General features: G+C 42.6%; 68 protein-coding genes and 4 tRNA genes (2 of these 72 running past the window's edge). 36 read left to right on the plus strand and 36 right to left on the minus strand.

The genetic code is table 11. The features are described 5' to 3' along the window. The 3 genes in view from NZ875_02595 to NZ875_02605 are tightly spaced (at most 11 nt apart) and all read right to left on the minus strand, a layout consistent with a single transcriptional unit that may run on beyond the window. Nucleotides 1-646, minus strand: partial view of a DUF4097 domain-containing protein gene (locus tag NZ875_02595; GenBank protein ID MCS7174626.1) — the 5' portion only. The gene continues 158 nt to the left of window position 1, outside the view; the window shows 646 of its 804 coding nt (coding positions 1-646); its start codon is at nt 644-646; the stop codon falls past the left edge of the window. Nucleotides 647-657: 11 nt separating this feature from the next. Beyond that, on the minus strand, nt 658-882 hold the full coding sequence (locus tag NZ875_02600; protein MCS7174627.1) for a hypothetical protein: 225 nt from the start codon (nt 880-882) through the stop codon (nt 658-660). A gap of 2 nt (nt 883-884) precedes the next feature. Next, a complete protein-coding gene (locus NZ875_02605; GenBank protein ID MCS7174628.1) occupies nt 885-1,262 on the minus strand; it encodes a DUF2089 domain-containing protein in 378 nt (125 codons plus the stop codon). A 147-nt stretch (nt 1,263-1,409) separates the two neighbouring features. On the opposite strand from NZ875_02605, the gene pyrH reads away from it, so the two are divergent. The 3 genes from pyrH (at nt 1,410) to NZ875_02620 (ending at nt 4,400) form a co-directional block, all read left to right on the plus strand. Further along, entirely contained in the window at nt 1,410-2,111 is a 702-nt protein-coding gene (gene pyrH, locus NZ875_02610) for a UMP kinase (protein MCS7174629.1), read from the plus strand. A gap of 12 nt (nt 2,112-2,123) precedes the next feature. Next, nucleotides 2,124-3,410 (plus strand): phosphopyruvate hydratase, encoded by a 1,287-nt coding sequence (eno, locus tag NZ875_02615; GenBank protein MCS7174630.1) that lies wholly within the window; start codon nt 2,124-2,126, stop codon nt 3,408-3,410. Between the two features lie 63 nt (nt 3,411-3,473). Further along, the gene (locus tag NZ875_02620; protein ID MCS7174631.1) at nt 3,474-4,400 is read left to right on the plus strand and encodes a cation diffusion facilitator family transporter; all 927 of its coding nucleotides are present in this window, start codon (nt 3,474-3,476) and stop codon (nt 4,398-4,400) included. Nucleotides 4,401-4,402: 2 nt separating this feature from the next. On the opposite strand, the gene NZ875_02625 is transcribed toward NZ875_02620, so the two are convergent. The 7 genes from NZ875_02625 to NZ875_02655 form a co-directional block, all read right to left on the minus strand. After that, nucleotides 4,403-5,215, minus strand: coding sequence for a metal ABC transporter substrate-binding protein (locus NZ875_02625; GenBank protein ID MCS7174632.1), 813 nt, complete (start codon nt 5,213-5,215; stop codon nt 4,403-4,405). Nucleotides 5,216-5,254: 39 nt separating this feature from the next. Then, a tRNA-Ala gene (locus NZ875_02630) sits at nt 5,255-5,331 on the minus strand. A 71-nt stretch (nt 5,332-5,402) separates the two neighbouring features. Next, complete coding sequence (phoU, locus tag NZ875_02635) at nt 5,403-6,095, minus strand: phosphate signaling complex protein PhoU (GenBank protein MCS7174633.1); 693 nt, start codon at nt 6,093-6,095, stop codon at nt 5,403-5,405. 9 nt (nt 6,096-6,104) lie between these two features. Beyond that, nucleotides 6,105-6,866 carry a phosphate ABC transporter ATP-binding protein PstB gene (pstB, locus tag NZ875_02640; GenBank protein MCS7174634.1) on the minus strand — a complete coding sequence of 254 codons (762 nt, stop codon included), beginning with the start codon at nt 6,864-6,866 and terminating at the stop codon, nt 6,105-6,107. After that, entirely contained in the window at nt 6,859-7,671 is an 813-nt protein-coding gene (locus NZ875_02645) for an ABC transporter permease subunit (protein ID MCS7174635.1), read from the minus strand. Before NZ875_02645 ends, pstB begins: the two co-directional genes overlap by 8 nt. Beyond that, on the minus strand, nt 7,668-8,531 hold the full coding sequence (locus tag NZ875_02650) for an ABC transporter permease subunit (protein MCS7174636.1): 864 nt from the start codon (nt 8,529-8,531) through the stop codon (nt 7,668-7,670). Before NZ875_02650 ends, NZ875_02645 begins: the two co-directional genes overlap by 4 nt. A gap of 1 nt (nt 8,532) precedes the next feature. Continuing rightward, the gene (locus NZ875_02655; protein ID MCS7174637.1) at nt 8,533-9,366 is read right to left on the minus strand and encodes a phosphate ABC transporter substrate-binding protein PstS; all 834 of its coding nucleotides are present in this window, start codon (nt 9,364-9,366) and stop codon (nt 8,533-8,535) included. 106 nt (nt 9,367-9,472) lie between these two features. Between NZ875_02655 and NZ875_02660 the strand changes: the two genes are divergently transcribed. Together NZ875_02660 and NZ875_02665 are read left to right on the plus strand one after the other, a co-directional pair. Continuing rightward, on the plus strand, nt 9,473-10,123 hold the full coding sequence (locus NZ875_02660; protein ID MCS7174638.1) for a response regulator transcription factor: 651 nt from the start codon (nt 9,473-9,475) through the stop codon (nt 10,121-10,123). Further along, nucleotides 10,101-10,874: a HAMP domain-containing histidine kinase gene (locus tag NZ875_02665; GenBank protein MCS7174639.1), complete on the plus strand. Its 774-nt coding sequence runs from the start codon at nt 10,101-10,103 to the stop codon at nt 10,872-10,874. Before NZ875_02660 ends, NZ875_02665 begins: the two co-directional genes overlap by 23 nt. Here the strand turns inward: NZ875_02665 and trxB are convergent. From trxB to rplI, 7 genes are read right to left on the minus strand one after another with little or no spacing between them, the layout of a single operon-like run. Then, a complete protein-coding gene (trxB, locus tag NZ875_02670; GenBank protein MCS7174640.1) occupies nt 10,862-11,809 on the minus strand; it encodes a thioredoxin-disulfide reductase in 948 nt (315 codons plus the stop codon). The two genes, NZ875_02665 and trxB, sit on opposite strands and share 13 nt — an antisense overlap. A gap of 2 nt (nt 11,810-11,811) precedes the next feature. After that, complete coding sequence (locus tag NZ875_02675) at nt 11,812-12,474, minus strand: thioredoxin family protein (protein MCS7174641.1); 663 nt, start codon at nt 12,472-12,474, stop codon at nt 11,812-11,814. Between the two features lie 55 nt (nt 12,475-12,529). Further along, nucleotides 12,530-13,030, minus strand: coding sequence for a hypothetical protein (locus NZ875_02680; GenBank protein MCS7174642.1), 501 nt, complete (start codon nt 13,028-13,030; stop codon nt 12,530-12,532). Continuing rightward, nucleotides 13,031-13,948, minus strand: coding sequence for an SPFH/Band 7/PHB domain protein (locus NZ875_02685; protein MCS7174643.1), 918 nt, complete (start codon nt 13,946-13,948; stop codon nt 13,031-13,033). After that, nucleotides 13,945-14,391, minus strand: a complete 447-nt coding sequence (locus NZ875_02690) for an NfeD family protein (GenBank protein MCS7174644.1) — start codon at nt 14,389-14,391, stop codon at nt 13,945-13,947. The genes NZ875_02685 and NZ875_02690 overlap by 4 nt, the downstream gene beginning before the upstream one ends. A 13-nt stretch (nt 14,392-14,404) precedes the next feature. Continuing rightward, nucleotides 14,405-15,241 carry an MBL fold metallo-hydrolase gene (locus NZ875_02695; GenBank protein MCS7174645.1) on the minus strand — a complete coding sequence of 279 codons (837 nt, stop codon included), beginning with the start codon at nt 15,239-15,241 and terminating at the stop codon, nt 14,405-14,407. A gap of 6 nt (nt 15,242-15,247) precedes the next feature. Next, entirely contained in the window at nt 15,248-15,703 is a 456-nt protein-coding gene (gene rplI, locus NZ875_02700) for a 50S ribosomal protein L9 (protein MCS7174646.1), read from the minus strand. Between the two features lie 142 nt (nt 15,704-15,845). On the opposite strand from rplI, the gene NZ875_02705 reads away from it, so the two are divergent. Genes NZ875_02705 through NZ875_02735 form a run of 7 tightly spaced genes read left to right on the plus strand, consistent with a single transcriptional unit; the run spans nt 15,846 to nt 20,422 of the window. Continuing rightward, the gene (locus NZ875_02705) at nt 15,846-16,073 is read left to right on the plus strand and encodes a DUF4911 domain-containing protein (protein MCS7174647.1); all 228 of its coding nucleotides are present in this window, start codon (nt 15,846-15,848) and stop codon (nt 16,071-16,073) included. After that, nucleotides 16,060-16,560, plus strand: a complete 501-nt coding sequence (locus NZ875_02710) for a YqeG family HAD IIIA-type phosphatase (GenBank protein ID MCS7174648.1) — start codon at nt 16,060-16,062, stop codon at nt 16,558-16,560. The genes NZ875_02705 and NZ875_02710 overlap by 14 nt, the downstream gene beginning before the upstream one ends. Next, nucleotides 16,550-17,647: a ribosome biogenesis GTPase YqeH gene (gene yqeH / locus NZ875_02715; GenBank protein ID MCS7174649.1), complete on the plus strand. Its 1,098-nt coding sequence runs from the start codon at nt 16,550-16,552 to the stop codon at nt 17,645-17,647. Before NZ875_02710 ends, yqeH begins: the two co-directional genes overlap by 11 nt. Further along, nucleotides 17,644-18,234 carry a phosphate propanoyltransferase gene (locus NZ875_02720; protein MCS7174650.1) on the plus strand — a complete coding sequence of 197 codons (591 nt, stop codon included), beginning with the start codon at nt 17,644-17,646 and terminating at the stop codon, nt 18,232-18,234. Before yqeH ends, NZ875_02720 begins: the two co-directional genes overlap by 4 nt. A gap of 47 nt (nt 18,235-18,281) precedes the next feature. After that, complete coding sequence (locus NZ875_02725) at nt 18,282-18,419, plus strand: hypothetical protein (protein ID MCS7174651.1); 138 nt, start codon at nt 18,282-18,284, stop codon at nt 18,417-18,419. A gap of 18 nt (nt 18,420-18,437) precedes the next feature. Then, nucleotides 18,438-19,619: a M20 family metallopeptidase gene (locus NZ875_02730; GenBank protein MCS7174652.1), complete on the plus strand. Its 1,182-nt coding sequence runs from the start codon at nt 18,438-18,440 to the stop codon at nt 19,617-19,619. After that, on the plus strand, nt 19,616-20,422 hold the full coding sequence (locus tag NZ875_02735; GenBank protein ID MCS7174653.1) for a YdcF family protein: 807 nt from the start codon (nt 19,616-19,618) through the stop codon (nt 20,420-20,422). The genes NZ875_02730 and NZ875_02735 overlap by 4 nt, the downstream gene beginning before the upstream one ends. On the opposite strand, the gene NZ875_02740 is transcribed toward NZ875_02735, so the two are convergent. Both NZ875_02740 and NZ875_02745 read right to left on the minus strand, forming a co-directional pair. After that, nucleotides 20,359-21,030: an anaerobic ribonucleoside-triphosphate reductase activating protein gene (locus NZ875_02740; GenBank protein ID MCS7174654.1), complete on the minus strand. Its 672-nt coding sequence runs from the start codon at nt 21,028-21,030 to the stop codon at nt 20,359-20,361. The genes NZ875_02735 and NZ875_02740 overlap by 64 nt on opposite strands. Beyond that, entirely contained in the window at nt 21,027-22,841 is a 1,815-nt protein-coding gene (locus NZ875_02745) for a ribonucleoside triphosphate reductase (GenBank protein ID MCS7174655.1), read from the minus strand. Before NZ875_02745 ends, NZ875_02740 begins: the two co-directional genes overlap by 4 nt. Before the next feature lie 164 nt (nt 22,842-23,005). On the opposite strand from NZ875_02745, the gene NZ875_02750 reads away from it, so the two are divergent. Genes NZ875_02750 through NZ875_02780 form a run of 7 tightly spaced genes read left to right on the plus strand, consistent with a single transcriptional unit; the run spans nt 23,006 to nt 30,590 of the window. Beyond that, nucleotides 23,006-24,049, plus strand: a complete 1,044-nt coding sequence (locus NZ875_02750; GenBank protein ID MCS7174656.1) for an HD domain-containing protein — start codon at nt 23,006-23,008, stop codon at nt 24,047-24,049. Next, nucleotides 24,039-25,448 carry a phosphoglucomutase/phosphomannomutase family protein gene (locus NZ875_02755; GenBank protein MCS7174657.1) on the plus strand — a complete coding sequence of 470 codons (1,410 nt, stop codon included), beginning with the start codon at nt 24,039-24,041 and terminating at the stop codon, nt 25,446-25,448. Before NZ875_02750 ends, NZ875_02755 begins: the two co-directional genes overlap by 11 nt. Nucleotides 25,449-25,452: 4 nt before the next feature. Beyond that, nucleotides 25,453-27,621: a type I DNA topoisomerase gene (gene topA, locus NZ875_02760; protein MCS7174658.1), complete on the plus strand. Its 2,169-nt coding sequence runs from the start codon at nt 25,453-25,455 to the stop codon at nt 27,619-27,621. Next, on the plus strand, nt 27,618-28,511 hold the full coding sequence (locus tag NZ875_02765) for a D-alanine--D-alanine ligase (protein ID MCS7174659.1): 894 nt from the start codon (nt 27,618-27,620) through the stop codon (nt 28,509-28,511). Before topA ends, NZ875_02765 begins: the two co-directional genes overlap by 4 nt. Further along, nucleotides 28,508-29,536, plus strand: a complete 1,029-nt coding sequence (locus NZ875_02770) for a hypothetical protein (protein ID MCS7174660.1) — start codon at nt 28,508-28,510, stop codon at nt 29,534-29,536. The genes NZ875_02765 and NZ875_02770 overlap by 4 nt, the downstream gene beginning before the upstream one ends. Then, nucleotides 29,533-30,078 carry a chromate transporter gene (locus NZ875_02775; protein ID MCS7174661.1) on the plus strand — a complete coding sequence of 182 codons (546 nt, stop codon included), beginning with the start codon at nt 29,533-29,535 and terminating at the stop codon, nt 30,076-30,078. Before NZ875_02770 ends, NZ875_02775 begins: the two co-directional genes overlap by 4 nt. Further along, the gene (locus tag NZ875_02780; protein ID MCS7174662.1) at nt 30,075-30,590 is read left to right on the plus strand and encodes a chromate transporter; all 516 of its coding nucleotides are present in this window, start codon (nt 30,075-30,077) and stop codon (nt 30,588-30,590) included. The genes NZ875_02775 and NZ875_02780 overlap by 4 nt, the downstream gene beginning before the upstream one ends. Here NZ875_02780 and nadE read toward each other — a convergent pair. The 16 genes from nadE to hutH form a co-directional block, all read right to left on the minus strand. Next, nucleotides 30,562-31,440, minus strand: coding sequence for an NAD(+) synthase (nadE, locus tag NZ875_02785; protein ID MCS7174663.1), 879 nt, complete (start codon nt 31,438-31,440; stop codon nt 30,562-30,564). The genes NZ875_02780 and nadE overlap by 29 nt on opposite strands. Then, nucleotides 31,412-32,062 (minus strand): ribonuclease H family protein, encoded by a 651-nt coding sequence (locus tag NZ875_02790; GenBank protein ID MCS7174664.1) that lies wholly within the window; start codon nt 32,060-32,062, stop codon nt 31,412-31,414. The genes nadE and NZ875_02790 overlap by 29 nt, the downstream gene beginning before the upstream one ends. 7 nt (nt 32,063-32,069) lie before the next feature. Continuing rightward, on the minus strand, nt 32,070-32,852 hold the full coding sequence (locus NZ875_02795; GenBank protein MCS7174665.1) for a DUF368 domain-containing protein: 783 nt from the start codon (nt 32,850-32,852) through the stop codon (nt 32,070-32,072). A 13-nt stretch (nt 32,853-32,865) separates the two neighbouring features. Next, nucleotides 32,866-33,549 (minus strand): ABC transporter ATP-binding protein, encoded by a 684-nt coding sequence (locus tag NZ875_02800; GenBank protein ID MCS7174666.1) that lies wholly within the window; start codon nt 33,547-33,549, stop codon nt 32,866-32,868. Next, nucleotides 33,533-34,084 (minus strand): ABC transporter permease subunit, encoded by a 552-nt coding sequence (locus NZ875_02805; GenBank protein MCS7174667.1) that lies wholly within the window; start codon nt 34,082-34,084, stop codon nt 33,533-33,535. Before NZ875_02805 ends, NZ875_02800 begins: the two co-directional genes overlap by 17 nt. A 178-nt stretch (nt 34,085-34,262) precedes the next feature. Then, entirely contained in the window at nt 34,263-35,177 is a 915-nt protein-coding gene (locus tag NZ875_02810; GenBank protein ID MCS7174668.1) for an ABC transporter substrate-binding protein, read from the minus strand. Nucleotides 35,178-35,242: 65 nt separating this feature from the next. Then, the gene (locus NZ875_02815; GenBank protein ID MCS7174669.1) at nt 35,243-36,991 is read right to left on the minus strand and encodes an NADH-dependent [FeFe] hydrogenase, group A6; all 1,749 of its coding nucleotides are present in this window, start codon (nt 36,989-36,991) and stop codon (nt 35,243-35,245) included. Between the two features lie 57 nt (nt 36,992-37,048). Beyond that, nucleotides 37,049-37,420, minus strand: coding sequence for a 50S ribosomal protein L20 (gene rplT / locus NZ875_02820; protein MCS7174670.1), 372 nt, complete (start codon nt 37,418-37,420; stop codon nt 37,049-37,051). Nucleotides 37,421-37,435: 15 nt separating this feature from the next. Continuing rightward, the gene (rpmI, locus tag NZ875_02825) at nt 37,436-37,636 is read right to left on the minus strand and encodes a 50S ribosomal protein L35 (protein MCS7174671.1); all 201 of its coding nucleotides are present in this window, start codon (nt 37,634-37,636) and stop codon (nt 37,436-37,438) included. Nucleotides 37,637-37,650: 14 nt separating this feature from the next. Continuing rightward, on the minus strand, nt 37,651-38,202 hold the full coding sequence (gene infC / locus NZ875_02830) for a translation initiation factor IF-3 (GenBank protein MCS7174672.1): 552 nt from the start codon (nt 38,200-38,202) through the stop codon (nt 37,651-37,653). Between the two features lie 96 nt (nt 38,203-38,298). Beyond that, nucleotides 38,299-38,374, minus strand: a tRNA-Lys gene (locus NZ875_02835). A gap of 11 nt (nt 38,375-38,385) precedes the next feature. Continuing rightward, nucleotides 38,386-38,460, minus strand: a tRNA-Arg gene (locus tag NZ875_02840). 48 nt (nt 38,461-38,508) lie between these two features. Further along, complete coding sequence (locus tag NZ875_02845; GenBank protein ID MCS7174673.1) at nt 38,509-39,078, minus strand: TetR/AcrR family transcriptional regulator; 570 nt, start codon at nt 39,076-39,078, stop codon at nt 38,509-38,511. Between the two features lie 21 nt (nt 39,079-39,099). Further along, nucleotides 39,100-40,548 (minus strand): radical SAM protein, encoded by a 1,449-nt coding sequence (locus tag NZ875_02850; GenBank protein ID MCS7174674.1) that lies wholly within the window; start codon nt 40,546-40,548, stop codon nt 39,100-39,102. A gap of 83 nt (nt 40,549-40,631) precedes the next feature. Continuing rightward, the gene (locus tag NZ875_02855) at nt 40,632-41,873 is read right to left on the minus strand and encodes a TM0106 family RecB-like putative nuclease (GenBank protein MCS7174675.1); all 1,242 of its coding nucleotides are present in this window, start codon (nt 41,871-41,873) and stop codon (nt 40,632-40,634) included. Then, a complete protein-coding gene (hutH, locus tag NZ875_02860; protein MCS7174676.1) occupies nt 41,845-43,365 on the minus strand; it encodes a histidine ammonia-lyase in 1,521 nt (506 codons plus the stop codon). Before hutH ends, NZ875_02855 begins: the two co-directional genes overlap by 29 nt. Before the next feature lie 105 nt (nt 43,366-43,470). Between hutH and NZ875_02865 the strand changes: the two genes are divergently transcribed. Genes NZ875_02865 through NZ875_02910 form a run of 10 tightly spaced genes read left to right on the plus strand, consistent with a single transcriptional unit; the run spans nt 43,471 to nt 51,507 of the window. Continuing rightward, nucleotides 43,471-43,701, plus strand: coding sequence for a T7SS effector LXG polymorphic toxin (locus tag NZ875_02865; protein MCS7174677.1), 231 nt, complete (start codon nt 43,471-43,473; stop codon nt 43,699-43,701). A gap of 6 nt (nt 43,702-43,707) precedes the next feature. Continuing rightward, nucleotides 43,708-43,968: a cell division protein ZapA gene (zapA, locus tag NZ875_02870; protein ID MCS7174678.1), complete on the plus strand. Its 261-nt coding sequence runs from the start codon at nt 43,708-43,710 to the stop codon at nt 43,966-43,968. A 7-nt stretch (nt 43,969-43,975) separates the two neighbouring features. Further along, a complete protein-coding gene (locus tag NZ875_02875; GenBank protein ID MCS7174679.1) occupies nt 43,976-44,740 on the plus strand; it encodes an aspartate/glutamate racemase family protein in 765 nt (254 codons plus the stop codon). Further along, nucleotides 44,737-45,573, plus strand: coding sequence for an RNase adapter RapZ (gene rapZ, locus NZ875_02880; protein MCS7174680.1), 837 nt, complete (start codon nt 44,737-44,739; stop codon nt 45,571-45,573). The genes NZ875_02875 and rapZ overlap by 4 nt, the downstream gene beginning before the upstream one ends. Beyond that, nucleotides 45,570-46,535: a YvcK family protein gene (locus tag NZ875_02885; protein ID MCS7174681.1), complete on the plus strand. Its 966-nt coding sequence runs from the start codon at nt 45,570-45,572 to the stop codon at nt 46,533-46,535. The genes rapZ and NZ875_02885 overlap by 4 nt, the downstream gene beginning before the upstream one ends. Continuing rightward, nucleotides 46,525-47,454 carry a DNA-binding protein WhiA gene (whiA, locus tag NZ875_02890; protein MCS7174682.1) on the plus strand — a complete coding sequence of 310 codons (930 nt, stop codon included), beginning with the start codon at nt 46,525-46,527 and terminating at the stop codon, nt 47,452-47,454. Before NZ875_02885 ends, whiA begins: the two co-directional genes overlap by 11 nt. After that, nucleotides 47,451-47,918 carry a transcriptional regulator NrdR gene (gene nrdR, locus NZ875_02895; GenBank protein MCS7174683.1) on the plus strand — a complete coding sequence of 156 codons (468 nt, stop codon included), beginning with the start codon at nt 47,451-47,453 and terminating at the stop codon, nt 47,916-47,918. Before whiA ends, nrdR begins: the two co-directional genes overlap by 4 nt. Then, nucleotides 47,915-48,388, plus strand: coding sequence for a transcription elongation factor GreA (gene greA / locus NZ875_02900; protein MCS7174684.1), 474 nt, complete (start codon nt 47,915-47,917; stop codon nt 48,386-48,388). The genes nrdR and greA overlap by 4 nt, the downstream gene beginning before the upstream one ends. Nucleotides 48,389-48,397: 9 nt before the next feature. Next, nucleotides 48,398-49,903, plus strand: coding sequence for a lysine--tRNA ligase (gene lysS / locus NZ875_02905; GenBank protein ID MCS7174685.1), 1,506 nt, complete (start codon nt 48,398-48,400; stop codon nt 49,901-49,903). After that, a complete protein-coding gene (locus NZ875_02910) occupies nt 49,900-51,507 on the plus strand; it encodes a hypothetical protein (protein MCS7174686.1) in 1,608 nt (535 codons plus the stop codon). Before lysS ends, NZ875_02910 begins: the two co-directional genes overlap by 4 nt. Before the next feature lie 23 nt (nt 51,508-51,530). Here the strand turns inward: NZ875_02910 and NZ875_02915 are convergent. After that, nucleotides 51,531-51,606 (minus strand) — tRNA-Gln (locus NZ875_02915). Nucleotides 51,607-51,657: 51 nt separating this feature from the next. Between NZ875_02915 and NZ875_02920 the strand changes: the two genes are divergently transcribed. The 7 genes in view from NZ875_02920 to NZ875_02950 are tightly spaced (at most 37 nt apart) and all read left to right on the plus strand, a layout consistent with a single transcriptional unit that may run on beyond the window. Beyond that, the gene (locus NZ875_02920; protein ID MCS7174687.1) at nt 51,658-53,340 is read left to right on the plus strand and encodes a nucleoside kinase; all 1,683 of its coding nucleotides are present in this window, start codon (nt 51,658-51,660) and stop codon (nt 53,338-53,340) included. Nucleotides 53,341-53,366: 26 nt separating this feature from the next. After that, nucleotides 53,367-54,263 (plus strand): DUF4941 domain-containing protein, encoded by an 897-nt coding sequence (locus tag NZ875_02925; GenBank protein ID MCS7174688.1) that lies wholly within the window; start codon nt 53,367-53,369, stop codon nt 54,261-54,263. Beyond that, nucleotides 54,260-54,721 (plus strand): GerMN domain-containing protein, encoded by a 462-nt coding sequence (locus tag NZ875_02930; protein MCS7174689.1) that lies wholly within the window; start codon nt 54,260-54,262, stop codon nt 54,719-54,721. Before NZ875_02925 ends, NZ875_02930 begins: the two co-directional genes overlap by 4 nt. Nucleotides 54,722-54,758: 37 nt before the next feature. Further along, on the plus strand, nt 54,759-55,499 hold the full coding sequence (locus NZ875_02935; GenBank protein ID MCS7174690.1) for a tRNA (adenine-N1)-methyltransferase: 741 nt from the start codon (nt 54,759-54,761) through the stop codon (nt 55,497-55,499). Nucleotide 55,500: 1 nt separating this feature from the next. Further along, the gene (locus NZ875_02940) at nt 55,501-56,709 is read left to right on the plus strand and encodes a S41 family peptidase (GenBank protein ID MCS7174691.1); all 1,209 of its coding nucleotides are present in this window, start codon (nt 55,501-55,503) and stop codon (nt 56,707-56,709) included. After that, a complete protein-coding gene (locus NZ875_02945) occupies nt 56,706-57,287 on the plus strand; it encodes a hypothetical protein (GenBank protein MCS7174692.1) in 582 nt (193 codons plus the stop codon). Before NZ875_02940 ends, NZ875_02945 begins: the two co-directional genes overlap by 4 nt. After that, nucleotides 57,284-57,671 carry the 5' portion of a hypothetical protein gene (locus NZ875_02950; protein ID MCS7174693.1) on the plus strand. 59 nt of this gene lie beyond the right edge of the window, so only the first 388 of its 447 coding nucleotides appear in the window; it begins with the start codon at nt 57,284-57,286; its stop codon lies beyond the right edge, outside the window. The genes NZ875_02945 and NZ875_02950 overlap by 4 nt, the downstream gene beginning before the upstream one ends.

A 57,671-nucleotide genomic window follows, 5' to 3' on the forward strand; every position in this document is an offset into this window, starting at 1 on the left:
TTCGCCCATCGCCAAAAACGTACTCGTTACCATGACGGCTGTACCCAACATTAGAGGTCAATTCTCCACTCGCGCTCTTCAAGATCAACTTCATATTCGGTAAACCTACAACGTTCAACTCTACGTCTCCACTCACGGTATTCAAAAGCCAGTCATGTTCTCTACACTCCAGTTTGTTCACAATCACATCTCCACTTGCGTTACTGATAACCAATCTTTCTACGTCAATGGCTGAAAGTACAACATCTCCGGAAACTGATTTGACCTCAACATTCCGTGATCTACAATTTTCAAGAATGATCTCACCTGAAACTGTTCTGAACATGCATTTTTCCGCATTCACTGATGAAACTTGAACATCTGCGGAGACGGAATTAACAAAAATCGACGCTAGATCCACGGGAATGTGTAGTTCCAACTGTTCTGAAGAACTCGAACTGAAACCAAGCAAACCAAAAATTCCGCTCTCAATCTTTTTCGCATCTATGATCAACGCATTGCCATCGATACGAACATCGGGTTCGATCTCCTCGAAAAACAATTTGAAACTTCTTTCTGGACTTCTCGTGACCTTTAAATTCCCACTGGTGATCTTTACTCGAACTTCACTGACTTGTTTTTCTATCGAAATGAACTTTTTTTCCACAGCTTCACCTCCTAAAAACCCATGAATCTGATGATCACCCATATGACGACGATCTCACCGACGATGTAAAACAATATCGGTATGACATTCCCTAACAACAGAAGAAAAGCGTACAGTGCTACGAAGAAAGCGTAAGTCATGGCTATGGATCTCACTTTAATCTGAAGAAGTTTGTATCCTATGTACGCTAGAAGCAAAGCCCCTATAATGCCAACTATTATTTTGAAAATCAGCATAGTTACACGCCTTCCTTGAGTTTTCTAATTTTTTCAAGAGCCTCCTGTGCGGATATTTCTCCTCTCTCGAGACTTTCCAAGACCTCGTTCACTTGTCTTTCTTGCTGGACCTCCACAGCCTCATAACCCAACGTTTTGACGATGGCCTCGAGCCTCGATCGAGCTGTGGGATAAGAAATTCCAAGTTCCTTTTGAACCTCACTGAGATTCCCCCGAGCTTTTATGAAAATCCTTAGAAAGCTCAATTGCTCCGGTGAAAGTCTGAAAAATTCTTCCAGTTCGAACTTTCCCCTTATTGTCGTTCCACACGACGGGCAACTGAGCTCAGTTATCAACAATTGATTATCACAAACGGGACACCTCGAGATCACACGCGCCATTCAAATCACCTCTTTCAATTTATTTAGTTTGAACTAAAAATATTTTAGTCTAAGACTCAAACTTTGTCAAGTACATGTTGGTGTAACATGAAAAGCGATGAATCTGTCCATACAGTTGGTACAATCCTGAGGGAGGGGATTCAAAATATGTACAAGAGAGTGTTGATAAAGCTCAGTGGGGAAGTCATGTGCGGTGAAGGCTCAAGGGGGTTCGATAGGGAGAACATAGACTTTCTGGTTAGACAACTTTCGCGAGTAGTTGAGTATGGCGTGAACGTTGGTATCGTTATAGGAGCGGGAAACATATTCAGAGGAGAAGAATTGGTAGATCTCCCACATTCGCTTGCTGACCAGATAGGCATGTTGGGAACAGTTATCAACGCTCTGTACTTGAAAGGGGCTTTGCAAAGAGTTGGTATAAAGTGTGTTGTCGTGTCTCAGATAAGTTCACTTCCATCCATAAGGCCGATCCACTATGACGATATAAATCTCTACTTTGACGCAGGTTATGTGGTCATTTTTGCAGGTGGTACTAGCAATCCTTTCTTCACAACGGATACCGCTGCAGCCTTGAGAGCAGTCGAAATGGGTGCAGACCTTTTGATCAAAGCAACGAAAGTTGATGGAGTTTATGATAGTGATCCAAGAAAGAACAAGAGTGCAAAAAAATTTGAACGATTGTCCTACCAAGATGCGATAAAATTGGGCTTGAAAGTGATGGATACCGAAGCGTTTTCCATATGCGGAAGGTACAAGTTACCCATAGTTGTGCTTAACTTTTTCGAAGAAGATGCTCTACTGAAAGCTGTCAAAGGTGAGCCAGTTGGTAGTTACATTTCACCCGAGTGAGGAGGTGGATAGATGTACAACGAAATTTTGGATGTCAAAGCTCGTGAAGTCCTTGACTCAAGAGGTAATCCAACTGTTGAAGTCGAAGTTTACCTCGAAGATGGTCAAGTAGCCTCTGCGATCGTGCCATCCGGTGCTTCCACGGGGAAATTTGAAGCACTCGAGCTGAGAGACAAAGACAAAAGATACTTCGGTAAAGGTGTCCTCAAAGCCGTGAAGAACGTTAACGAAATCATAGCCCCAAAAATCATAGGAATGAATGTTTACGATCAGGCCACTATTGATTCCGTTTTGATCGACCTGGATGGGACCGATAACAAATCGAAGCTCGGAGCCAACGCAATACTCGGTGTTTCCATGGCTGTTGCCAGAGCCGCTGCAGAAAGTTTGTACTTACCACTCTACAGATACCTCGGAGGACCCAACGCAAAAGTCTTGCCTGTACCGTTCATGAACGTCATCAACGGTGGAAAACACGCAGATAACAACCTTGACATTCAGGAATTCATGATCGTCCCTGTGGGCTTTTCAAAGTTTTCAGAGGCCCTAAGATGCGGTGCTGAAGTATTCCATACACTCAAGAAAATATTGCACGATGCCGGTCACGTTACTTCTGTTGGAGATGAAGGTGGATTTGCACCTAATTTATCTTCCAACGAAGAAGCCATCAAAGTCCTCATTGAGGCCATTCAGAAAGCCGGTTACGAGCCTGGGAAGGATGTGTTCATCGCTTTAGATTGTGCGGCATCTTCCTTTTATGACGCGGACAAAAAGAAATATCTCATTGATGGAGGAGAGAAGTCTTCAGATGAACTTTTAGAATACTATAGAAAGCTCGTCGAGAAGTATCCGATCCTCAGCATCGAAGATCCTTTCGACGAAGAAGACTGGGACGCCTTCGTTAAGCTGACAGAGCAAATCGGTGAAAAAGTTCAAGTCGTTGGTGATGATATCTACGTAACCAACATCAAGAGATTGCAGAAAGGTGTTCAAATGAAAGCAACCAATTCTATTCTAATCAAGTTGAATCAGATCGGAACAGTTACAGAAACTCTTGATGTGATAGAATTTGCAAAGCAAAATCACATGACCTGTATTGTGTCTCACAGATCCGGTGAAACAGAGGATACGTTCATCGCGGATCTCGCAGTTGCAACCAATTCTGGTATGATAAAGACTGGTTCACTCTCACGCAGTGAACGTATCGCAAAATACAACAGATTGCTCAGGATCGAAGAAGAATTAGCTAGTGCAGCTATCTACAAAGGTTTAGGATCGTTCTACAGTATCAGAAGATGAAACTTGATCAATTCGAATCGGCGCGGCGACACGCCGCGCTTTTTGATCGGCTGGTGAGAACGGATGAATGAGAGAAATAAACTCTTCTCAAAGGCAGCTTGGTTAGGTGTTTGGGTCAACGGCGTGCTCTCGTTGACCAAAATCTTGGTGGGATTTTTCTTCGGCAGCGCAGCAGTTCTGGCGGATGGAGTGGACACAGGTACAGACGTATTCACTTCCCTCGTAACACTGGTGTCTGGAGCCATATCCAGCAGACCGCCAGATAAGACACATCCTTACGGTCACGAAAGAGCCGAAACTATAGCAGCGAAAGTAGTTTCCTTCATTGTTTTCTATGCTGGACTCAGTCTGATCATTTCTTCAGTGAAAAAGATAATCTCGCAGAGCCACACACAAATACAAGGTTTATTGCCATTATTTGTGACGATCATATCTGTAGCAACCAAAACTTGGTTATTCCTCTACAAGTACAACGCCGGTAAGAAATTGAACAGCCTCGCACTCATAGCTGATGCTATGAACATGAGGAATGACATTCTCATATCTGGCACAGTGTTACTCGGTGTTGTTCTCAGCAGAATTGGATTTTTCTGGATGGACAGTATCGCTGCGCTCGTGGTTTCCGTCATGATAATCAAGACTGCTTTCAATATTTTTCAAGAGACCAGCTACGAGCTGATGGACGGCATGCACGATCTAGAGATATATCAAGAAATATTCGATGCCACAAAGTCCGTGAAAGGGGTAAAGAATCCCCACAAAGTGCGAGTGCGCCAAGTGGGTTATAAGTATTTCGTTGACATAGACATTGAAGTTGATCCGAACTTAACAGTTAAAGTTGGGCATGAGATAGCCACTCAAGTCAAACGAGCAATCATTGAAAAAAACGACCGTATAGCGGATGTTTTAGTCCACATTGAACCCGCCGGTAACGTGGAACAAGAGCCTTTCGGGTTGGATCAGGAAAAGTTGAATGCAGGAAAAAAGTGACATCACTTCGATGGCTTTGAAATCAACAAGAGTTTTTCAACGATTGAATCGATGAGGTTGAGATAACTTTCAACTTCGTAGCCCATCAAATCAAGCTCAATCGTTTCAAGGTTCAGTTGTTTCGCTAAGTTCAAAATAGTAGAACTTTCTACGTGCTCGTCCACAAAGATGTGCTTTACTTCACCTTTTTTCACTAAACTTGCAAGTTCGGTTATTTTCTTCATAGTCAAACCTTCTTCGTGACCAGTCTCCAAACCGAAAATTTCGCCGAGGTTGAAACGCTTTGCAAAGTGTGTCAACGCCGGATGAGCCTCAACGATCGTCTTATTCTCTAATGGCCTAAGCCTTTCATACCAAAGATAGATCCTTTCCAGCAGATTTTTTGAGAAATTCTGCCACTTGGACCAAAATGATTCTCTGTATTTCGGATCAATTCGACTCAGTCTCGTTGTGAGTACGTATGAAAAAACAATGACATTGACTGGATCAAGCCAAAGGTGTTCATCGCGCTCGAAATCTTTTTTGAAGATTCCATCCGCAAAGACCAAAGTTTTGTTCGGAAATACGGTTCTAACCTTTTCTGCCCATTCCTCAAACCCAACTAGAACTATTAAATCCGCTTCATTAAGAAGTTTTAAGTCATTAGTTTTCAACTGATACAGGTGGGGGTTCACATTCTTCATGATACATACGACGTTGCAACTTTCACCACCGATTTCTCTGACGATCAATTCCAAGGGTTTGATCGAAACAACCACAGTTGTGGAGAAAACAAACGTGCAAAAAAACAGAAAAATCGTTGATAACGATCGCACATAGATCCCCCCAATCAAAAAGAGGGGGTTATCCCCCTCTGGTGGAGCCGATGGGACTTGAACCCACGACCTCTACCGTGCCATGGTAGCGCTCTCCCAAACTGAGCTACGGCCCCACGCATTTTAAATTATATACCATCAAACACGATCTTGACAACCATCGAGTTTTACAAGTCCAAAATGCCAACTAACGTTGCTCGCTTTTCTTACCCATCACGACCTTCAATTGTTCACCTGTCTTGATGAAATAAAGCTTTTCCGCGACATTTGTGATGTGATCAGCTATTCTTTCGAGATGTCTTATCAGAAAAGCCTCCTCGAGGTAAATACGCATTTTTCTTGGATCATGTTCACCACAAGCCAGTTCTATGAGTTTCTCGTGACCTTCAATGTGGAGCTTATCGACTTCGTCATCCCTCTGCCACACTTTTATGGCGAGCTGTAGGTCGCTATTTCTGACAGCTTCTACTATCTCTTGGAACATGACTAGTACATTCTTTATCATTTCGTTGAGAGTTTTCCAAGATGAGAAAGATTCGATCGTCCTTTGGACATGCCTGTTGAGTTGTGCGATGTTCACGCACTCGTCTGCGATCCTTTCTAAATCTATCGAAAGCCCTATCATGGCCACCACAAACCTCAGATCATCGGCAAGTGGTTGATATTTAGCAATGATGTCGAAAGCCGTTTGCTGTATCTGCATATCCAAGGCATCGAAGTAATCATCCATCTGCTCTATTTCAACCACAGTATTCTCATCTCCGCTCTGAATAGCAAAAAGTGTTTTTTCAAAGAGATTCTCAACGCCCACGAGAAAGTCCATCATTTTCACGTTCAACGAACTTACTTCTTTTTCGTAATGTTTTGTCCTCTCCGTCACGTTCAACACCTACCCTATCTTTCCAGTTAGAAATTTCCTCGTCATCTCGTGACGAGGTTTCTTGGCAATAGTCGAGGTCTCACCGTATTCTACCAAGCGACCTTCATAGAGGAAAAGCACATAATCACTGATCCTCAATGCTTGTCCAACGCTGTGTGTTACTATCACAACGGTATAGTTTTCTGCGAGCTCTTCGAGAAGTCTCTCAATCTTCGTCGTTGCAATCGGATCGAGCGCAGAAGTTGGCTCATCTAAGAGTATGACCTCCGGTTCTATCGCTATGGCTCTGGCTATACAAAGTCTTTGTTGCTGACCTCCGGAAAGTTGGACTGCAGGTTTGTTCAATTTGTCCTTCACTTCGTCCCACAATGCGGCTTTTACTAATGCTTCTTCAACTTTCTGACGCAGAATTTTTTTATCCCTCACACCTTTGATCCTCAGTCCGTACGCGACGTTGTCAAAGACCGATAAGGGAAAAACGTTCGGCCTTTGAAAAACCATGGTGACTTTTCTTCGATACTCATTCACATCGCCAATTTGATAGATGTCTCGACCATGGAAAAGTATACTTCCTTCTATTCTAAAATCTGGAATCATGTCATTCAATCTGTTGAGACACCTCAAAAGAGTACTTTTACCACAACCGGAAGGTCCCATGATCGCAGTGATTTTTCCTTTCCTCACTTCTACATTGATGTTCTCTAGCACTTTGTGTGTTCCATAGTATGCGCTGAGATTCTTTATTGTGAAGACAACTTCGTTTTCAAACATGAGTCCGCCTCCTCAAAAATTGAACTAAGCTGTAGACAATTATCACGATCAGAACCATCAAACTCGCCATGCCTTGAGCCATCCATCGAGATTCGCCACGCAAGTTCATCACAATAGCGTAAATGCTCGTCGGGAGCGTCATGATTGGATCGGACAGTTTAGAAGGCAATTTCGTCGAATAGAAGACAGCCCCTGTCGCTAACAGAGGAGCCGTTTCACTGAAAGCCCTACCTAACGTGAGAATCAGTGTCGTTATCAATCCGTTTCTGCTTGCTCTGAGAACCATTAAAGTTGATTGCAATTTGTTGGCTCCGAGCGCTATGACTCCTTCCCTCAACTCTTTTGGAACTGAGCGAAGAAATTCCGCAGCACTGTTGATGAAGAAAGGTATAGCCATGGTAGAAAGAGTGAGCGACGCTGAAAGTAGAGATGTTCCAAACCCCAAAGCCACGCAGAAGAAACTCAATCCAAAAAGACCATAAACGATCGATGGAATACTGTTCATTGTAGCTGCGAGGGATTGAATCAAAATCGACAATCTTCTCGGTGCTAACTCACTGACAAAGATGGTGCCCATCAAACCGGCAGGAATAGTGATTAAAAAAACAAATAGCATCAATAAAAGTGAACCCACAAGCATCGGTAATATACCACCCTCGCGCATCATGGACCTTGGATACTCGGTGAAAAAACCTGGCGAAAAGAAATAACGCATCCCAGGGACGATGATCAAGAAGAGAACGATCACAAGACACGCAAAAATGACATAAGTTACAATCCTGAACAACCAGTGAACCAGTTTCACCCTTTGACCCACCTTTCCAGTTGCCTCATCAGTCTGTTGCTCACCAAATTCAAACCGAGTGAAGCGGCCAAGAGCAATGATCCTATGAAAAACAGTGCGCTGTAGTGTAGACTACCGACTGCTACTTCGTTTATTTCACTACCGAGTGTCACGGTCAAAGGTCTCACCGGACTGAAAAAAGATCTTGGGAGCATGTTGGCTCCACCAGAAACCATCAAAACTATCATAGTTTCCCCAAAAATTCTATTGAAAACTGTCAATGCTGCGTTCAAGATACCTGGAGCGGCATACTTCAATTCTAGAGGAATAAGTTTTGATTCACTCGCTCCGAGACTGATAGCTCCTTCCAAAACTTCTCTCGGTACTTGTTCGAGTGACTGATACGAGAGGCTAACCATTAACGGTAAAGTGAGAACTGAGAGCACAATTGAAGCGTTGAGGAAATTGAGAGGCGTCCAGATCTCGAACTTCAAAAACAAGGGAGCAAGAACGACGACTCCGAAGAAACCAAGAACAACGGACGGAATTCCGCTGATGAATTCGAACACGCGCAAAATCACTTCTTTCTCCATTCTGCTGGCAAATCTATGTAGATAAGATGCGATGGTCAATCCGATAAAAAACACGATGAAACTCGTCCAAGTTGAAAGCAGCAGTGAGTTCAAAAGCATTGTTCTTATTCCGAATTCTGCTTCACTCCAAACTGGATACCAATTCGGTGAGAACAAACCGAATCCGACTTCCCGAATCGCCCTGATGGATTCTTTAGTGATGAAAAAAATCATCGCAAAAATGGCGGCTACCACGATCATGGCAGCCGCAGAAACGATAGCAACAAAAATCTTTGAAAATACCTTCATTTTATTCAGTCCCGTACGCAGGTATGTAGCCCGCTTCTTTCACCAATTTTTGACCTTTTGGGGAAAGAACGAATCTCAGATAATCTGCTACGACACCTTTGTCAGGCCATGTGTTGTTGAAACGCTTCAGATCGATAAACATGAACAAGGGTCTACTTATTGGATAGATTCCAGCCAACACGTTCTCAACAGTGGGCGCGATTCCGTTCACTTTCAGCGCCTTCACTTGCTTGGTGACATAACCCATACCTGTATAGCCTATCGCATAGGGATTGACCGCCACACTTTCTATTTCAGCTTGAGAAGATTCAAGCATCTGCACTGTTGGACTCAATTTTGCACCTTTGAGGACCTTTTCGACCCACGTTTCAAATGTACCTGAAGCGGTATTTCTCGAATAGACAACGATCGGTCTTTTTGGAAGTTTCGGATCGACTTGGCTCCATTCTGTAATCTCACCGGTGTAGATCTTTCTGAGCGTATCGATGCTGATGTCTTCGATGGGTAAACTTGGATGAACGATCACGGACAAACCGTCGTAAGCAATGATTATAGGGACGAAATATCGACCAGATTTGTGCATTTCGTCAACCTCTTCCGGTTTGAGAAATCTGCTCGAATTGGCGATGTCCGTTGTTTCGTTGAACAATGCCTTGATCCCCGTGGTAGACCCAGCACCTTCCAACGTTACGGTGACGTTCGGATAAAGTTTCTTGAAGGCTTCCACCCAGAGCTGAGCGATGGGATAAACTGTGTTGGAACCTTTGATGACCAAAGTTTGTGCGGTTATCACCACGGTGACGAAAGTCAAAAGCACTAAGAAAAGTTTCCTCATTCAATCACCTCCGAGGGAGTTTTTACACGCGAAATCTCTAACCAGTGTGAAGAAATATAAATGTTTTTTAACACTTCACTGGCATGATTCACTTGGGAGGGATGAGGTGGCAACGATATTGGTCGTAGAAGATGTTGAAGATGTTAGCGAAGTGGTGTGCAATTATTTGAAGCTTGATTCTCACGAAGTGAAAGCGGTTTCAAGTATCAAAGAGATGTATGATGAGCTGGAAAAAAGATGTTTTGATGTGATAGTGCTGGATCTACTCTTGCCAGACGGAGATGCTATGGACGAGATACCATCGATAAGACTCTATTGTCCTAACACCTTCATATTGGTATTGACCGCGTTGAGAGAAGATAGAGACAAAATATTGGGTTTAGAAATGGGGGCAGACGACTATGTGACCAAACCCTTCAATCCCAGAGAACTTGTGGCCAGAGTGAGGGCAATTCTCAGACGCAGAGGAGAGCCACAGAAAGAGTTGGTTTATAAAGATATAAAGTTGAACCTTCAGCAGAGAACTTTGACCGTGGGCAACGACTTAGTACAGCTCTCACCGAAAGAATTCGACTTGCTCGCTGTGTTTCTCGAAAATCCAAAGAGAGTATACACAAGAAGTGAGTTGCTCGACCTTGTTTGGCGAGGCGAGGAGAAAAACGATCGTTTGATTGACGTTTACATAAGTTCCTTGAGGAAGAAAATAGGTAAAGAAAGGTTGGTGACAGTGAGAGGTGTCGGTTACAGATTGGTATGAAATCATCGAGAAGCACAAACCCATACTCTTGATTGAATCAGACAAAATAGTTTTCTATCCCTCAGAAGGAGATGGTTTGGTACAACCACAAAAGTTGACAGATACAAAAACATTCTTTGTCAGCGCCGTTTCACACGAACTCTTCACCCCAGTGACCGCCATCATTGGATTAGTTCAAATGGCCAAAGATGGCATTTATGTTCAAGAAACCCTTCAAAAAATAGAGAAACATGCTTTAAAGATGCAGAGGATTTTGGAACAACTCGTTGTGCTATCGAAGGTTGAGAAGGAAGATTTTGTGCCTAACTTAACTGAACTGAATTTAGAAACGCTGATCAAGGAGATCCTAGAGGAATTCAAAGGACGTATAGAAGAGAAAAACTTGAGTTTTTCTATAAATACGAGAGGTCTTATCAAGGTAGACAGGGAAGCCTTCAAAATCGCTCTGAGGAATCTCATCTCAAACGCTGTGAAATATTCACCCCATGGTGGAGAGATAAAAATACATTTCGAGAAAAACGTACTCTCGATCGAAGACAGAGGTGTGGGAATACCAGAATCTGAACTCAAGAATGTAACGGCACGATTCTATAGGGCAAGTAATGTAAGAACAGTTCCTGGATCCGGATTAGGACTCGCCATAGTCAAACACATTTTAAGGAGATTCAACATCGTCTGGGCCATACATTCGAAATTGAATCAGGGGACAAAAGTTTTCATAAAAATTGAGCGCATCGATCAATCGAAATAGTTTTCTGCAGCGTGTATCGCTGCGATGGCTCCGTCGGCAACAGCAGTAATGATCTGTCTCACGTTTTTCTTCCTCACATCACCTATAGCATAAAGACGTGGAACGTTAGTTTCCATCCATTCATTTGTGATAATATAACCGCTCTCGTCAAGCTCGACTAAACCTCTAACTAAGCCTGAATTGGGTGTTGAACCAATAGCAATGAAAGCTCCATCGACGGTGAGTTCATTGACTTGGTTTGTCTGTAAATTTCTAACGACTAGTTTTTCAAGTCTTTTCTCTCCAACGAACCTTTCGACCACAGTATCGAACAAGAATTTTATGTTTTCCCTCGAGAATGCTCTATCTTGTAGGATTTTGACAGCTCTAAGCTTGTTTCGCCTATGGATCACGAAAACCGTTCGGGCAATCTTAGAAAGGTATATCGCATCGTTCATCGCGGTGTCTCCCCCACCAACCACCACTACATCTTTATCCCTAAAAAAATAGCCATCACAAGTAGCACAATAGGAGACACCTTTACCTACCAATTGGGATTCACCGGGAACATTCAATCGCTTAGGTTCCGTTCCCGTAGCCAACATCAACACCCTGGCTTCGATAGTTCTGCCATCATCTAAAACTATCGCATGGATTTTCTCAGCCACGATGATTTTTTGTACAAGCGCATTCAAAAATTCTGTACCTAAAGATTCAGCATGTTCTTTCATTCTTCTTGCGAGCTCTGAACCCTCTATGCTTGAAAAACCAAGATAATTATCGATGTAAGTGGTGAGATTCAACTGACCACCTTCGAGTGTTTTTTCAACGATGAGAACATCCAATCCTGCTCTTCGAGCATACACTGCGGCACCGAGTGCCGCAGGACCACCTCCAACTATCAAAACATCGTACCGATCCTTTACACCTTGTAACTCTCTGAATCCGAAAAGCATCCTCAGTTCTTCCTTACAGCTCTGAGCAATTCTTGAACGAAGGCACCCTCAGGATAAGCACCCACGAACTCACGAACATCGTTCACAACAGTGTGAGGTACGGAAGAAACACCATACTTCATACTCAATTCAGGAAACTCATTCGCTTCAATCATCTCGGCAACGATGTTTCTGTTCAACAAAGCGGCACTATGTGCCATCAATACTGCTTTCGGACAATAGGGACAAGTTGGTGTCACAAAGACCCTTATTCTGACCGGAGATTCTATAGACTTAATCTGAGCAATTTGGGTCTCATTGAAGAACAACGGCTTGTTATTGGAAACAGCTATAATGTCTTGAATTAAACTTGAGAACTCATGACCGGATGGTATTCCATAGAATCGGATGCCCGTATCTTGACCGTTCATGTCTAACAAAAGTATGGCGGGTGTCATTTCCACTCTATGAATTCTCACAAGCTCAGGCTCTTTTTTGACGTGATGAACACTCAGCTGGATTTTCCCATCTATAGTGGAGAGTTCCTCAAGAACTTGGCGTGTCACATCGCAATACTCACATTCGTCAGGGTCATCAACAAAAACCAAGATTCTCACAGGATCTTTCAACTGCTCCTCGAATGTCCTCTTTAAGTACTTTGTGTCCTTTTCACTCAGTAAAGGCATATTTTTCCCTCCTACAGTTCTGTTTCCAACAAAATTATACTAAAATAGTCGGAATTTAGTTCTTTCGATCGAGTAACGAAGAAGTAACACCAAGGCACAACAAGAACAAACCAATCCAAAATCCAAGATATTGTCGAACCTCGAGATGACGCATCTCAAGGATCAGGGTGAATAAACCCCAGCACGAAAAAAGTGAAGTGATGTTCTTCCGTATTGCGCGCTTGAAAAGGTAATTCAAAACGTACTCGTTTTTTGTATAACCAGAAGAAAGGAAGAATACCCTCAATCTCTTGTCCTCATTCTCCAGCAACGTAGATAGTCTCCCGACGTGGAAAAAGAAACTAACAGCGATGTAGATCAGAAAATCTCGAATACCGGACACTTCCACAGAACTGTTGTACATGAAGAGTACCCCAAGAGTGGTCAACGCATTCATGAAGGAAAAAGGCGAGAGATTCACGTTGGCAAAGCTCACAAGACCCACCCAAGTGAGCAAAATCGCTAAAGCTAATCCTATGGAAGAAAAAGCAAAAGCAATCAAAATATTGTCAACCACTCAGTTCTTCTCTCCTTCCTGTGTTTCTCTCCTAAGGGCTTCGGCTATACCAGCTAAACTCGATATGATCGATGTAGCCTCGATCGGAAGGAATATCTTCGTCGCTTTACCGTTCGCTATTTCTTTGAGCGCTTCGAGATATCTTATGGCTATCAAATCACTCGTCGGGGAACCTTCATGTATCGCCTTGAAAACGCTCAGTATGGCCTGAGCTTGTCCCTCTGCTTCGGCGATCAGTTTATAACGGTTAGCTTCAGCAACTTTTTTTATCGCTTCAGCCTCTCCTTCAGCCCTCAAGATAGCAGCGTTCCTTTCACCCTCAGCTTTCAAGATTTCAGCTTGCTTGATGCCCTCAGCTTCCAATATTGCGGCTCTCTTGGTTCTTTCGGCCTTCATTTGCTTGCTCATCGCTTCAGTGATGTCCTTTGGTGGGTCTATCTTTTTGATTTCAACTCTCGTGATGCGAACTCCCCACTTATCTGTTGCGTCGTCTAGAACCGTTCTAAGCTTTGCGTTGATTTTCTCACGCGAAGTTAGGGTTTGGTCCAACTCGAGTTCACCTATAACGTTCCTGAGGTTGGTCTGCGCGAGCTTGAGAGTAGCAAATTGGAAATTGTTGACGTTATAAACAACTTTGTATGCATCAGTGACTTCATAGTAGATGACGGCATCAACCGTCACGACGACGTTATCTTTAGTTATGACCTCTTGTGGCGGAACATCTATGACCATTTCTCTGAGATCTACTTTGATCATCCTATCAAAGAATGGAACGATGAAGTGAAGACCTGGCCCGACCTCGCGATGGAATTTTCCAAGACGTTCAATTAAGCCCCTCTGAAAGGGCCTGACAACTTTGATACCTGTTGCTGCAATGACGAACAAAAGAACCACTAGAACTATCAAACCTATCATCATGTGACATCACCCCTTTCATGTTTTCGCACCACAACATGAGCACCTTCAACTCTCAAAATTACCACTTTCTGTCCTTCTTCGATCACAACATCATCGAACTCAGAATAAGCTCTCCAAATCTCTCCATTGACCTTCACCAAACCTTTACTCTGTTTGTTGTCTATCTTTTCAACTACGATCGCTTCCTTGCCTATTATCTCATCTATATGTATTTTCCTTGGCTCCGAACTCGTGATTTTCTTGGCCAAAGGTCTTGTGAGCAATACGAGAACTCCTGAGACTAGCATGAAAGTGAGTATCTGAATCAAAGTACCAGCAAGAAAGCTCATCCCAGCTGAAGCAAAGGCTCCAAGAGCGAACCAGAAGAAAAAGAAAGTTGGTGTCAGAATTTCAGCCACAACTAAGATGACCCCGAGTATGAGCCAAAAAACATAAGGTTCCATGGCTTCACCTCCTTCACATCGTGAACAATTCGTTTGGATCGACGAAGAATATTTCAAAAGGTTCTTCACTCAAATTCCTCAAATACTTTTCTATCTTACCGGAGTAACGTGTCGAAATATGGTACAAAATCAATTTTTTTGCTCTCGCTTCCTTCGCAATCTTTATAACTTCCTCGAGTGAAGCGTGTGCATTCATCTTTCTATCTTCTTTTCTCAAGAAAGTACACTCATGAAGTAAAATCTCGCTTTCAAAAGCGTCGATCGGATCTATTCCGTAGGTGTCACCCGAGATCGTCAAGACTTTCTTCTCGTAAGATTCAGTTATGCTATCTTGACCGATCTCCTTCGATAGACGCACTATTTCCGATTCTGGCAAATTTTTGTATTCTTCCTTCAATCGCTTACGCACTTCAATCACGTTGTAGCCAAAACTCTGATCGTACTGTGTGTGTTTCACCCTGAAAGGCACTATGTATCTTGCAAAACTCCCAGCTTGCCTTAAAAAAATCTTTTGGCCGGCAGATATCGGAACACAATTCAATTCAAATCTCAAATCCCCGTTCACTTTCACAATGAACTGAAGCCATTCTTCTACTGCGCTGTTTCCTTTTGGATAGTAAATTGTGAGAGGTTTTTCTCTATCGCCCATCGAATTGTTCCTTGAGTTTATTATCGTCCATAAGCCAGATATGTGATCGACGTGACCGTGTGTGAGAAATATATACTTTATGGCATAGATCTTATTGGCCATCGTCAAGGAAACGCCTTCTCCAGCGTCGAAAAGAATCCTCTCAGGAGCATAGTAGATCCAGGTGGAGTAAAGAGCCTTTGAATAAATTTGAAGTATCAGTCAAATTCACTCCTTTGATTCAGTTATGACTTCTACTTTTACTACACCTTTGACTCCTCCTGGGAGTCTCAATTTCACATCGTACAATCCAACTTCTTTAATGGGTTTTTCGAGCTCGATCCATCTTTTGTCAATTTCTGTTCCAACACTCTTACTGAGGAGCTCTGCCAGCACCGCACTTGTTAGAGCACCAAAGAGTTTACCTCCGACTCCGGTTTTGGCTTCGATTTTATGGATCTTCCTTTGAAGTTGTCTCAAGAGATCTTCGCTCCTTTTTTTTGCCAAGTTTTCTTTGTGCTCTTTCATAACCTTTTCATTTTCTATTCTTTTGATCTCACTCTCAGTTGCTGGCTTTGCAAGACCTTTCGGTATTAGGTAGTTCCTCGCATATCCATCCGCAACTTCCTTGATCTCACCAGTTTTACCGGTACCCGGAACATCCTTGAGCAGTATCACCCTCACTTCTCGTTCCTCCTTCCTCAGATCATTATACCCACTAAAGTGAAGGATGTCTCGTAAGAACTCATCTTTCGTTTCAACTCCACAAAACTGTGTTCATCACAACCTGAGCTATCGTGGGATATACTCGTCTTTGGGTGAGAAAATGGAATACGATGTGTATCTGAGAATGAACAGCGATGATGTTCATACTTTGAGTTATATCCTCGAAGTGGAAGATAATCTTTTGAACATGAGAAAATACCAGAACGGTCTATTGAGGATACTGGTTCCTGCTGATCTTCTCGACCAACTGCTTGGATTTTTGCAGAATGTGAGAAGCTATGTGAACTTTGAATTAGTGGACGTGAGGCTCAACCGTGGGATTATTTGATTTGTTCAAGCCGAATGAATTCGTGGACGATTTGAAGCAACTCAACATTGAAAAATATCTCTCATCGGGAAAGGATGTTTTCATCTTCGATTTTGACAACACCTTGGGTTTGTGGAGGAACGCCGAGATAAAAGATGAGTTCAAAGCTCTGTTGGAAAGTTTGAAACTGAAAGGAGCCGAGGTACTGATAGTGTCTAATGGGCGGCCAAGACGAGTGATGAATTTGGATGGCTTCAACATTGTGTGGCGCGCTGGAAAACCTTTTTCAAAAAGACTGAAGGATGTGTTCAAACGATTCGATCCCTCCCGGGTCGTTCTCATAGGAGATCAAATCTTCACCGATGTGGTTACTGGGAAAAGGTTCGGCTTCTATACAATCAAAGTGAAACCGCTGTCAGAAGAAGAATTCTTCGGCACGAAGATATTGAGATTTTTTGAGAAAATTCTGCTCAAAATTTTGAGAGGGAAGACGGAAAATGAAATGTGAGGGTTGTGGTGCAGAACTTCAATGTGAGAATGAAACGCTTCCAGGATACATACCAAGAGAAGTGCTTGAAAGCAAAGTGCTTTCTGGCGAGAAAATTCTCTGCCAGAGATGTTTTAGAGCCAGACATTATGGAAAATTGATGCCTGTACACTTGAAAGATTTTTCTCAACAGTTGCGCGAGATAATCAATAGCATGAACATAGACATTGTGGTGTGGGTTTTGGATATCACCGATTTTGAAGGAAGTTATGATTCGATGATTTCAGCCATTTTGAGAGATGTCAGAAAAATCTTTGTTGTGAACAAGATAGATCTGCTCCCAAGAGCTGTTACAGTGAAGGAGATAGAAGGTTGGGTGAGAAAAAATCTCAATGAAGAATCTTTTGAGATAATCCTCACCAGTGCCACGAAAAACTACGGTTTGAAAAAGCTCTTCGAATCGATCAGTAAATTTCAGCGAGTACTTTTCATTGGTGTAACTAACGTTGGAAAATCCTCGCTTTTCAAAAAGATTACTGGAGCAGATGTTAGCATCACACCCTTTCCTGGAACGACACTTGGTCTCATACATGCGAAGATCTTTAAAACGAATCTGTACGATTCTCCCGGCATAACAACCGGCCGTAGGGTGATAGATCTACTCAAACCAGACAGTCAGAAAAAACTTGTTCCTGTGAAACATTTGAGTAGATACACATTTAAACCTGAAAAAGACAGAGTCATTTTCCTTGGAGGATTGTGCAGGCTTGATGTAAACTTCGAATCAGAAATGCGTCCTATTTTCCAGGTTTTTGCGAGCGAGTCAGTGAAGTTTCACGAAACTAGCGAGACGAAAGCGGACGAATTGTGGCGAAAACTTTATGGAAAACTTCTCACACCACCATTTGATCCGGAAGAATTATCCATGGAGAGTTTAAATTTTCAGGAAAAAACTTTCGAATTGAACGTTGCTGAAGAGCTCTCTATAGCAGGCTTAGGTTGGTTGAGTGTCCGCCGCGGGCCACTTGAAATCTGCTTGAAAACCATCGATGGTATATATGTGAGAAAGAGAGAAGCATTGATAAATCCTCTGAGAAAGGAGAGATGAACGTGAGAAAGAAAGAACCAGGCATTGTTGTGGGTGTAAGTAACAGACATGTACATCTTTCAAGAGAGGATCTAGACATTTTGTTCGGCAAAGGCTACGAACTGAAACCGATCAAAAATCTTGGTCAACCGGGACAATTCGCTGCGGATGAAAAAGTTATAATCGTCGGACCCAAAGGTGCCATCGAAGGTGTGAGAGTTCTAGGACCTGTCAGAAAAGACACGCAAGTCGAAGTATCCAGGACTGATGCTTTCAAGCTCGGCTTGAATCCGCCCGTGAGGGATTCAGGTGACATAGAGGGTTCACCGGGTATCGTAATCGTTGGCCCAAAAGGTGTTGTGGTGAAAGAAAAAGGTGTCATACTCGCCAAGAGACACATCCACATGCACCCACAGGATGCTGCGCGTTACAACGTTAAAGACAAAGATTTGGTGAAAGTACTGTGCGAGAAAGAAGGCCGTAAACTCATTTTCGACGATGTGTTGATCAGAGTGAGCGAAAAATTCGCCTTGGAATTTCATGTGGACACAGACGAAGCTAATGCGGCTCTTTTGAACAATGGTGATCTTGTGTGGATAATAGAATAATTGTGACTTATAAAGGGAAAACATTTGAAATTGAAAAACCTCTGACAGTGAAAAAACTTCTGAACGAAATGGGACTCAACCCATTGGAGCATCTAGTTCAGGTTGATGGAAAGCTTTACACAGAAGATAGAATCATCAAACTTGGTTCACGCGTGGTGATACATAAAGTCACCTCTGCCGGATAGAAAGGGGGGCAAGGATTCGTGATCGAACCTGATGTGCTAGGGTTAAAGGATGAACTCGTACAATTACGCAGAACTTTTCACATGTATCCTGAAATCGAGTTTGAACTGCACAGGACTTCCAAACTTGTAGCGGATTATCTAGAATCAATAGGTTTAGAAGTGAAACGTAACATAGCAAGGACAGGCGTAGTTGCCCTTTTGAAGGGTAATAAGCCTGGAAAAACGCTCATGCTGAGGGCAGATATGGATGCTCTGCCGTTGCAGGAATTGAACGACGTACCTTACAAATCGAAGATCGATGGTGCGATGCACTCTTGTGGTCATGACGGCCACACCGCAATGCTCCTCGTCGCTGCAAAAGTCCTTGCAAGTAGAAAAGATAGAATCGCTGGGAACATTAAGTTTGTCTTTCAACCATCCGAAGAACGATTCCCACCAGGTGGAGCAATTCCAATGATAGAGGAGGGGGTGTTAGAAAATCCAAAGGTTGACATGGCTTTTGGTATTCATCTTTGGAACGCTTTGCCTGTGGGAACCGTTGGCTTGAGAGCTGGGCCTCTGTTGGCAGCGGCCGATGAGTTCAAAATAATTCTGAAAGGTAAAGGGGGGCACGGTGCTTATCCGCACGCATGTAGAGATCCTATCGTTGCAGCGAGTGAATTAGTACTTGCATTCCAAACCGTTGTGAGCAGAAGCGTTGACCCATTGGAAAGTGCCGTTGTGACTGTAGGAAAACTGCAATCCGGAACAGCGTTCAACATTATCCCCGAGACTGCCATCCTAGAGGGAACCGTGAGAACTTTGAATGAACAGATCCGCGGCGTGGTGAAAAAGAGAATGGAACGAATCATTCGTGGTGTTTGCGAAGCTCACGAAATAGACTTTGAGCTTGATTACAAGGATGGAACAGCTGTGTTGATCAACGACGCTGAGTTGACAAAGATGGTGAGAAAAGTTGCCGAAGAAGTCGTTGGAAAAGAAAATGTCGTTGAAGTACCACCATCGATGGGAGGAGAAGATATGTCCTTCTTTTTGCAGAAAGTTCCTGGTGTTTTCTACTTGGTTGGTTCTGCAAACCCAGCGAAAGGGCTTGACAAACCACACCATTCTCCATACTTCGATATAGATGAAGATGCTCTCCTTATAGGTACACAAATGCATGTGAGTTTGGTGATGAAAATTTCAGGGGAAGATGCATGATCGTTGTTCAAAAAATAATCGAAGCTTTTCTTTTACCGCCAGGTTTGTTTGTGACTGTACCATTGATATTGGGACTGAGTTGGTTAAAAAATTCTAAGACTAAAGCTTCACTACTTCTGCTTTTCGCAGCGTTCAACTACGTCCTCACAACGAGTGTCGGGTCTTTTTTGTTCGTCAAGCCGTTAGAGATGAGTTTTCGTAAAACGATACCGTCCACCTGTGACGCGGTTATCGTGCTCGGTGGAGGTGTAATTAAAAATCCAGATGGTTATGAACTACGCTCTCATACGTTTAAAAGATTCATCGAAGCCGTTGAACTTGCGAAAAATTTCGATGCTATCTTGATAGTTTCCGGTGGAACATTGCCGGGATTATCACAAGAATCTGAAGCCATCGTTATGGCAAAACTGGCAAAAGAATTTGGAGTACCAGAGGAAAAAGTGTTGATCGATGATAAAAGCAAGAACACTTACGAGAACGCAAAAAATATAGCAAACTTGATAAAGAACAGAGATCTCAAAAGAATCATCCTAGTAGCTTCCGCAGTACATATGAAAAGGGCAATGATGAGTTTTGAAAAGTTCAAGATCACAGCTCAACCATATCCGGTTGACTACCTTTGCGATCACGGCCCACTGAGTTGGGTTGATTTCATACCAACTAGAGAATCTTCGCACGCTAATATGCTGGGATTACACGAACTTATCGGACTCCTTTGGTACAAGTTACTGATCCGAGTTCATCTGAGTTCCGCTCCAAGTTCGTCAACAAGCCTTCTGAGCTTTTTTTCTTCCAAAGCATAGTTGGTCAGAGATGATAAGGTCTTGTAAGGTTTGAAACGTTGTATGTACCAAGGCTTGTTTCCTATGATCTTTTTAATTTCCTTTAAGTCTGTCTCGTTTATCAATCCGGGCACGAAGGTTGTTCTAATTTCGAATCGAACTGATGAATTATTGAGCAAATCCAAAGTGTCGAGAATTCGCCTGAAGATTTCTTTCGCTGTACTTTCATCAAGACCTGATATTGTTTGAAAATTCTCAGGACTAGACTTGATATCGAGTGCCACATAATCGAGAAGTTCTTCTTTCAAAAGTTCATCAACCATTTGAGGGTTACTCCCGTTCGTATCGAGTTTTAGAGAATAACCTTTCTTTTTCAAATGGCGAATGAAAATCGGAAGATCTCGATGAATCGTTGGTTCCCCACCAGTGATAACGATGCTCGAAGTAATTTTTCTTCTGAAAATCTCTTGTAATGCTTCTTGATCGCTTACAGTTTCAACACGTTCCAGCACCAAATCTTGATTGTAACAATACGGACAGCGAAAGTTGCATCCCACAGTGAACACTACTGTTGCGATGGATCCAGGATAGTCACAAAAACTTGTGAGAATGCTTTTTGCAAATTTCAAATCTTCAAATACCTCCTCAATTTGAACTCTTCTCTCTTCCCGGCGTTCCAGTGCCTTACGGGTCTGAAATAACCAACCACTCTTGAATACACTTCTGTTTCTCCGCCGCAGATTGGACAATTATTCATCTCACCTCTGAGGTAACCGTGTTCTTTACAAATGCTGAAGGTTGGGGTTAATGTCAAGTAAGGCAACTTGTACTGGTTAAAGATGAGTTTCAAAAGTTTTGGGACTAGATGATCTTCAATCGGTTCGCCCAGATAAAGGTGTAGCACAGTTCCGCCTGTGTATAATGATTGCAGTTCATCTTGGTGCTCGAGTATGTAGGATAAATCGTAATCTTTGTCGATTGGTAACTGTGTTGAATTGGTGTAGAAAGGTTCGTTGATTCCACTGGTGTAGATATCTGGGAATTTCCTCCTGTCTATCTTCGCCAATCTGTAACTAACTCCTTCTGCCGGTGTGGCTTCGAGATTGTAAAGATTACCAGTTTGCCTTTGAAACTGAAGTATTTTTTCCCTCATGAAGTTCAACACTTTTATGGCGAATTGCCTGCCTTCTTCAGAATCTATACCAACACCCAAGAAATTGATACAAGCTTCATGCATGCCGATCAAACCTATCGTTGAAAAATGGTTTGTCCAATAACCTCCGGTCAACTGATAAACCTCAGATAGGTAGAAACGCGAGTATGGGTATAGACCCCTTATTGTCAGATCCTCGATTACATCCCTTTTGATTTCCAAGCTTTTCTTTGCGATCTCCATCAGTTCAGAAAGTCGTTCAAAAAATTCTTCTTCGGTTGAAGAGAGGTATCCAATCCTTGGCATATTTATTGTGACCACACCTATACTTCCCGTAAGTGGGTTTGCTCCAAACAATCCTCCTCCTTTCTTTTTCAACTCCCCTCTATCAGTGACAAACTGCGTCAACCTCGTTCTGATGGAGGTGTTGTCCAAACGTAACCTGCAACACATACTCCTGACGTCGGATGGTTCCATATCACTGTTGATGAAATTTGAAAAGTATGGTGCACCGTACTTCGCTGTCAGCTTCCAGAGCAAATCGAATTCATCCGAATCCCATGGGAAATTTTTATCGATGGAGTAAGTGGGTATAGGGAAAGTGAAGATTCGACCGTGTGCATCGCCTTCAATCATCACTTGCCAAAATGCTTTGTTAAGCATATCCATTTCTCTCTGAAAATCACTGTAAGTGTGTGGCTGGCGGTATCCTCCAACGATCACATTCTCATTTGCAAGATATTTTGGAACAACTAGATCAAAGCTCAAGTTCGTGAAAGGTGTTTGAAAACCCGTTCTTGTCGGAACATTGAGATTGAACACGAACTCTTGGATAGATTGTTTCACTTCACAAAAACTCAGTCCGTCTTGAGCTATATAAGGAGCTAAAAGTGTGTCAAAATTCGAAAAAGCTATAGCACCTGCGACTTCTCCTTGAAGTGTGAACATGAAATTCACCACTTGACCCAATGCGCTTCTGAAATGCTTAGCTGGTTTACTCGCTATCTTTCCTTCAACACCTGTGAATCCCTTCAGTAACAAATCTTCCAAGCTCCATCCTGTACAATAAGCAGAAAGAGAACCAAGATCATGAATGTGAAGATCTCCTTGCAAGTGTGCAGAAGACACTTCTTCAGGGTATATTTCTTCAAGCCAATACCGCGAAATTATGGAAGAATAGAGATACTGATTCAAACCTTGAAGTGAATAAGACATATTGGAATTCTCGTTGACCCTCCAATCACTTTTCGACAAATAATTATTGACGAGTTCATTCAATCGTGACAAGATGCTCCCTCCCTTAGTAAAAACTTTGACGGAAAATATTTTACACCATATGTAGTGGTTATGTCAATAAGTATACTATATGTAGTATATCGTACTCAAAAATTTGATTCCACTTTGACGTGATTTTCTATAGCTGATAAAATCGCCAGTGGGAGAGTGATGAAGTGAAGTTGGAAGATCTTTTACCGAAAGATGTCATCGATAAACTCAGGGAGCGTACTAAATCCACCAATCCTTACATACAAGAACTCTCTGAAAAAACGAAAGAGAACGTTGAATTGATTGGAAGGATCGTCAGTAAGAAATTACAAGAATCCAAGGACGGCAAGAAATTTCTTTTAATGACCCTTTCAGATAGAACTGGAAGTATACGCGCCGTAGATTGGTACAACGCAGAGGAAAACGATATGCGATTTGCAGAAGGAGACGTAATACTGGCAAAAGGACGTGTCGTGTTTTTCGAAGGTCATCTTCAGTTGAACATAGAGAAAGATAAAGACGCGTTGATACCGCTCAGTGAAGATCAATACGATTATGAAAGATTCGTCGAAATCACGAAGAGAAACATCGAATCACTGTACCAGAAACTCATCGAATTTATAAGGGATGTTCAGGACAGAGAAATACGATCGTTGATCGAAACTCTCTTGGTGCACGATAAAGAGTTCGTTTCAGCGTTCATTCAAGCTCCTGCGGGCGTGAGCGTGCACCATGCATACATGGGTGGACTGCTTGAGCACACAGTGGATGTCACAACGATGTGCAAAAGAATCTGTAGTGTTTACGATTTTCTCAACAGAGATATCCTCATCGCTGGCGCGATCTTGCACGATATAGGCAAAGTAAAAGAATACAAAATCACAAAGAAAGGTTTAGAAGTGACAACTGAAGGCGAACTGAAAGGTCACATTGCGCTGGGTTTGGAGGTTCTCCAGCAAACAGCGAGTAAAATCAACATAGCGAAAATGAAGCTATTACAACTAGAGCATATAGTCTTATCTCATCATGGCGAGTACGAATTTGGTTCTCCCGTTCTACCTAAAACAGTGGAAGCTTACGTGGTACACGCACTGGAGAACATGGACTCGAAACTGTCAAGATTCAGAGTCATAAATGAAAAACAAAAGAATGGAGATAAGATGTGGAGTGATTTCGATAAGCATCTGGGAAGACGCGTTTGGTTGGGAAGGTGGAAGGATGAGGATTAAATTTGGTACAAGCGGCTGGAGAGCGATAATAAGTGACGATTTTACTTTCAAGAATGTTCGCATCGTTTCTCAGGCTATATCGGAATATCTGAAAAAGAACAATGGCAGAAGCGTTATCGTTGCACGCGATACACGTTTCATGACAGAGTTCTATGCGCGTTTGGTTGCAGAAGTACTCACAGCAAATGGCATAAAAGTTTTGATGCCCGAGAATCCCACACCAACACCAGTTGTTTCTTTCTCGATACGCCAGCACAAACTGTCCGGAGGGATCAATATAACAGCTTCGCACAATCCGCCCGAGTATTGCGGGATAAAGTTCAACCCAGCGGATGGCTCACCAGCACCTCCCGAGGTAACACAGCAGATCGAATCCATCATAGCTACGACCGATGAGAACAAGATTTCAACTATGTCTCTCGTTGAGGCCAACAATAAGGATCTCTTCGAAATATTCGATCCGAAACCAGATTATTTCAGTGCATTATCAAAAGTTATAAACTTTGAAATCATAAAAAAGGCAAAACCCAGAGTTATTATTGATTTAATGTATGGTACAGCTATTGGGTATCTAGATGATTTGTGCTCAAAAGTATGTCATGAAATCGAAATTTTTCATAACTACAGAGACCCGTACTTCGGCGGTGGCAGACCTGAACCAGACGAAGAAAGGCTCTCGCTACTTGCAAATCGTGTTAAATCTAAGAATTGGGATGTTGTGTTGGCTGTAGATGGAGACGCAGACAGATTCGGCATCGTTGACGATGAAGGAAGGTACATCAAACCGAACGAAGTGATAGCGTTGCTAGCTCATCACCTTTACAAGAACAAAGGTATGAAAGGACCTGTAGCTAGGACTGTCGCAACCTCACATGCTTTGGACGAAGTTGCTAAAGCTTTTGGAGGGAATGTCGTGGAAACCCCCGTTGGTTTCAAGTTCCTCGCCTCGGTTCTACTGAATGAAAAAGCGGTGATCGCGGGGGAAGAAAGTGGAGGATTGTCCATAGCTAATCACGTTCCAGAGAAAGACGGTATACTTGCCTGTCTTCTCATTCTAGAAATGATCAGTTACGAGCAAAAACCGCTTTCTCAGATCAGAAAAGATTTTAATCAACGTTATGGTAACTTTTTCAACACGAGAGTCGATTTGAAACTTTCAAACGATGAGGAAAAGAAGGCCCTTTTCGAAAAATTTGAAACAATAGAAAAGTATTTGACGGACTTGAAAGTGATCTCCAAAGATAGAGTGGACGGCTTACGTTACTTTTTTGACAAATCCAGCAGTTGGCTGCTCATCAGAAGCTCTGGCACAGAACCTGTTATAAGAGTTTATTTTGAAGCGAGAGACGAAGTTACTTACCAAAAGCTGAACATGCTCGTGAGAAAGATCAGCAGGTGAGAAGATGTCAAAAAGCAAAAAGATCATAATAGTTGAGTCTCCTGCCAAAGCAAGAACCATCATGGAGATATTGAAAGGTGAATACGAAGTCATTTCCTCCAAAGGTCACGTTCGAGATTTGCCCGAAAAACGTTTCGGCGTAGATATGAAAGATTTTGAACCTGTTTTTGAAATCATCGACGGTAAGGAAAAAATTGTGAGAGAAATTATCGAGAGAGCTAAAGGAAAAGAAGTGTTCCTAGCATCTGACATGGATAGAGAAGGCGAAGCGATAGCTTGGCATTTGGCTGATATACTGGGAATTCTTGGAAGAGAGAAAAGGATAGTTTTCAGCGAGATAACTCCACAAACCATAATAAACGCTGTTCGTTCCCCGCGGCAAATAGATATGAGAAAAGTCCGCGCTCAGCTTGCGCGTCGCATTTTGGACAGAATCGTCGGTTATAAGATCAGTCCTTTATTGTGGAAATTGCTCAGGACCGGTTCTAGCGCCGGTAGAGTACAATCAGCCGCACTTAAATTAGTATGTGAACGAGAGTTACAACGCCATAAATTTGTCCCAAAGAAGTTTTGGAAAGTGCAAGGCTACATAGGTTCACTGAAGTTTTATTTAACGCATGTGGAAGGTAAGAAGATCGAAATGCAACAAGTGGACGAGGCTTTGGCAAAGAAAATACAGCAAGAAGTAAAAAAGTTGAAACTCGTACAGAAAAAGATTAGATTGGTGCAGAAAAAACCACCGTTGCCATTCATAACTAGTACCATGCAACAAGAAGCTGCGAACAAATTCGGTTTCTCTGTCGCTCGAACTATGCAACTTGCTCAGATGCTTTACGAAGGTGTTGAGACGCCCGAAGGGCACAAGGCTTTCATAACCTATATTAGGACTGACTCAACACGCATCTCTGAATACGCAAGGTTTCAAGCTGAGAGATTCATCGAGAAAAATTTTGGAGAGCGTTATATTGGAGAATTCAAATCAGATCAGAAGAAACCCAATATTCAAGACGCTCACGAGGCAATCAGACCAGTCGATGTTGAGTTGACCCCCGAAAAAGCTGAAAAGCTTCTCGATAGAGATCTATACAAACTTTATAAGCTGATCTGGGAAAGATTCTTAGCATCCCAAATGGCTCCCGCAACGTATGAGGAAATCGTTTATTTGTTCGAGTGTGACGTTTATATGTTTGAAGCTAAGGTAGAAAGAAGAATCTTTGATGGCTTCGAAGCAGTTTTTGGAAAACCAACTGAGGCACCGAAAACTTTGGAAGGTGAGACCTTCGAAGTTACAAGATGGGCAATAGAACAAGATGAAACGAAGCCACCTGCAAGGTATACAGAATCATCTATGGTCAGGGCGCTAGAGGCAAGAGGGATAGGAAGGCCGAGCACCTATGCAACTATCATCTCCACATTGATCGAGAGAAAATATGTTGTTAAAGAATCGAAAGAACTCGTACCAACAGTACTCGGATCCATTGTGAACTATTATTTGGAACAAAGATTCCCAAAGATAGTGGATCTAGATTTCACTGCGAGAATGGAAGAAGCATTAGATGCGATCGAGAGGGGAGAAAAAAACCACAAACAGGTTTTGCAGGAATTCTATAGTGAGTTTTCCGAACAATTCGAGCGAGCGCAAAGGGAATGGTTATCCATAGATTTGAAGACGAATTTGAACTGCGAGTGCGGGGAAAAATTCTCCTTAAAAATGGGGCGATTCGGTCTTTATCTCACGTGTCGCACGTGTGGGAAAACCACATCGGTAGATTTGAGTAGTCCTGCGGTTATGGATTATGACTCAATGTATTTCATCGGTCAGGTTAAAAGTTATGCTTGTCCAAACTGCGGGGAACCTCTCAAAAAATACAGTGGTAAGTATGGTAAGTATTATCACTGCCATAAGTGTAACAAAAATTATAGAGATTTCGCACGCGGTAACTGTCCAAAATGTGGTTGGATGGTCGAGAAAAAACTCAGCAAAAACAAGCGACAGTTCTTCAAATGTACGAATGATGATTGCGATTATCTGAGTTGGCTCGAACCTGCGAATGATGCTTGTCCCTATTGCGGTGAGAGGTTACACTACAAAAAATTGCGCTCATCTGAAAAACTGTTCTGCCAGAAATGTAGAAAAACTTTTGAAAAAATCGAGGGAGGCACAAAACATTGAAAATTGCGGTTCTGATGGGTGGCATATCCAGAGAACGTGAGATCTCACTGAGGAGCGGTGAAAACGTCGTCAAAGCTTTGAAGAAACTTGGACATCAAGTTGCACCGATAGACGTTAGAGAAGATTTCCTCAATATTTTACCAACTTTGAAGAAATTCGATCTGGTTTTCATAGCATTGCATGGTAAGTTTGGTGAAGATGGTACAATCCAAGCTTTACTCGAGTGGTTGGATGTACCGTACACAGGTTCCAGAGTTTTAGCAAGTGCGCTGTGTTTTGACAAATTGATGACCTACAGAGTGGTAGAAAAATTCGTTCCAGTCCCAGAATACGTCGTTGTGGATAGCCCCGTAAAAGAATCCCCTCTCGGTTTTCCCTGTGTCGTAAAACCTCGTAAAGAAGGTTCTAGCATTGGTGTACACATCTGTGATACTCCCGAAGAGCTGCATACATATCTCAAAGAGGAGCTGAAGATATACAAAGAAATGATCCTACAACGTTATGTTGCTGGTAGAGAACTCACTGTTTCTCTGATTGAGATGAATGGCGAGCTTCAGATATTACCCATACTTGAATTAAAACCTAAACGCAGGTTCTATGACTACATAGCTAAGTACACCCCAAACATGACAGAATTTGTGCTTCCTGCGCCACTGAGTGACGCAGAGTACAGAGTTGTTTGCGATAGTTGTTTGAAGGCTTTTAAAGTGTGTGAATGCAGCGGTTTTGCAAGGATAGATGGGATTTTGAAAGATGGAACGTTTTATTTTCTTGAAATCAATACTATACCTGGTTTAACAGATTTGAGCGATATGCCTGCATCAGCCCGCGCTGCTGGTATGAGCTTTGAAGATCTAATTGACGCAATCGTGAAGACGGTGAAAAAATGAGAGTAATAATCGATACGTCGAATTTTTCTACCTGTTTGAGATTCTCCGATAAGATCATAGGTTCATCTGAATACAGCCTTGGCAACGTTTATTTCCTGTACAACAACGGTCTCGTTCTACGCGCAACCGATGGTTGTTTGAGCAGTTGGATGAGAGTCGGTTCATGTGAACCATTCGAGGGTGAGATCGCTGTACCTTTGAGACTTCTGAAGGGCTTCCTCACGGGTGATGTCGGTGAGAACTTAAATCTCACCTTATCAGGAGATCAGCTCGTTGTGAGCTACGGGAATGAAACTTTAAAAATGAAATTGTTCGGAGGCAGAGAAAAACAGTTTCCGGTCGAACACGAATTGGTGGCTCGCTCTAATAGCATGAGTTTTGTGAAAGCTTTAGACTTTGCCACATCGCCACTGGAGGAAGGAGATTTCACCTCTTTTGGATCGTTCGAGGACAGATTGTTCATCTTTGCTCCCACTCATTCAATCGTTTGTTTATCTTGTGTGTCGGGTGAACTTGTAAAACCATTTGTCTTCTCTTTTCCTTACACGAGTGCGAGACATATCGTGAAAGCCTTCGAGGTTTATAAGAAGAAGGTACCTTTGAATTTTGGGTTGGATGAAGCGCTCATTATAGAATCTGTTGATTTCATCATGCAACTTTGCGGTGAAAAAGGCTCTGTTGATCCACGTATTGGTAGATTTCTTGGACAACAAAGAGAAAGTTTTCCATTACCAAATGGTTTTCGAAAGTTCATCTCCAAAGCTGCTTGGTTCATACCGAGAGAAAGCACCATCAAAATTGAGTGTACAAAAGGAAGCTTAAGGTTCTTTGGAACCTATGGTACTGTGACTTACAGAGCGATGCTACCGTTTGAATTTCCATTGAGTTTTGGAGTAGAATTCTCACCTCACAAAATGAGGTCTGCCTTATCGCGCATGAGCACAAAGTTGCTGCTGAGTGTGGGGGATGATTTCGTCAAAATAGAAGATGGTAACGGCAAGATAGTGGTGGTGAAGAGGATATGACCAAGGATACTTTGAAGCGCGCTTGGAAGTTGTTTTTTGTTTTTTTGAGGATTTCCTCCTTCACATTGGGTGGTGGTTATGCCATGGTACCAGTGATGCAATGGGAAATTGACAAGCTCGGCTGGATGAAAAAAGAAGAGTTCCTTTCAATACTTTCCGTCGCGCAGTCTATACCTGGGCCTATCGCCTTTAACACTGCCGTCCTGGTTGGAAAAAAAATATCAGGATTGCTCGGTTCCATACTTTCTGGGATGGCTATTGCTCTTCCTCCCTTCGTTGCTATCGTTGCTGTGGCTAGTTTTCTGAAACCATTTTTGAACAACATCTACGTAAAAGCGTTTTTGATGGGGACCTACGCAGCGGTGGTCGGATTGGTCTTCAACGTTCTTCTTGGATTGATTAAGAAGCAACAGTGGAAGTTTTTGAGGATCGTAGTGGTAGGATCAGGTGCAAGCTTACTCCTACTCAATAGGAATTCACTTTACGCAGTTTTTGCAATCAGCATCTTGGTGCTATACACTTGGGGGAAGGTGAAATCGTGAGTTTGATCAAACTGAATCTGATCTTCTTGAAACTTGGTTTCCTCTCTTTCGGAGGTGGATGGGCCATAGTTGGTATTCTCAAAAAAGAACTCATTTCAGCAGGATTCCTCACATCCACCGAGTTTGCAGAAATGGTTTCCATTGCGCAGATGACACCTGGACCCATCGCATTGAATTTGGCAACATACGTGGGCTACAAATATTTTGGCTTTTGGGGTGGATTTTTGAACACGTTTTTCTTTTTGCTAGCTCCAGCGATCACTATGATCTCCGTCTTTATGGTAGGTAAAAACGTGAGGCTGAACTCGGATAGATTGTCTCAAGCTCTCACGGGGTTCACGACGATCATGGTGTTAGTCACCTTGATCTCACTCGCTAATTCAAGGCTTACCGATCTGTGGTTTTTTCTAATTGCGATGACCGTGTTTGTGTGTTTGAACCGCTTCAAGATTCATCCTTTGATATTGATATTCACCGGGGGATTCATGGGCATTCTTCTGTACGCTCACTGATTCTCACGTTACACATACTTCTTCGCTGTGCTGCAAAATATATTTCTCTAACACGCTTCAAAAGCTTTGGATCTTCATCGGATAAGTCCAAATTGTTTTCCATTTTCATGAGTATTCTATCCAAATCTCGATAGTTCAAACCCAAAATGAATTCATCAGTTAAACCAGGGATTAGATCCGGTGTGGGTGGTCTTTCTATTATCTCATTTAAAATGTTCATTTGTTTTGCCATCTCGATTACCTGAGTTTTGTACAAATGAGCTATTGGTTCAATATCCGCTGCACTGTCACCCCACTTCACATACAACCCCGTCTTCAGCTCGGTTTTGTTCACACAACCCACCACAGCGTAGCCTCTTTTCTCGGCTTCGAAATAAAGCAAACACATTCTCATCCTGTGTTTTATTCTGTAATATGCAAGCCCTTTTCTGAAAACCTCGTTTCCCACGTCAAGTAAGTCATCTATGTAAGGATCTTTTGATAGACTCACCCACTTGCCCTTCACATAATTCTCTTGAACTCTGCGGGGGAAGATAAAAGAGGGTGGAAAGAGTCGATAAACACCTATCTTTCTGAGAATAGAACTCATCGAGATGATTTTGTATTCAACATTCAATTGTCTACAAAGCATTTTCGCCAGTCGTACACTCTCTCTCGACGAGTCTCTTTCGGGCAATATCAAACCGAGCACCTTATCGCTACCTAAAGCTTTTGAACATAACGTTAAGACCACAGCCGAATCGATGCCTCCACTCACACCCACAATCGCACCTTTATAGTTATTTCTTTCGATGAAGGTTCTTATGAAATCTTTCAACTCTTCAATGGTTTTTGTCACATCGAAGGGCATTCATCATCTCCCCCAGGTTCCACACAACGTTTTGGTTCTTTCTAACTGCTAATTTCGCTAGTTTATCCGCTCTTTCGTTGCAAACATCCTTAGAATGAGCCTTAACTTTTTCAAACTCAATGCGAAGACCATTCGCCTCAGCTTGATTGATAAAATTTTTGTACAAAACAGTCATGGGATGTTTTGCATCGTACTCACCACTGATCCATTTGTTGAGATTCTCAAAATCGTGTTTCACAACGAGGTGTTTTACCCGATTCCGAAGAGCATAATCGATCGCAAAAAGAACTGACAAAATTTCTGATGCTACATTCCTCAATTTAACGAGATTCTGATCGTCCGTCCAAAAATAAAATTCGTGCATCCCATTTCCATCACAGATCACTATCCCTGATCCACATATACCATTTCTGTAACTCCCATCCACGCAAGCAACGATGGCTTTTGCCAAAGATTTGGAACACTGCTGAGACTCACCAGACAGATATGCAACAGCTTCCTCTCTAGAGGAAAACGAACGATACTCTGCCCTTGAATAACCTTCTACCTGTTGCTTTGCAATCTCCCAATCTTCGTACACACCTGGTAGTCTACCCTTTTTAACTGCGTAGTATCTAGCCAAGAGCTTCTCACCTCGCCGAAGCGTGTGAACTTTGCGAAAACTTGAAAGATATGTACCCAAAAATCGTAATCATTAGAAGAATGAAGATCAGCTTAGTAAAGCCTAAGCTTTCTTTCGTGAATGGTTCAATTTTGAGTAACGATGCGATGATTAAACCGAAGGTAAAACTTTTCGTTTGCTTTGGAAACTCTTCGCTTAACCAGTTCATGATCAAGGACATCACCGCTATACCAGCTATAACTCCAACACCAAAAGGAATAATTATCGAGAATTCTATTCTCGCGACAGCACTGACAATGTCATCGTAGATGCCAAAGATCAGGAGCACTAAAGAACCACTCAAGCCTGGCAGGATCATCGCACATGCAGCAACAAAGCCGCTCAGTATTAGATATGTTCCTGAAAGGCGAACAGCACGAGATGTCAGCTCCAGAGTTATCATGAGGAGTATCCCTGAAACAAAATAAAGTAGCTTGAGCTTTTCTATTTCTTTATAAAGCTTCGGTATCGAACCCAAAACAAGGCCGAAGAAGGTAGAGTAAGCCAGTGCAGGAAATCTCGCAAGAAGGAAGCTCATTCCAGCAGAACCAATGAATATCGCAGTGATTATACCTATTCCAATTGTTAACATAAACAATGAATCTTCCCTTTTGAGCTTGAATTTGACAAGCTTTGAAATTGAAGCGATCAGTTCATCGTAAACTCCAAGTATAACAGCCATGGTGGCGCCACTTATACCAGGAACAAGATTGGCGAGACCTATGAGCAAGCCTCTGATGACGTTCATCATAGGGAGTCCCCCTTCAACCGTACATGTGTGTCAATATGGTCTTTTCGAGTTCAAGAAAGGAAGGATCGAAGAAATCTATCTTCCGTTCTAAGTCCACTCGGTAAACGAATCTGGCAGGCCTTCCGCACATAACGTATACACGCTTTGCTAAGCTGAGAGCTTCTCTGATATCGTGAGTAACGAGCACATAACTGATCCCGATACTCGCCAGTAAGAGAGAAAGATCCTCCATAAGCCTCATTTTTGTTGGCGTGTCCAAGCTTCTGAACGGCTCATCAAGTAACAATAAATCTGGTTCCACCACCAGAGCTCTTGCCAGATTCAACCTTTGTCTCATGCCTCCACTGAGCTGTCCAGGTTTGTAGTGCTCAAATCCTGAAAGACCAACTTTTTGAAGTATCCGATGTACTTTCATCTCGTTGTCACACACGAAAGCAACATTCCTGTAAGCCGTTCGCCAGGGGATTAAGCGATCCTCTTGAAAAACGAACCCAAGACGTTTGTAGAACCTCCTCACATTCCCAGAATCTGGTTCTTCCAAACCAGCTATGATCCTCAACAAAGTAGTCTTACCACATCCTGAAGGTCCAACTATTGCCACTGCTTCCGATTCGAAGATTTGAAGATCGATCCCACCGAGAACAGGCAAATTTCCGTAATTTTTGAAAACACCGTTGACCTCAAGAATGCACCTCAAAAAAATCTCTCTCCCAGAGAATCGAGAACAAACCCTCTAGAATCAAACCAAATATCACAGCGACTATAGTGCATGCGAAAACTTCAACCGTGTTCACATAGAATTTAGCTTGCATGATTCTTACCCCTAGTCCTGTTTCACCTATGAGGTATTCTGCCACAATGGCCACCTTCCACATGGTTCCAATACTCAGTTTAATAGATGAAACCAAGAATGGCCAGATTGATCCAAGATAAATTTCTTTTAGAATCCTGCGAACTGGAACTGAATAGATTCTCGCCATTTCTAAGAGTTTCTTATCCACAACTCTTACTCCTTCACAAACGTTGAATGTAACAACTGGTAACAGGGATACAAAAACTATGAACACCACTCCCCGCCAACCAATTCCCCAAGCGAGTATCACAGTTGATAGCCAAGAAACGATTGGAACTGACCTGATCACCATGTTCAACGGTTGTAGAAACACATAAGTTCTCTCAGAAAGACCCATGAGGAATCCGAGCATTGTACCTATGACTAGCGAAATCCCCATACCTAGAAAAGCTCGAAGAAACGTAGAACCAATAGAAGTAAGTAACCTTCCCTCAAGAAGCAAACGAAAAGTATAGATCAAAACTTTTTCAGGACCAGGAAAAATGAGGTCCGATCCCACAAACTTTGACACGAAAAACCACAGAGCAAAAAGAAGAAATACTCCGAGGAACAGAAAACTAAAACGTGAAGAATTTCTCATCAGGTAAGGAAGGCATGACGCTCGGATCTACTTGTTGTGTGATGCTCAAATAGTGAATCACTTCTGAAACTATCTCACTCGCGGGTCTGTACTCGTACAGAGTCCTAGTCAAGGATTCTTCCACAACTTCAACCGGTATACCTCCAAGATGTGGTGAAGATAAAGCAGCTGCCTCACGTGTGTTCTCCACGGCGTACTTGAGAGATTTCTCAACAGCTGTGAGTGTCTTATGGAGCGTTTCTTTATCCAGCACTCTTACAATGAATACACCTGTTATAGGGACTCTTGCAGGTAATCCTGTGTGTTCAGACCAGAGCTGTTGCAAATCGTAAGCAATACTAGCTTTGGCCTGCCTCATGGCTAGTGTCACGTAAGGTTCAGGAAGTACAGCGATTTTGATCTTTCCAGCGCTCATGAGTGATACGATTTCTGGAGGTGTGGCGTATCTTATTTTCACATCGTTGTCTGGCTTCAAGCCGATGCGTTCAAACAAGTATCTGATCAGCACATCACCGGTTTGTCCCTTTCCTTGGGGTGTATAAACCTCCTGGCCTACCAGATCTTTCAAATCTACTTTTCCGAGATCTTTCGTGACTATGTAGAAACCACTCCACATGATGACCGCGGCGAGCTTGAGGTCAAGCCCTCTACTGTATAGAGACGCTCCTATAGAAACTGGCAAGACTATTAGATCAACATTCTTTGCCACAATCTGAGCATTCACCTGGTCGAGTGTTCTCCAGAAATCGATCTTGATCTCCACATCACCGCTGACTTTCTTCCCAAGCAAACCGGAAAAGGCAACTACTGTTGGACCAACGGGTATCGATATACTGACAGCGAAGCTGAGAACGGATAAGACTATGAATATGAGAATGAAAAACCTTCTCATAGTCTCACCCTCTTCAAAAAGAGGCGAGGAAATGATCCTCGCCTCTCTATCATGTTCACCATTTTTCAAACCTCCATCGCGGTCAACGAAACTTTCTTCCTGGATCTGTCCACGTAGGTTGTATGGAGCAATTTGTGGGACACATGACTCAGCGGATGTTCAAGGAATTCTTCGTAGAGTTTCTTTATAGACGGGTTCTCGTGAGATTTTCTCAGCACACTTTTTTCATCTATAGTGTAAATGGCTTCCATTCGCTTCACCAAGACATCTTTGTCTAAGCTCTTCGGCTGACCTCCTCCGCCAATGCAACCACCAGGACACGCCATGATTTCGATGAAGTCATAATAAACTTCACCTTTAATGATTTTGTCGAGCAACTTTCTCACATTAGCACCACCATGAGCGATCGCAACTCTTAGTTGCTTCCCGTCGAAATCGATAGTGGCTTCCCTGACACCACCCAGCCCCCTCACAGAAGCGAATTCAATCTTTGAGAGAGATTTACCAAGCCCAAGTTCGTATGCGGTTCTGAGAGCTGCTTCCATCACCCCACCAGTGACACCGAATATGGCCGCAGCTCCCGTGGATTCTCCGAGTGGATCGTCGTAGTTCTCTTCTGGAAGCGATGCATAAGGGATCTTCCGCATCTTTATGAGTTTTCCAAGCTCACGTGTCGTCAGTACAACATCTACAGCTGGCAAGTTACCGACCATATGTTGAGGCCTAATGATGTCATCTTTCTTTGCTGTACAAGGCATGATGGAAACGACGAAGATCTTCTCCGGTGAAACGTTTATTTTCTTCGCAAAGTACGATTTTATCACTGAACCTAGCATTTGATGCGGTGATTTCGCGCTGGACAGGTTTTTCAAAAACTGTGGATAGAGTTTTTCTGCGAGGTTTACCCATGCTGGGCAACAAGAGGTAAACATAGGGAAAGGTCCACCCTTTTTGAGTCTCTCCAAGAACTCAGACCCTTCTTCCATGATGGTCAAGTCCGCAGCGAAGTTTGTGTCAAAAACGTAATCGAAGCCGAGTCTCCTCAGAGCCGCAACCATCTTCCCAGTGGAGATACTTCCGGCTTCCATACCGAACTCTTCACCGAGGGCCACGCGTGTAGCTGGTGCTGTTTGAACTACCAATACTTTGTCATGTTTTTCAAGTTCTTCTATAACTCTTCTGATGTTGACGTTCTCCGTGATAGCACCTACTGGACAAAAAGCAGAACATTGGCCACAACTTATGCAATCCGTTTCATAAAGAGGCATTTCAAAAGCTGTTTGCGGGAGCGCTTCGTAACCACGGTCGACCATGGAATAAATGTCCATGCCCTGAAGTTCAGAACATGCCCTGACACATCTGCCACAAACCACACACTTCTCCAAATCTCTTACTACTGCCGGAGAGCTCAGATCCACACTTTCCGATCTTATTTCACTTGGAAAAATGTCTTTCACGTCGTACAGATATATTAGATCTTGAAACTCACACTTACCGTTGGAGTAACATGTCATGCAATCTTTTGGATGTCGAGACAGCAAAAGTGCCAGGTTGAATTTCACTGCGTTCATGACACGTGATGTGTTCGTTCGAACTTTCATTCCATCTTGAACTTTCGTCACACAAGCTGGTTGCAAATTCCTTGCTCCTTCAACTTCGATGACACAAACACGGCAAGCACCAGTTGGTTCAAGCCGTGGGTGATTGCAGAGCGTGGGCACATATATACCAGTCTGATTGCATGCCTCCAGAATCGTTATTCCAGCTGGTACTTCGTACGTTTTCCCGTTGATCTCGATCTTCACATTGGCCACCTTCAACCCTCCCCTTCTGCTGCGTTGACTGACTCCAATTTTATTCTATCACAAAATTTATTGTGCTGTGACTTTTTTCTCTAAGTGTTTTTTGGCGAGCTCCACATAAAGTGCGAAGGCATTCGGATCATTGACAGCAAGCTCAGACAACATTTTCCTGTTGATGTTTACATTGGCGAGCCTCAGACCATGAATCAATTCACTGTACTTCAAACCATGTTGCCTGGCGGCGATGTTTATTCTGGTAATCCAAACGCTTCTGAAATCTCTCTTTTTTATCTTCCTCCCAGCAAACGAATACCACTTAGCTCTCACGTAGTGCTGCTTGGCAAGCTTATACCTTCTACTGATTGCCCCTCTAAAGCCTTTAGCGGCCTTCAATATTTTTTTCCTCTTTTTCCGTGCGTGCAAAGACCGTTTGACTCTCATAGTCCGCCTCCTCTCTCAAACTCCGAGAAGTCTTTTGATCCTTTTGGCATCACCTTTGTGGAGAACATCTTTCTTTCTCAATTCGCGCAAAGTGGACCTCCTTCTCTTCCCAGTGGTGTGCCTTGTTCTCGCATGATTGAACAGGATCTTTCCACTTTTAGTAACCCTAAATCTCTTGGCAGCTGTTTTACTCGTCTTCATTTTGTTTTTAGCCATCTCTTCAAACCTCCTCAATTTTCCTTCGGCTTGATCTGCATCCACATATCTTTACCTTCCAATTTTGGTTCCACTTCAACTGAACCTATGTCGCTTACGTCCTGAGCAATTCTTTTCAATATTTCTTCGCCTTTTTCAGCGAAGGCGATTTCTCTCCCCCTGAACATCACAGTTACTTTAACCTTGTCTCCTTCTTCCAGAAACCTCCGGATGTGTCTTAATTTTGTCATATAATCGTGTTCATCGATCTTCACTCTGAACTTCATTTGCTTTACCTCTTGCACTTTCTGCTTCTTTTTGGCTTCTTTCTGCTTTTTAGCAAGCTGATACATGTACTTACCGAAATCCATGATCTTCGCCACTGGTGGATCGGTGTTGGGTGATACCAAAACTAGGTCCAATCCTTCTTTTTTCGCAAGTTCTATGGCTTTGTAAGTTGGAAGAACACCTATCTGTTTCCCATCTTGTCCAACTACTCTGACTTTCGGTACCTTTATCTGCTCGTTTTTCAAGAAAATCTGTTCTTTCTCGATGTTCTCTACCTCCTTAAGCAAAAAAGCGGGCAAAGCCCGCCTCCCAGTTATCCACTTAGAGTAAAAAATCCCTTCGACCCCTTTGACTCTCGGTCTGGGGGTGGGAAGCAAGGCTTCCACTTCTGATCCTGGTGGGCCGTGCAGGATTCGAACCTGCGACCCCCTGATTAAGAGTCAGGTGCTCTACCTGCTGAGCTAACGGCCCATCCTTCTACTTGGTGCCCCTGGGAGGAATCGAACCTCCATTTGCGGATTAGGAATCCGCCGTTCTATCCATTGAACTACAGGGGCTTGTACCTTTATGTATCCTACCATGCACCAAATGAAAAATCAAGAGTGCTAACTTTCGTTCTTTCTGATCAAACCTCCTAGGATGAGGGATTCTATCGATTGAGGCACAGATCCACACGAAACCGTTGCTGTGAGAGCTTCCGTAATAAACTTGGCCGCCGTATGTGAATCGATGTCTGGATTAACCATTTCATTTTTCTTACCTTCTTCTATCAATTGTGCTACTTTATTTAAGAAATCATCATAACGTTTTCTGAGCCTCTTCCAAATGATCCCCTCTCCAGATTCATCGAGTACACTCGCTCGCTCCTTCTCTATCACTTTGGATAAAACCGTCCTACTCGTCACAAAATCTATATAAGCTCTGAGAAATCTCTTTATTTTCCGAACGTAGTAATTTTCCCCCTCGACTTCCTTGAAAATATGGTTCTCGAGTTCTTCCAATGCCCTGTTCCAAACCTCCTCAAAGAGGACTTCCTTACTTGGAAAATAGTAATAAATGAGGGGCTTTCGTACACCAGCACGCTGAGCGATTTCTTCTACGCTTACACCATCAAAACCTTTCTCAGAAAATGCTGCTTTTGCGGCTTCTAAGATTTTTTCTCTAGCGCTAGACAATTTCCTCACTCTCCAGCTTTCTCATTTCAATGTTTTGTCCACGGCCAAGGCTTCTTCTCTGTTCATGTATCGTTTCATTCTTGTCTCATAGTTATAGATACCTCTGTTTACTGGATAGCGATCAACGTAACCATATTCGTACCAAAGTTTATCTGCATAAACTTTCCATTCTTCAGCTAGTTTATCGATCTCTGGAGCTAAATCTTCGATCACTCTCTCAGAACCTTCGTGCTGCGGGATCGCGTTGAAATGTCTCACCATAGCCCTGTAAACTTTCGGATTGTCAATTATAGGACATGGTCTGAACAAATTGTTTGAGTAAGGAACCATTCGCTTGTAAGCCTCAAAGAAAGGTGATTTCAAAATCTCTACCAAGGACTTTTCTCGGATACTGTCAACCGCATACTGCTGAAAGACACAAGGTTCCACATAACCTTTCGCATTCACATGGAAATACTTCGCACCAGCAGCGAGACAACCATGCGTCAGAAAACCATGGTTCCAAAAATCAGCAACGAAAGCGAATTTGCCGCTGAGCCTGACTTGATCTGTCTTGAAAAATCTTTCATATCTCTGTTGCGGTGTTGGCACTAAATCCATCGATGCATTCATGCCAACTGGCATATACTGAAATACCCAAACGTAAACTATCTGCTGTTCCTCAAGGAATTGCCAGAACTCGTCTTTCATGAGTGTGTCGTGATTCATCCTAGTAGCTGTTATTGATGCACCGAAAGGAACACCATATCTTCTCAGCCTTTCCCAAGCTTCGAGAACACTCTTAAACACTCCTCTTCCTCTTCTCCAGTCAGTATCCAGTTCGAAACCTTCAACAGAAATGGCTGGAGTGGCGTTCCCAAGTTCAGACAATTTCTTTGCTATCTCATCTGTTATGAGAGTCCCGTTAGTATAGATCAGAAAATAATTATCGTTGAATTCCTCCAATATTTCCATGAGATAAGGCCAGTAAAATGGCTCTCCTCCAGTTATCACCCAAAAATACAATCCCAGTTCATTTCCCTCGCGAATAACCTTGCTGACCTCTTCTTTAGTGAGTTCATACTTTCTACCATAAAGTCCTGCATAGCAACCAACGCAGTTCAAGTTACAAGCATAAGTTGGGCTTATAACACCAAGCTTGGGTAAAACGAACTTGTATTCGTGCATTTTTTGCTGTCTTATTGGTTCCCCCAGCGCGAATTCGTTAATGATCAAGTTGTTTATTATTTTTTCAACACATTTGGGACTGGAACGTCTAAAGACTTTAACCCAACTTGTGATCATTGGATGTTTGTCTTTAGCCATGAGAGCTAACTTTTTCAAACCGCTTTTGGATGGTTCCTTTGTTAAGGCGCTGAGTGTGGAGAATAATTTGTATAGGCCTTCCTCATCGGTGTTCCTGAGTACCGAAGCAACGATCTTGCCTGCTTGATGGTATATGAAACCTTTCACTCCTCCAACTACTGCCATTTTGATACCTCCTTTACCAACCGGTCAGTAAAAATGTTAACTCGGCCGTGTTGCAATATAGTTACTTATTAGCAATTTTTTAATTAACCAACAGCCAACAACCGTAGTGCATCAACGACGAGTCGCGTCGCACGCACGTCGTCTTCATTGTATTTCAATACCACATCGAGCAAAGATGGTTCTCTTGACTCAAGCCATAGTTGAAAGTACCTGCTGGCACGCCAGCCATCCAGTTTGGTGTGCCAATTGAAACCATAATATCGTGCGACACTCTTGAGAGAATAACTGAACAAAGGTAATGCAACATGTTTCGACAGAACTTGATAGACATCAACGAATCTTCTTTTCAACTGGTCATAAGCACGTTGTAAACTATAAAGCTGCGAGAGTTCTTTGAAACGCATAGGTTCATAAGAACAATAATGGTAAATACAGTTGTTCGTTGAAAGAAGAAAATCAACGACTTCTTTGAAAACCTTTTCTTCTTGGTCCTTTGTTTCACACAGAAAATAGATGTATCTATCTTCATTGAGGATTCCAAAAAGATAATCGTAGCCAGCTGTTACATGAGATTCGATGTCGAGAAACAATCCTTCTGAAAGCTGTGGAAGTGGTTGCAGCAAAACCGCGCGTCTATCGAGCAAAGCTATCGCTTTTTTCCTCAGTTTTTCAAGAACGTCTTTTGAAAAATTTCTCAACTTTTCAACTTTAATGAGATCCTCAAGATCGTCGATGCCTTCTCTCAATAATTTCAAACGTGTTCGTTCGTTCAAACCATGAATTGCTAGTAGATCTTTTTTCTGTATGAGCACCTCGCTACAATCTAAGACGTACGAACATGTTTTGCAGAGAGAAACTGGTTTGGGGTCATACAGTTCTTCCCTAAAAGAGGTAATGGCTTCAAGCAAAGACATCAATCTTGGAAGGGCGTTCTTCCAATCAACATCGACTACGAAATGAGGAGAGCTAATCGTAACGCGTGTCACAAAGAACCCTCTTTGGCAGAAAATGTAAGCGTGATAAGCGGCCTCAATTAAGTATTTTTTCTTGAAACTCTTGGCTTCTTTTTTGAGTATCAATCTCCACCCATTTTCTTCTGGTACCGCAAGATCTGGGTCTGCAACGAATGTTCTTCCAAAAATTTCTGCTTCCAAAATAGGATTTTCCACAGAAAAACCTAGCCTGAGCAGTTCGGTTGAATCAGGGATCTCCTCACGATGCTCTAAATCTTTTCTTTCAAGTTGAAATCTTCGAGGACACAGCAAGAATTGCTCTAGATCACCGTACCAGATTTGCTCACTCATAAGCTGTCCACCAATCTTCATGGACATCTTCAACAGTTTGCTTCACAAATTGTAGGACCTTTCTGAAACTAGATTGCCAGTAAGCATCACTCAATCCGGGTTCTATAAGACCCTCCACATCGGAGAAGAGTTTTTCATTGAGTTTTGATGATCTTAGAGGTCTTCGTGCTTGCAGCGCTCTTGCAGAACACATGAGCTCAATGGCTAGTAACACTTTGATATTTTCCAAAATCTTTAACAATTTCAGACAAGCGTTCATTCCCATGCTCACGTGATCCTCCTGAAAGCCACTCGTGGGGATCGTGTCTACAGAAGCTGGATGTGATAAAACTTTGTTTTCATTGCAAAGTGCAGCCGCTGTGTATTGCCAGATCATGAAACCAGAGTTGACTCCAGGACGATCGAAAGCTAAAAATGGTGGTAGACCCTCATTCAACTTCGGGTTCAAAAGTCTATCGATCCTGCGTTCTATCATGTTTCCAAGGTCAGTCAACGCAATACAAAGAAAATCTGCCACGAATGCGAGGGGTTCACCATGAAAGTTACCTTGCGAGATTACTCTGCCGTTGTACACTATAGGATTATCAGTGGCAGAGTTGATCTCATCCTCTATGATTTTCTTGGCAAAAAAAACCACATCCAGAACGGCTCCATGAACTTGAGGTATGCAACGCAACGAATAAGCATCTTGAACCCTAGTACAACCCACGTGTGATAGTCTGAGCTGACTCGTCTCAAACCTTTCTCGCAACATCCTGGCGATAATACCTTGACCACGGTGCTTTCTTGCTTGCGCGATGGCTTCATCGTACGCTTCTGGAGAAGCAAACAACACATCCGCCGTTAAAGCTGCTGTTTCAGTCGATAAACGAAGTAAATTGATGGCGTCGTTCACAGAAAGTGTTAGACACGCTGCCATTGCCTGTGTTCCATTCACCAAGCTGAGACCTTCTTTCTCCATCAATTGAATGGGTTCAAAACCGACTGAATCTAACACCTCACGAGATGGTCTAATTTTCCCATTAACAAGTACCTCGCCTTCACCCATGATCACAAGTGCAACGTGAGCTAGTGGAATGAGGTCACCGCTTGCACCCACCGAACCTCTCGATGGAACGTAAGGAACGATTGATTTGTTTAAAAGCTCGCACAATTTCTCAACGACAATTGGTCTAACGCCAGAAAAGCCCAGTGCCAGCGTGTGAGCCCTCGTCAATATCATGGCACGGACTATGGATGGATCCAGAGGATCTCCCACACCGCAGGCATGTGATAAAACAATGTTCCTTTGAAGAGATCGCAGATCTTCTTTAGAAATCTTTGTAGTGGCGAGCGCCCCAAAGCCAGTATTAATACCATAGATGGCTCTTTCAGAATTTACAAACTTTTCGACAACCTCTCTGGAGGAGATCATCTTCTTAATAGCTATGTCAGATACAGCCACCTGTTCATTGAATCTAGCAACCTTAACGATATCACTCACCTTGAGGTCTCGTTCCCCTAAGAGCAACATCGCATCACCCCAACAGCAAATCTACCACGGATACAAGGACAAGATTCTTAGCTTCTGTGATATGATTGCATGTGAAAAAAGCACGCGTGGAAGGAGTGTGCCACCTTGGATAAACTTGCTGAACTGGAGGATTTGATAAACAAGCTTTTGGAGGATTACAGAAGATTGAAAGAGGAGAACGAACAGTTGTGGACTCAAATGAACGAAGTTCTCAGTAAAATGGAGCAAGTGGATAGGGAAAAGAAAGAACTTGAAAAATTAGTTGAAACTTACCGCAACACAATGAATTCACTCGTAGAAAAGCTTCAAAAAATGATCAGCACGGCAGGGAACTGATCCCTTATGAGGAGGACGCTCATCTTAAAGCTGGGCGATAAATCATACGAGCTGACAACTGATGCGTCTGAAGAGTTCGTTCTCGCAGTGATTAATAGAATTCAAAATCAATTCACTCAGATCAAAAACAGTTCTACAGAAGCAAGTTTAGACGAGATACTGGTTGTCATGCTTGCAAACTCAGTTCTGAACGAAATAAAGTATGAGGAGACACTTGAAAAGATCACGAATAAAATCAAAGCCCTGTTCGATCAAAAAAAGAGGTGATGAGAGATTGAAATTGGGCTTGTTTGATTCCGGAGTGGGTGGACTCACAGTTTTGCACCAGTTTTTGGCGCATGGATTGAAGTTCGAATACTTATACCTTGCCGATACAGCTCGAGCACCATTTGGGACGAAAAGCGTCGAGGAAATCAGGAAAATTGCGTTGGAATGTATTGATTTCTTGCTCGAGAAAGATGCAGATGTTGTAGTCTCAGCTTGCAACACAGCTCAAGCAGCATTGAAGATTTCAGGAACCAATCTTGGGGATAGATTTTTTGGGATACTCGATTTTGATTTTCCCTATGGATTTAAGAAAGTTGGCATATTAGCAACGGAAGCCACAGTAAAAAGTAGCGTTTATCTTGAAAAACTGTGTGCTATTGGCATCGAAGCAATTCAGCAACCATGTCAAGCTTTGGTTGCAGCGATCGAATCTTGCGCTCAAGATAACGAGATCAGAAATATCATCGCTGGAAGCATTCAACCTTTGATGAGAGCGAAAGTGGAAGCTGTCATCCTTGGTTGTACACACTTTCCAATAGTTAAGCATATCTTTCAAGAACTTTTTGAAAATATACCCGTACTCGATCCGGCTGCACTCTTAGCAGAAAAACTCGTGAGGATTCTTCCAACGAGCTCAAACCAAGAAGCACACGTGAAACTTTACGTTACAGGTGATGATGGAGATTTTCACAAGAAAATCAAAAGATACGAACATCTCATTGGTGTTCCTTACAGTATCGAGAAGGTCCTCTGGGGTGAATCTGCGAAGTGAAAAAAATACTTATTGTGTCAGGACTTTCCGGTGCTGGTAAAAGTACAGTTATAAAGATCCTTGAAGATATGGGCTTTTTCTGCATAGATAACCTTCCTCCAGCATTGCTGAACGATTTCATGGCTATCGTAATGAGCTCTTCCATAGACAGGATAGCTTTGGTCTTAGATGTCAGGAGCGCACAGTTTGGTGATTTAACCGAAGCCGTCAAGAAATTACTACAAAGCTATGGAGAATCGGTTACAGTACTCTTCCTTGAAGCTTCCAAAGAAGAATTGATCAGAAGGTTCTCTATCACTCGCAGGAAGCATCCGCTTGAGGGAAAGGTTAGCCTTTCTGAAGCAATAGATCTCGAAAGAGATTTACTTCAAGAGATAAGAAATATGTCCCTCATCATAGATACAACTGAGATGGACGTACAATCTTTGCGTGAAAAAGTAAGTTGTTTGCTGTCAGTTCAAAGGATTTTTTTAATAAGGCTGAGAAGCTTTGGTTTCAAATATGGTTTACCAGTGGATACAGATTTTGTACTGGATACAAGGTTTATGCCGAATCCGTACTATTGTCCGGATCTTGCGCCACTTGATGGAAGGGATGAGAGAATCAAAAGCTTTTTTGAATCTCATGAGAAAATAGCCGAATATATTCAACATGCTGCCAGCATGATAAAAACCGCTGCAGAAGAGTACAAAAAGGTTGGTAGGGCTGGCATAACAGTTTCAATCGGATGCACTGGGGGACGACACAGATCCGTCTATGTCGCCGAAAAACTGGCTGAGAAACTTTCCAAGGAATTTGAAGTTCACATCGAACATCGGGATGTGAACAAATGAAAGTGATTGCCATAGGTGGAGGAACGGGTCTTTCGACGATCCTCCGTGGCTTGAAGAACAAAGGTTTGGAATTGACCGCAATAGTTGCTGTCACGGACGAAGGTGGTAGTTCCGGCAAGATCAGACAAGAATTGAACGTGCCACCACCTGGAGATGTACGAAACAACATCATAGCGCTTGCAAGAGATGAGAGCCTTATGAGTAGACTTTTTTCTTACAGATTTTCAACGAACGGAAGCCTTTCGCAACACAGCGTCGGCAACATAATACTCGCAGCGTTGACGATGATGACCGGAAGTTTTGCCAAGGCTGTGAGGCATGCGTGCGATATACTCGCCATAGAAGGAAAGGTTTTACCAGTTTGCGAGCAACTCATCCGACTTGTAGCATTCTACAGCGATGGATCCGTTGTCGTAGGAGAAACTGAAATTTCTAAGAAAGTCGACGCAAGAATCGTCTCAGTTCGACTCGACAAGAAAGTACAAGCATTGGAAGAAGTGATTAGAGAAATTTCTCAAGCGGATGCTGTTCTACTTGGACCTGGGAGTCTGTACACAAGTGTGATAACGAACCTACTGGTGGAGGGTGTTGCTGAAAGTATTTGTGATAACAAAAAGGCCAAGAAAATTTACATAGCCAACATCATGACACAGCCAGGAGAGACGATAGGTTTCAGTCTGGAAGACCACGTTTCAGAGATCGAGAAATATCTAAAAACTGAATTAGATTACGTGGTTGCCAATAACACCTTACCACCTAAAGATGTGTTGTTGTCCTATGCAAAACAGTGTGCAGAACCTGTTCTGCCGCGCGGTCATGTGGATAAGAGATATCTCTTTTATGACCTTCTGGAAATCACTTACGAACCGAGTGATCCAAGACCCAAAGCCAGGCATAACCCTGTTATAACAGCTAAGATCTTAACGAATCTGTTGGGGGAGCGATCTTTCAGTGAAAAGTGAAATCAGTTTTTCCGAATTGGTTCGAAATGAACTTTGCTCCTTATTTGTAGAAGATTCAGAACAAGCAATGAATGAAATTTACGGGTTCATCAAAGCCAGGGGATCTTTGAACATCTCTCAATCAAGTGTGGAAGTTTTAGTGAGGCTGCCAAATATTCAAACTACTAGGAGATTTTTGAAACTTCTCAAGACGCTGTCTGTGAAGGATTACCAAATGGTGGTTACTTCAACGAAAGGACTGTGGCCTATGAAAGGAGTTCAAGTGAGCTTTGGAACAGATTTCTTAGAGAAAATCGGTGCGGGGGAGGTACTGTGGGAAAATATCACGAGGTTTAAAGATCCTGCCATTTTTGGCGCATTTTTGAGAGGTTTTTATCTTGGTTGTGGTTCCATCTTGAATCCATCTCGGACATACCATTGGGAGCTTACATACCACGATGGAGAATTCTTGAAAGAATTGTCAAAGATTTTGAAAGAGAGTCTAGCTATGGAACCAAAGATTTGGAAGTTAAGACACGCTTACAGGCTTTCTCTCAGGCGAGCTCAAGATGTCGTTGAGGTGCTACACTTGATGGGTGCCATTGAGGCTGCCAACCACATTGAGGAACTCATACAGCAACGTTCAATTGCATCTGATGTTAACAGAAGTATGAACTTCATTTCTGCTAACGCTGATAGAATAGGTAGAAGCACTGCCGAACAGTTGAAGGCTTTGCATATCATAGAAGAAGTGATAGGTATAGATTCGTTGGATGAAGAGTTAAAACAGCTAGCCAAATTGAGGTTGGAGAATGAGGATCTAAGTTTGAGAGAGCTGGGCGAACTGATGACGCCAAAGATGAGCAAATCAATGGTTTACTCACGAATGAAAAAAATTCTGAGCATCGCAAGAAGTTTATTTGAGAGGTCAAGAAAATGAAATGCCCGTACTGCGGCTATCCAGATAGCCGAGTTCTTGACTCAAGACCCACGTTAGATGGTACCGCGATAAGGCGTAGGAGGGAGTGTCTCGAATGTGGTGCTCGTTTCACAACGTACGAACGTTACGAACTACTTCCCATAATCGTTGTCAAGAAGGATGGTCGAAGGGAAACCTTCGATAGAAAGAAAGTGTTGAACGGTGTTTTAAAAGCGTGTGAAAAAAGGCCTATACCGTACGAGACCCTCGAAAAGCTGGTGGAGGAAGTGGAACTTACGATACAAAAAATGGGTTACACTGAAGTCCCGTCAAAGGTTATAGGAGAATTGGTGATGGAGAAGCTTAAGAACATAGATCAAGTTGCCTACGTGAGGTTCGCATCTGTTTACAAAGATTTTAGGGAAATAGATCAGTTCATGGAAATAGTGAGAGAATTGAAAAGGAACGGGGAGGGAAGATCATGAAGAAGAATGTCATCAAACTGACGAGGGAAGGTTATGATGCGCTCAAACGAGAACTGGATAGTTTGAGGCAAAAGCTCATGTATGAAATATCCCAACGCATAAAAGAAGCAAGAGAGTTGGGTGATTTGACAGAAAACACTGAATACGATGAAGCAAAGAACGAACAAGGAAGGATCGGTAGTAGGATTGCTGAACTAGAACAGATACTCAACAATGCTGAGATCATAGAAGCGACGGAATCAGATACAGTTTCTATTGGCTCGTGGGTCGTGATAAGGAATCTCAACACAGGTGAGGAAAGAACCATCAGATTGGTAAACCCGCAAGAATCGGACATATTCTCGAACAAGGTGAGCGTTGATTCGCCCGTGGGAAGGGTGATCATTGGAAAGAAAATAGGCGAAATAGTTCGCCTCAAAACACCTTCAGGACAGGTGAGATATGAAATAGTGCGCATAACAACGGAATGAGGTGATCCTGTGAGTTGGGAGATCCGAAATCAAAAGTTGCAAAAAGTAAATGAGCTCCGTAAGATTGGCATCAATCCCTATCCTTACAGATTCGATAAAGCTTGTTCTAGTGCTCAGATACGCGAAAGATTTAGCCATCTAAATCCTTCAGAAGCTTTGGAAAACGAAAAGATTTCTACAGCAGGACGTGTGATGACCATAAGACTGCACGGTAAATCCTGCTTTTTCACTCTGAAAGATTTCGATGGAAAGATCCAAGCTTACATAAGGCAAGATTCAGTTGGTGAGAGTGCCTACGAATTTTTTAAGAAATACGTAGATGCAGGCGACATAGTTGGAATCAAAGGGTTTCCATTCAGGAGTAAAACAGGTGAATTGACAATCTTTGCAGAAGAATTTCAGTTGTTGTGTAAAGCTCTAAGACCTTTGCCTGAGAAATGGCATGGACTTAGGGATAAAGAAATGGCATACAGACAAAGGTACGTCGATATGATTGCGAATGAAGATACCATAGAGCGCTTCAAAATACGATACAGGGCGATAGCATTCATACGTCAATTTCTCATGGAAAGAGGTTTCATCGAAGTTGAGACACCCATATTGAATTTCATACCCGGTGGTGGTACCGCTAGACCTTTTGTGACAAGACTTGAAGCACTCGACTGTGATGTATACTTAAGAATCGCACCAGAGTTGCATTTGAAGCGTTACATCGTCGGCGGATTCGAAAAAGTTTTCGAGATAGGTAAAAATTTTAGAAATGAGGGAATCTCTTACAAACACAGTCCAGAATTCACATCGATAGAAATCTACCAAGCCTACGCAGATTACAAAGACATGATGGAACTGACTGAGCAGATGATCTCACAGCTGGTTTTACATCTCTTCGGAACTTACAAACTCACTTACCAAGGGATTGAAATCGACTTCACTCCTCCCTGGAAACGCATCAGGATGCATGAATTCATAAAGGAGAAACTGGGTATCGATATACTTGAAGATAGTGAAGAAAAAATTTTTCAATACCTCAAAGATCGTGGGATCGAACCAGAACTCAAAACGAAGAGCAAGATGATTGAAAAACTCTGGGATTTAGTCGAGGACCAGGTGGTGCAACCCACTTTCTTGATGGATCACCCCGTTGAAATTTCGCCACTTGCGAAAAGGCACAGAGATGACCCTCGCCTCACCGAGCGTTTTGAGCCTATCATCTGTGGTATGGAATTAGGCAACGCTTTCAGCGAATTGAATGACCCCCAGGAGCAACTAGAACGCTTCTTAGTTCAGGCAAAACTTCTCGAAGCTGGTGATAAGGAAGCTCACCGCATGGACCTAGACTTCATAAGGTCATTAGAATATGGAATGCCTCCAACAGGTGGATTGGGCATAGGCATTGACAGGCTGACCATGCTTTTGACTAACGCACCGTCCATAAGAGACGTTATCCCATTTCCACTAGTCAGTCAAAATTTGGATGAGGCTTTCGATAACGGTGAAAGGAGTGCTGAATCATGAGAAACTGGTTCAAGAAGTGGCAAAATGTTATCGTTTGGACTTTGGCAATTTCTTTCGTCGCAGGCATCGCTTGGTGGTCGGTGGCAAGTTACATTTCTGGCCGCTCTAGAAATCCCACAACTGAAGTAGAAGCAGTGGGTTACGTGGCGATCAATGGACAGATACCAAAAGACTCAATAGCTCGCGTGTCGACTTATGAACTCGATATGGAGTATGCGAACTTCCTTTCAGGCTATTCCTTATCCGCTTTGGATGCGTTGTTCGAAGAGCCTGAACAAAAAGCTTATCTGCTTAAAGAGATCTTGAAAGAACGAGCGATACTTTTGTACGCGAAAGAGAACAAACTGTTGCCTACTAAAAAGGAGATCGAAGATAAACTTAAAGAGTATAGGACAGAAATAAACAAAAATCAGACGCTTGTACAGTACATAAAACAGCGTTACGGAAGTGTTGATAATTATCTGGACAAGACGCTTAGACCATCCATAGAGAAAACCTTGACTCTAGAGAAAGTAAAGAACAAGGTAGCAAACGTGAGTGAGGAAGAGATGAAAAAGTACTTTGAAGAACATTTGGAGGATATCAAAATTAAGTACGACACTGCGAACGTGAAATTAGCTTGGTTTGAGAAAGAAAACGAGGCAAAGAAATTCATTTCACTCTTATCAAACATGAACTTCGATCAAGCCGCAAGCAAAATGAACGTTCAAACTACCCCTTTATCGAACTTACGCAGAGGTTTGTTCGATAAAGAAGTCGACGAAAAGATATTTTCTGCAACTCCCGGCAGTATTGTAGGACCGTTCAAGCTTTCAGACACATGGATTGTAGCCGAAGTAAAAGAAGCCACTATTGTGAAAGACTTCGCCAGTTTTGCACTGAGTGATTTTTACGAAACGGAACGATCAACGCTCCGCAATCAGGCTCTAGAAAAATGGTATGAAAGCTATGTTGAGAGTAAAAAGGTGGAGCTCCGCATAGTCAATGAAGTTCTATCTACATGGGACAGGATCAATCAAGCTGCCACCCAATCTGAGTTACTCAAACTCGAAGAAGAACTTTCAAAGAAGATATTCTCCGAAAGTGTTGAAATATCTCCCGACGTTCCTGACACACTCAAAAGTGCTTACGTAACCCTTGTGGAAAAAATACAAGACTTCGATGGCAATATCGATGGAACCATCAAGAAGAAAAGAGAAGTTTTGGTACGATACCTGTATGAACAGTATCCATCTTCTTTACATGTAGCTCGAAGAATGTATGAAATTGATAGGGGCAACACACAAGTTAAATACAATTACTTCACACTGCTCTATTCTTCGATAAAACCCTATATTGCTATCACTGGACCTCAGGTTTTACTACAAAACATACTCGAGATAGAAGCGGGCTTGGCTTCCATCATGTTGGACACCTCGGTGGCTACAGATTTGCGTGCGAGCGCTTGCTATAATCTTTACGATCTATCAAAAGAATTAAAAGACGCCACCTCCGCAAAATTCTATCTAGACCAACTGAGGAAATTGAACCCTAACTACATAGATTTCGAAGCAGCCGTGAAAGAACTGGAAGAAATGAAGAAATCATCGGAGCAAAAAGAATAGGTGGGCCTGTACGGCCCACTTTTTGGCTGGGGCGGGAGGATTCGAACCTCCGAATGTCGGATCCAAAGTCCGATGCCTTACCAGCTTGGCGACGCCCCAACTTTCACCGTGATATAATTCTATCACCGGCCGTGAAAACATTCAAGTGGGGTGAGAAGGTTGAAAGAAATTCTGCTCAAGATTTTAGACACAAATGAAGAATTACGTGTACCGGCTGGTGAAAAACTTTTGGAATATGCAAAAAGGTGTTGGAAATATCATGATACTCCTATAGTTGCCGCGCGACTGGACAACACAATTGTTGAGCTCACGCGGCCGCTTGAACGTGGTGGAACGGTTGAATTCATAGATTTGCGCTGCCTCGATGGCTTGCGGATATACCAAAGAGGTGTTCTGTTCGTTTTGAACATGGCGCTCAAAGAAAGATATCCGAACTGTGAGTTGTGGGTTTTACATTCCTTAGACAACGCACTCTATTGCGAGTTGAGATGTGATGGCATACCCCATCCGCTCTCTGAGGAAGAGATTCAGTGGATCAAAGCCAGGATGAATCAAATAGTAGCACATGATTTGATATTCGAAAAAGGTGAGTATTACAAAGATGAAGCCTTCAAAATATTCACTCAGCACAATGATAGAGACAGGATCAGACTCTTCAGGTTCAGGAAGAAAAAAACCATTAAACTCTATAAATGTGGTGATCACTACGATTATTACTATGGTTACATGCCACCAAGTACCGGTGTACTCAAATGGTTCGATTTGGTGAAAGAAAGTGAAGGATTTTTGTTGGTTCTACCGGATCAGAAAGATCCGCTCACAGTGAGCCGCCCAAAGCCCTTAGTAAAACTTTCCTCTGTTTTCTACGAATACGCTCGTTGGCTTGATGTCATAGGTGTTAGAACCGTTGCGGACTTGAACGAAATTATCTCTAGAGGTGAACGAGAAGTAGCTGAGCTGATGATCATCAATGAGGCACTCCACGAAAAGAAAATCTCTCAAATAGCCGAGCAATTTGCAAACAGCGGCGCAAGGTTGATACTCATTGCAGGTCCATCCTCGTCTGGTAAAACCACCTTTGCTAAAAGACTGTTAGTTCAGTTACGCGTTCACGGTTTTAAACCTCTGGTGATATCTCTCGACGATTACTTCGTCGATAGAGAATTAACTCCAAGAGACGAAGAGGGTAATTACGATTTTGAATCTCTAGAAGCAATAGATTTGAAGTTGTTCAACGAGCATCTTTCAATGCTCATAGAGGGCAGGGAAGTAGAACTTCCTAAATTCGATTTCAAACTCGGAAGACGTATTTGGAGCGGTCAAAAAATCAAGCTCGAAAGGAATCAACCCATAGTGATCGAAGGTATCCATGGCTTGAATGAAAAATTAACATCGAGTGTGGACAGATCAATGAAGTTCAAGATATATGTCAGTGCCCTTACACAATTGAATCTTGACCCTCATAATAGGATAACCACAACTGATACACGTCTCTTGAGAAGGATCATAAGAGATTACAAATTCAGAGGTCATTCCGCCACGGATACTTTGAAAATGTGGCCAAGTGTCAGAAAAGGCGAAGAAAAATACATTTTTCCGTTTCAGGAAGAAGCCGATGTTATGTTTAATTCTGCTATAGTTTACGAGTGGGCAGTTTTGAAGATCTTTGCTGAACAGTTGTTGGTCCAAGTATCACCAGAAGAGAGAGAATACACTGAAGCTCTGAGACTCATGAAACTGCTAGACTATTTTTTACCCATAACTAATCTGGAAGACATTCCAAGAACATCTATCTTGAGAGAGTTCATTGGAAGGAGTGCATTCAAGTATTGAGAAAAATTTTGATCTTTTTAACCTTAGTGCTGGTGTTCATTTTAACTTTCGCTGTAGAAATCTATGTCGGAGATCAGCTCATCTTTACCTCCAGTGGAGATTCTCTACTGAAGTGGGATAAATTTGTAGAACTCATACGATCCTATTTTGAACGCATGAATTTTGAAGTGCCCACGGTTGGAAGCGTAGGTAGTTTCAATTATCTCATCTGGAATGGGCACACGGTTGGCTTTGACTCATCTGCGGGATTTGTGAATTTGGATGGTGTTACAAAACGCAGTTCTGGTGTTAATTTGATCGAAGTACTGAAGACTTTTGGACTACCATTCGTTCTTCGAGAGAACCGTTTGATATTACCCAACATGTGGATTTACGAAGTTCAGAAAATCCAAGATATTATCGATATCACTTATGGTGGGGAGAGGAAAATCGAAGTGAAGCAAGATGGAGAAAGCATATTTCTCGAAAGCCGTGGGTATGTTTTCTACAACAACACGTTGTACGAACCTGGTCAAACTGTGACTAAATTTAACCGAGAACCAAATGAATCAATAAAGCAAGAAATCGAGTTGAAAGGACTTCTTCGCTTGGTTTTGGGAAAAAGCTTGGCACCATCTAAAGTACGAATCGTAGCGCTGAATGAAAACGCTCTTTTCGTTCAGAACGAGCTGACCATTCTGTACACCCATGGAGATGGTAGAATCATTATCAGACCGTATGCTCCTGAGTATGATGGTACCGACTGGCCAGTTTATGCTGAATTGAGAAGGATTGCAGAAAAGCTGCGTGAGAAATTTTCATTCAAACTTGAAATCTGTCCCCTGATCGTTCTACCACCCCAAACAACCACGATGTTGTTGTTGATAGAAGATGAAGCAATCATTGCTCAAGTTAAGGATTTTTTGGAGGAGCTTTTAAAGTGAGGAAAAACATGGTCTTCTTCATGTTGATGCTTTTGTCTCTCTCAAGCTTGGCAACGCAATTGGTTTTGTTCTATCTAGATGAACAGTTTAGACCTGTCGTTGTTCGTGAGGAGATACAACGAGGTAGTGACGTTGTGAAAGCGATCTTCGACAAACTATCCTCACCACCGATCGGTTTAAAGAGTTTCGTTCCAAAAGACTCATTGAGAGCCTATTTCTTTGTTGAAAGATACCTTGTCATTGATTTGAAGAGAACTGCCCTTGCAACTTTTGATTTCACTCAGGAACGTTTTTTCGTACATCAACTTTTGAGAACCATTTTCGAAAATTTTCCAGGAATAGATGCGATATACTTCTTACTCGATGGCTCGAGGGGAGATGTTCTAGTCAACATGGTGGATGTAAGATTCGGATTCGCAAGACATTTCTGGGCACGCTGGCCAGTGGAGGGTGAATGACGTGGAACGAGTTCGAGTTGGAGACAGAGTCTTAGCAATGTTTGAGGATGGAAGGTCTTTTCTCTTTAAAATTCAGGAAGGAAAGCTTCAAACACACAACGGTGTGATAAATTTGAGTGATATTACAGGCAAAAGTTATGGTAGTTCATGTCAAACCCACACTGGGAAACGATTCTACATCATGAAACCTCGCCTTGTAGATGAGATTTACAGAATGAAAAGGCAGACACAAATAGTCTATCCTAAAGATATAGGTTACATACTGTTGATGCTGGATGTACACGAAGGTATGAAGATCATAGATGCGGGTGTTGGCAGTGGAGCAATGTGCGCAGCCTTAGCGCGTGCCGTTGGTGAGACAGGTAAAATTTATGCTTACGAAAAGAGAGAAGATTTCAAAAAACTTGCCGAAGAAAACTTAACGAAATGGGGTTTGATCAGTAGAGTAGAAATCAAACTTCGGGACATATCACAAGGTTTCGATGAGACAGCTGATGCGATTTTTCTAGATGTACCAGATCCATGGAATTACATTCGCCAATGTTATGAAGCACTGGTCGGGTCTGGAAACCTTGCGATCGTATCTCCTACGACGAACCAAGTACAACTCGTACTTGAAGAGATCTCCAAATTTCCGTTCGTTGGTGTGGAGGTTTGGGAAAGTTTGTTCAGGCAGTACAAGACTGTGCCATCGAGACTCAGACCATTCGACAGAATGGTTGCACACACCACTTACATGATATTTGCTCGCAAAGTTGTGAACGACTGGAGGGATTGATATGAGGAAAAACCTGCTTGTGGTGATTGGTATTGCCGTTGTAGTTGTCCTCACCAGTTGGTTTTTGAGTGGAGCTATCAGCCCAAGGGATGTTGACAAAGCTTTAACGCCTTTCTACCAAACCCTCTCATATATTTTGAACGCCTACTACGAAAGAGATAGTATCGATCTGAACAAAATCATCAATTCAGCGATCGATGGCCTTGTGAAAGGTTTAGGTGATGATTTTTCTTACTATGAAGGACCTGAACAAGTTGAAGAAAAACAGATTGAGATGGAAGGACAATACGGTGGCCTTGGTATAGAAGTGACATACGATAGTGAGTATAAGGCTGTCAAGGTTATAGCACCCATGTACGGAACACCAGCATGGCGAGTTGGATTGAAACCAGGAGACAGGATCGTTTCCATAGACGATCAACCAGTGAGCGAGATGGAGTATATGGAAGCTGTTCGAAAGTTAAGGGGCCAACCTGGAACGAAAGTGAGAATAAAAGTCCTTCGAGAGGGTGTGAAAGAATTATTGACATTTGAGATTGTGAGGGAGGTCATCCAAATCATCCCAGTCAAACATGCTTATATTGAGACTGCAAAGGGACGAGTTGGCTACGTGATGATAACACGCTTTGGTGCGAAAACCTCACAAGAAATGGCTGCAGCTTTGGATGAAATCTTTCAAAAAGGCGTGCAAGGTATTTTACTAGATCTCAGGAACAATCCAGGAGGCTATTTGAACAGTGCCATAGACGTTGCAAGTTATTTCATAGACAAAGGGGTAATCGTGAAAACGAGAAACGCTTACGGTGTGGAGGAGGTTTATGAATCCAAGGGCAACAGATATCCGAATGTTCCTGTGGTAGTTTTAGTGAACAAAGGATCTGCATCTGCCTCAGAGATAGTCACAGGAGCATTGAAAGACCACGGATTGGCCAAGATCGTTGGTCAGAAAACGTTCGGAAAAGGCTCAGTTCAAACGGGTTTCCCTCTAGCAAACGGTGGTACTCTCTATCTAACAACAGCCAGGTACATGACACCCTCAGGGAAGGATATTCACAGAACAGGTATTGAACCAGATGTGCTGGTTCAAGAAGAAAGCGAAGTTCCAAGGGAAACTCTCGTTTATGATTACACAAAGAAGGTTGTTGAAGTAAATCTAGAAGACCCATTCATCGCTAAAGGATTAGAAACTTTGCTGAGGCTGATTAAATGACAGCTTTTGGGGTAGCAGCGATCTGCTTCACTGTTTGCTTTGTTGTAGCCATAATTGTTCAGTTTCAACTTGGAACAAGGAAGGAAGTCATTCAGATAGAACCTTTTCCAAAGGTTGTGTTGATTTCACCTTTACAACAATTACTGTTAAAATTGGCGCACAGAATGGATCTATTGATGGAGATGAGACAATATCCAACTGCGAGTCTTTCTCTTTCTTCCGCCGATCGAATGACCACGATCGTTAAATTGGAACGACTCACTGAATATGAGCTGACAGCCTCGCGCTTCGATATGAATAGAAAAGATCGTCGAACAACGATAGATGTGGCAGGTACGAGCAAGATTGTTCATGCTGAGTTTGAGAAAAACAATGTCAGGTTTGTATACTCTGCCTCGGTGTTTTTACGGCGAGGAGGTCAAATACTGACGAGTCATTTGGATGTCGCAAAGGCTTTGATACAAGCTTTGAACGGCGAGCCACCCTACATAGATGTTGAGAAAAGCGACAGAGATTACGTGGAATCGCTAAAAATTCTTGCTTCAAAATATGGTATTGAGGTGCTCGAGCTGAAATGAAAATCTTAAAGATTTTCGTAAGGAGAGACGATTTCCAAAAGATTGAAGATGCTTGGTCGTTCGCCATCTCGATCATAGTTTTTAATACTGTAATAATTTCGTTCTGGCGACAGTTCTACTATACATTCATTGGAAGCAACGTCTTCTGGAAGTTTATCGAAATGAACGTGGCATTCTCGATGTATCTGTTTTTACTGTGCGGTTTAGTTGCTATGCGTAGTGGTATTCAACGCGCCATTTCTTTTCCTCTAGTAACTCTTCCTTACATTTTCACTCCAATATATGCTTTGATGCTTTCTTGGTTGAACTTACCCAGAGGTCTTGCCTTTACGATAGCATTCATCCACTCTCTTTTACTGAGTAGTAAACACGATCCAGTGATCC

The organism is Pseudothermotoga sp., from assembly GCA_025060105.1.
Lineage (GTDB): Bacteria > Thermotogota > Thermotogae > Thermotogales > DSM-5069 > Pseudothermotoga_A.

Coding starts and splice junctions, on each gene's coding strand:
- pyrH (MCS7174629.1), top strand. CDS start 1,410: ATGTACAAGAGAGTGTTGATAAAGCTCAGTGGGGAAGTCATGTGCGGT.
- NZ875_02655 (MCS7174637.1), bottom strand. CDS start 9,366: ATGAGGAAACTTTTCTTAGTGCTTTTGACTTTCGTCACCGTGGTGATA.
- NZ875_02650 (MCS7174636.1), bottom strand. CDS start 8,531: ATGAAGGTATTTTCAAAGATTTTTGTTGCTATCGTTTCTGCGGCTGCC.
- nadE (MCS7174663.1), bottom strand. CDS start 31,440: ATGCCCTTCGATGTGACAAAAACCATTGAAGAGTTGAAAGATTTCATA.
- NZ875_02935 (MCS7174690.1), top strand. CDS start 54,759: ATGTTTGAGGATGGAAGGTCTTTTCTCTTTAAAATTCAGGAAGGAAAG.
- NZ875_02940 (MCS7174691.1), top strand. CDS start 55,501: ATGAGGAAAAACCTGCTTGTGGTGATTGGTATTGCCGTTGTAGTTGTC.
- NZ875_02605 (MCS7174628.1), bottom strand. CDS start 1,262: ATGGCGCGTGTGATCTCGAGGTGTCCCGTTTGTGATAATCAATTGTTG.
- NZ875_02620 (MCS7174631.1), top strand. CDS start 3,474: ATGAATGAGAGAAATAAACTCTTCTCAAAGGCAGCTTGGTTAGGTGTT.
- NZ875_02690 (MCS7174644.1), bottom strand. CDS start 14,391: ATGGAACCTTATGTTTTTTGGCTCATACTCGGGGTCATCTTAGTTGTG.
- NZ875_02775 (MCS7174661.1), top strand. CDS start 29,533: ATGACCAAGGATACTTTGAAGCGCGCTTGGAAGTTGTTTTTTGTTTTT.
- NZ875_02805 (MCS7174667.1), bottom strand. CDS start 34,084: ATGGGGATTTCGCTAGTCATAGGTACAATGCTCGGATTCCTCATGGGT.
- NZ875_02705 (MCS7174647.1), top strand. CDS start 15,846: ATGGAATACGATGTGTATCTGAGAATGAACAGCGATGATGTTCATACT.
- zapA (MCS7174678.1), top strand. CDS start 43,708: ATGAGGAGGACGCTCATCTTAAAGCTGGGCGATAAATCATACGAGCTG.
- NZ875_02770 (MCS7174660.1), top strand. CDS start 28,508: ATGAGAGTAATAATCGATACGTCGAATTTTTCTACCTGTTTGAGATTC.
- yqeH (MCS7174649.1), top strand. CDS start 16,550: ATGAAATGTGAGGGTTGTGGTGCAGAACTTCAATGTGAGAATGAAACG.
- eno (MCS7174630.1), top strand. CDS start 2,124: ATGTACAACGAAATTTTGGATGTCAAAGCTCGTGAAGTCCTTGACTCA.
- rpmI (MCS7174671.1), bottom strand. CDS start 37,636: ATGGCTAAAAACAAAATGAAGACGAGTAAAACAGCTGCCAAGAGATTT.
- NZ875_02685 (MCS7174643.1), bottom strand. CDS start 13,948: ATGATGATAGGTTTGATAGTTCTAGTGGTTCTTTTGTTCGTCATTGCA.
- nrdR (MCS7174683.1), top strand. CDS start 47,451: ATGAAATGCCCGTACTGCGGCTATCCAGATAGCCGAGTTCTTGACTCA.
- NZ875_02850 (MCS7174674.1), bottom strand. CDS start 40,548: ATGGCAGTAGTTGGAGGAGTGAAAGGTTTCATATACCATCAAGCAGGC.
- NZ875_02735 (MCS7174653.1), top strand. CDS start 19,616: ATGATCGTTGTTCAAAAAATAATCGAAGCTTTTCTTTTACCGCCAGGT.
- NZ875_02910 (MCS7174686.1), top strand. CDS start 49,900: ATGAGAAACTGGTTCAAGAAGTGGCAAAATGTTATCGTTTGGACTTTG.
- NZ875_02855 (MCS7174675.1), bottom strand. CDS start 41,873: ATGAAGATTGGTGGACAGCTTATGAGTGAGCAAATCTGGTACGGTGAT.
- trxB (MCS7174640.1), bottom strand. CDS start 11,809: ATGCTTTTCGGATTCAGAGAGTTACAAGGTGTAAAGGATCGGTACGAT.
- pstB (MCS7174634.1), bottom strand. CDS start 6,866: ATGTTTGAAAACGAAGTTGTCTTCACAATAAAGAATCTCAGCGCATAC.
- NZ875_02945 (MCS7174692.1), top strand. CDS start 56,706: ATGACAGCTTTTGGGGTAGCAGCGATCTGCTTCACTGTTTGCTTTGTT.
- NZ875_02885 (MCS7174681.1), top strand. CDS start 45,570: ATGAAAGTGATTGCCATAGGTGGAGGAACGGGTCTTTCGACGATCCTC.
- rplT (MCS7174670.1), bottom strand. CDS start 37,420: ATGAGAGTCAAACGGTCTTTGCACGCACGGAAAAAGAGGAAAAAAATA.
- greA (MCS7174684.1), top strand. CDS start 47,915: ATGAAGAAGAATGTCATCAAACTGACGAGGGAAGGTTATGATGCGCTC.
- NZ875_02600 (MCS7174627.1), bottom strand. CDS start 882: ATGCTGATTTTCAAAATAATAGTTGGCATTATAGGGGCTTTGCTTCTA.
- NZ875_02810 (MCS7174668.1), bottom strand. CDS start 35,177: ATGAGAAGGTTTTTCATTCTCATATTCATAGTCTTATCCGTTCTCAGC.
- NZ875_02795 (MCS7174665.1), bottom strand. CDS start 32,852: ATGATGAACGTCATCAGAGGCTTGCTCATAGGTCTCGCCAATCTTGTT.
- NZ875_02755 (MCS7174657.1), top strand. CDS start 24,039: ATGAGGATTAAATTTGGTACAAGCGGCTGGAGAGCGATAATAAGTGAC.
- hutH (MCS7174676.1), bottom strand. CDS start 43,365: ATGTTGCTCTTAGGGGAACGAGACCTCAAGGTGAGTGATATCGTTAAG.
- NZ875_02720 (MCS7174650.1), top strand. CDS start 17,644: ATGAACGTGAGAAAGAAAGAACCAGGCATTGTTGTGGGTGTAAGTAAC.
- topA (MCS7174658.1), top strand. CDS start 25,453: ATGTCAAAAAGCAAAAAGATCATAATAGTTGAGTCTCCTGCCAAAGCA.
- NZ875_02675 (MCS7174641.1), bottom strand. CDS start 12,474: ATGCCTTTACTGAGTGAAAAGGACACAAAGTACTTAAAGAGGACATTC.